Source organism: Arenimonas sp. (assembly GCF_036275555.1).
Lineage (GTDB): Bacteria > Pseudomonadota > Gammaproteobacteria > Xanthomonadales > Xanthomonadaceae > Arenimonas.
Window position 1 is genome coordinate 1 of the sequence record NZ_DASUDO010000005.1, and the last position, 57,671, is coordinate 57,671.

Below are 57,671 nucleotides of genomic sequence, written 5' to 3' on the forward strand. Positions count from 1 at the left end.
TGGATCAAGTCGCGCTTCGAAGGCCAGGCCGAGCTGCAGGCCGCCGGCGAGTTCGTGCACTTCGCGTGCACCAGCGAGGACATCAACAACACCCGCCACGCGCTCATGCTCAAGGCCGCGCGCGAGCAAGTGCTGCTGCCCGCACTCGACAGGATCGTGACCAAGCTCACCACGATGGCGCACGATCTGGCCGACGTGCCGATGCTCAGCCGCACGCACGGCCAGACGGCCAGCCCGACCACGGTGGGCAAGGAGATCGCCAACGTGGTGGCGCGCCTGGCGCATGCGCGCGGCCGCATCGCCGAGGTGAAGCTGCTGGCCAAGATGAACGGCGCGGTGGGCAAATACAACGCACACCTCGCGGCCTGGCCCGAGTTCGACTGGGAAGGCTTCAGCCGCAAGGTCGTCGAGCAGCAGCTCGGCCTGAGCTTCAACCCCTACACCATCCAGATCGAGCCGCACGACTGGATGGCCGAGCTGTTCGACGCGGTCACCCGCACCAACACCATCCTGATCGACTGGTCGCGCGACGTCTGGGGCTACGTGAGCCTGGGCTACTTCAAGCAGCGCACCAAGGCCGGCGAGATCGGTTCGTCGACGATGCCGCACACGGTCAACCCGATCGACTTCGAGAACGCCGAGGGCAACTTCGGCCTCGCCAACGCACGGCTCGCCCACCTCTCGCAGAAGCTGCCGATCAGCCGCTGGCAGCGCGACCTGACCGACAGCACGGTGCTGCGCAACATGGGAGTGGCGCTGGGCTACGCGGTGCTCGGCTACGACTCGCTGCTGCGCGGCCTGGACAAGCTCGAGGTCAACCACGAGGCGCTGGCCGCCGACCTCGATGCCGCCTGGGAGGTGCTGGCCGAGCCGATCCAGACCGTGATGCGGCGCTACGGGGCGGCCAACCCGTACGAGCGGCTGAAGGAAGGCGAGGTCGGCTCGTCGACGATGCCGCACAAGGTCAACCCGATCGACTTCGAGAACGCCGAGGGCAACTTCGGCCTGGCCAACGCGCTGCTGGGCCACTTCTCCGAGAAGCTGCCGATCAGCCGCTGGCAGCGCGACCTCACCGACTCCACGGTGCTGCGCGCGCTGGGCACCGCCTTCGGCCATTCCCTGATCGCGCTCGATGCGCTGATGCGCGGCCTGGGCAAGCTCAGCGCCAACCCCGAGCGCCTGGCCGCCGACCTCGACGCCGCCTGGGAAGTGCTGGCCGAGCCGGTGCAGACCGTGATGCGCCGCCATGGCCTGCCCAACCCCTACGAGCAGCTCAAGGCCCTCACCCGCGGCCAGGGCATCACCGCCGAGTCCATGCGCGCCTTCATCGAATCCCTCGACCTTCCGGCCGACGCCAAGGCGCGCCTGCTGGCGATGACCCCGGGCAGCTACATCGGCCACGCCGCGTCGCTCGCCCGGGATATTTGATTTTTTGACGCGGATTGACGCGGATAAACGCGGATAGATCAAAAAAGGAGTGGATCAGGCGGGGTCGGGACGGTTCTCCTCCAGCGGGCCACCAGCAACGCCCTTGTCGATATCCACTCCCTGTCTTTGCTCTATCCGCGTTTATCCGCGTCGATCCGCGTCTGATGCGCTCTCCAACCCACACCAAGACGCCCCCATGCCCGCACTGCCGATCGAAGTCACTGGCTCCGCCAACCAGCCGCTGGGCATGGCGCCGGAGGTGTTCCTGCGGGATTACTGGCAAAAGCGGCCGCTGCTGATCCGGGCCGCGTTCCCGGGCTTCGTGTCGCCGATCACGCCCGAGGACCTCGCCGGCCTGGCCTGCGAGGAAGCGGCGCTGGCGCGGGTGGTGCTGCACGACCGCAGGCGCGACCGCTGGGAACTGCGCACGGGGCCTTTCAGCGAGGAGTCTTTCCCTCGGCTGCCGAAAAAGGACTGGACCCTGCTGGTGCAGGACGTGGACAAGTGGGACATGGACATCCGCGCCCTGCTCGGCGCGTTCCGGTTCCTGCCGGCCTGGCGGGTGGACGACGTGATGGTGAGCTTCGCCGCGCCCGGCGGTTCGGTCGGTGCGCACGTGGACCAGTACGACGTGTTCCTGCTGCAGGCGCACGGCCACCGCCGCTGGCAGATTGATTCGCGCCCGGAGGCCCCGCGCGGCTTCCGCCCGGACGTCGAGCTCAAGCTGCTGAGCCGGTTCGACCCGGACCACGACTGGGTGCTGGCCCCCGGCGACATGCTCTACCTGCCGCCGGGCGTGCCCCACCACGGCGTCGCCGAAGACGCCTGCCTGACCTTTTCGGTCGGCATGCGCGCCCCCTCGCAGGCCGAACTGATGGTGGACCTGGCCGAAGAACTGGCCGCCGCCCTGCCCGAGGAATCCCGCTACGCCGACCCGGACCTGGCCCTGCCGGCCGACCCCTGGGAAATCGACGAGGCCGCCTTCGGACGCGTGCGCGCGGCCCTGCGCGGGCTGCAGGACCTGGACGAGACCGCGCTGCGTCGCTGGTTCGGGCGCTTCATCACCCAGTACCGGGCCGCGGGCGAACTGGGCCGCCCGGCGCGCCCGCCGTCGCTGGCGAGCCTCGAGGCCGAGCTGGCCAAGGGCGGCCAGCTGCTGCGCCATCCGCACGCCCGCCACGCCTGGGCCCGCGACGGCCAGCGCGCCTGCCTGCATGCGAACGGCCTGTCGCTGCCGATGGGCGTGGCCGCGGCGCGCCGGCTGGCCGGTGCGGACACGCTGGTGGCGGAGGACCTCGCCGCCCTGGACGCCGACGGCCGTGATGCGCTGGAAAGCCTGGTGGCGGCAGGCCACTATCAGCTGGTCAAGCCACGACGCCGACGGTGACGCCATGATCCCGACCGACTTCCGCATCGATCCCGCGGACTACCAGGCCGACTTCCAGGACCTGCGCTCGGTCCGGGAAACGGTCTTCGTGCTGGAGCAGAACGTCCCCCTCGAGGAAGAGTGGGACGAGCTCGACCCGCGCTGCCACCACGTCATCGCCCGCGATACCAACAACCAGCCCATCGGCACCGGCCGGCTGACGCCCGAGCACAAGATCGGCCGCATGGCCGTGCTCAAGGCGTGGCGCAACAAGGGCGTCGGCGACGCGCTCATGGTGGCGCTGATGAACCAGGCGCGCAGCCTGGGCTGGACCGAGGTCAGTCTCAACGCCCAGGTCAGCGCCGAGGCCTTTTATGCCCGCCACGGCTTCCAGCCCTACGGCGAGCGCTTCATGGAGGCCGGCATCGAGCACCAGGCCATGCGCCGCACGCTCGAGCCGCTGGCCACGCCCGAGCGCGGGCCAGCGGCGCCGCGCGGCCCCTCGGTGCCCTCGGTCGAATTCGATTCCCTGCACGAGGCCACCGACGCGACCCTGGCGGTGGTCCGGGGCGCGCGCCGCGAGCTGCGGCTGTTCACCCGTGACCTGGACCCGGTGCTGTACGGCCAGCCCGCCGTGCTCGAGGCCTTCAAGCAGTACGCCATCGCCGGCCGCGGCGGCGTGGTGCAGGTGATCGTGCTGGACCCGGCCGCGGTGCAGGGCCAGGCGCACCCGCTGCTGGGCCTGGCCCAGCGCATGACCTCGGTGTTCCAGTTCCGCACGCCGGTGGACGACGTCGACCTGCAGATTGCCTCGGCCTTCCTGGCCAATGACCGCGATGGCTACCTGTTCCGCGCCCTCGGCAGCCGCTGGGAGGGCGAATGGAGCCCGGCCAACCCGGCCCGCACGCGCCAGCTGCTCGAGCACTTCGGCCGGATCTGGGAGCGTTCGCGCCCCTGCAGCGAATTCCGGGCCCTGGGCATCTGAAGCCAAGGCCCCGGCGCTTCGACCAAGGTCCAGCCCCAACCGCGGCTGACCCGGGTCCCGATCGGGTTCTAAAGCCCCGTCACGCCAGCTATAATCGCGGACCTCGTCGGCGCCCGCGCCGGCTGCCCGACATCCCATTCCATCAATCACTTACCTGCCATTGCGGCGGGCCAGGCCAGGGTCGTGGACAGTCTGATCAAGCAGTTTAAGCAGACCTCTCAGCTTGCCGGCGGCAACGCCGCCTATATCGAAGACCTGTACGAACAGTACCTGGTCGATCCCGACGGCATCCCCGCCACCTGGAAAACCTACTTCGACGGCCTGAAGGGCCGCGAGGCCGGCGATGTCCCGCACTCGGCGGTGATGGCCAGCGTCCAGGCCGCGGCCAAGGCCGGCAAGCACGCCGGCGGCGCCGCCATGGACGACGAGGCCGCCCGCAAGCAGGCGGCGGTCGGCAAGCTCATCACGGCCTACCGTTCGCGCGGCCACCTCGGCGCCCGCCTCGACCCGCTGGGCATGATGGCCAAGAAGGACGCGCCGGACCTCGAGCTCGCCTTCCACGGCCTTACCGACGCCGACCTGTCGAGCGAGTTCACCACCGACACCTGGTTCCCCGAGAAGAAGTTCAAGCTGGGCGACCTGCTGGCCAAGCTGCGCGCGTCCTACTCGGGCAGCATCGGCGCCGAGTTCATGCACATCGCCGACGCCAACCAGCGCCGCTGGATGCAGCAGCGCCTCGAAGGCGCGGCCGGCAAGTACGGCTTCCAGGCCGAGGAGAAGAAGCGCCTGCTCGAGCGCGTCACCGCGGCCGAGGGCCTGGAGCGCTACCTGCACACCGCCTTCGTCGGCCAGAAGCGCTTTTCGCTCGAAGGCGGCGACGCGCTGATCCCGCTGATGGACACCCTGATCCAGCGCGGCGGCACCGACGGCGTGCGCGACGTGGTGATCGGCATGGCCCACCGCGGCCGCCTGAACGTGCTCGTCAACACGATGGGCAAGCCGCCGCACAAGCTGTTCGATGAATTCCGCGGCCAGTTCGAACACAACGACGACCCGGCGCACTCGGGCGACGTGAAATACCACATGGGCTATTCGTCCAACGTGGTCACCCCGGGCGGCCCGGTGCACCTGGCGCTGGCCTTCAACCCGTCCCACCTCGAGATCGTCGACCCGGTGGTCGCCGGCTCGGTGCGCGCGCGCCAGATGCGCCGCGGCGACGCCAAGCGCCAGCAGGTGCTGCCGGTGCTGGTGCACGGCGACGCCGCGTTCGCCGGCCAGGGCGTGATCATGGAGCTGTTCCAGATGTCGCAGGCGCGCGGTTTCGCGGTCGGCGGCACGGTGCACGTGGTCATCAACAACCAGGTCGGCTTCACCATCAGCCGCCAGGACGACGCCCGCTCCACCTACTACTGCACCGACCCGGCCAAGATCATCGGCGCGCCGGTGCTGCACGTGAACGGCGACGACCCGGAGGCCGTGGCTTTCTGCGCGAAGATGGCCTTCGACTACCGCAAGGAGTTCGGCCGCGACATCGTCATCGACCTGGTCTGCTACCGCCGCCACGGCCACAACGAGGCCGACGAGCCGGCGGCCACCCAGCCGCTGATGTACAAGAACATCCGCGCCCGCAAGACCACCCGCGAGCTCTACGCCGAGCAGCTGGCGGCCGAGGGCGTCATTGATGCCGCCGGCGCCAAGGCCCTGGTGGACGCCTACCGCGACAAGCTCGACAACAACGTGGTCACCACCGAACTGGCCCAGGTCGGCCCCGACCCGTTCGCGGTCGACTGGTCGCCGTGGCTCAAGGGCAAGCTGTCGGACAAGGTCGACACCGGCATCCAGCGCGCCGAGCTCGACGGCCTGGCCCAGCGCATCAACCAGCTGCCGGCCACGCTGAAGCTGCACCCGCGCGTCGCCAAGATCTACGAGGACCGCCTGAAGATGGCGTCCGGCGAGCTGGCCATGGACTGGGGCTTCGCCGAGAACCTGGCCTACGCCACCCTGCTGGCCGGCGGCTACAAGCTGCGCCTGGTCGGCCAGGACGCCGGCCGCGGCACCTTCTTCCACCGCCACGCGGTGCTGCACGACCAGGCCACCGGCGAGGCGCACATGCCGCTGCGCGCGCTGGCCGCCAACCCCGAACACGTGATGGTGATCGACTCGCTGCTCAGCGAGGAAGCGGTGATGGCCTTCGAGTACGGCTACGCCACCGCCGAGCCGGGCACGCTCAACATCTGGGAAGGCCAGTTCGGCGACTTCGCCAACGGCGCCCAGGTCGTGATCGACCAGTTCATCACCTCGGGCGAGTCGAAGTGGGATCGCCTGTGCGGCCTGGTCCTGTTCCTGCCGCACGGCTACGAAGGCCAGGGCCCGGAGCACAGCTCGGCGCGCCTGGAGCGCTTCCTGCAGCTGTGTGCGCTCGACAACATCCAGGTCTGCACGCCCACCACCCCGGCGCAGATGTTCCACATGCTGCGCCGCCAGATGCTGCGCGGCACGCGCAAGCCGCTGGTGGTGATGACCCCGAAGTCCATGCTGCGCAACAAGCTCTCGGTGTCGACGCTGGACGAACTGGCCAAGGGCGGCTTCCAGTCGCTGATCCCGGACTCGACCGCGAAGGACGCCAAGAAGGCGCGCCGCGTGATCGTCTGCGGCGGCAAGGTCTATTACGACCTGGTCGAGGCGGCCGAGGCGAAGAAGATCACCGATGTCGCCATCGTCCGCGTCGAGCAGCTCTATCCGTTCCCGCGCCCGGAGCTGGCCGCCGAGCTCAAGCGCTTCGCCGGCGCCAAGGAAGTGGTTTGGTGCCAGGAAGAGCCGATGAACCAGGGCGCGTGGTACCAGATCCGCCATCACCTTGATTTCTGCCTCGGCAAGGGCCAGTCGCTGAGCTACGCCGGCCGCAGCCGTTCGGCCTCGCCGGCCGCCGGCCACCTCAACACGCACAACGAAGAACAGGCCCGCCTGATCGAGGATGCCCTCGTCAACGCGCCCAACACCCACACCGCCGAATAACCCCATTCAAGCCACAGGGCCTCGTCCATGAGCATCGAAGTCAAAGTCCCGGTCCTTCCGGAATCCGTGTCCGACGCCACCATCGCCACCTGGCACAAGAAGGCCGGCGACAGCGTGCGCCGCGACGAGAACCTGCTCGACCTCGAGACCGACAAGGTCGTGCTTGAAGTGCCCTCGCCCGTGGACGGCGTGCTCAAGGAGCTCAAGTTCAAGGAAGGCGACACGGTGACCAGCCAGCAGGTCGTGGCGATCATCGAGGAAGGTGCCGTTGCCGCGGCGGCTCCCGCCGCTGCCGCTGCCCCGGCGGCCGCTGCTGCCCCGGCCGCGCCGGCCAAGGCCGCCGCCCCCGCCGCCGCCAAGTCCGGTTCGGCCGAACTGCCGCCGGGTGCCGCCGCGCACGCCGCGCGCAACGACGTGAACCCGGCCGACGTCGCCGGCACCGGCCGCGGTGGCCGCGTGACCAAGGAAGACGTGGTCAACCACATCAAGGTCGGCGGCGGCGCCCGCCCCGAGCAGCGCGTGCCGATGACCCGCATCCGCCAGCGCATCGCCGAGCGCATGATGCAGTCCAAGAACTCCATCGCCATGCTCACCTCGTTCAACGAGGTGAACCTGTCGAAGGTGATGGCGATGCGCAAGGAGCTCGGCGAGGGCTTCGAGAAGTCGCACGGCATCAAGCTCGGCTTCATGAGCTTCTTCGCCAAGGCCGCGGCCAACGCGCTGCAGAAGTACCCGATCGTCAACGCCTCGGTCGACGGCAGCGACGTGATCTACCACGGCTACGCCGACATCTCGATCGCGGTCGCCACCGACAAGGGCCTCGTGACCCCGGTGCTGCGCAACGTCGAGAACATGAGCTTCGCCGACATCGAGGGCTCGATCGCCGGCTACGCCAAGGCGGCCCGCGAGGGCGGCCTCAAGCTCGAGGACCTGCAGGGCGGCACCTTCACCATCACCAACGGCGGCACCTTCGGCTCGCTGATGTCGACCCCGATCGTGAACCCGCCGCAGTCGGCGATCCTGGGCATGCACGCCATCAAGGAGCGCCCGATCGCCGAGAACGGCCAGGTCGTGATCGCGCCGATGATGTACATCGCGCTCTCGTATGACCACCGCATCATCGACGGCAAGGACGCTGTCCTGTTCCTGGTCGATATCAAGAACCAGCTTGAGAACCCGCATCGGATGCTGCTGGGGCTCTGAGAGCAGGAGTTAGTGATTAGGAGGTAGGAGTTAGTGAGAAGCGGGTGAGTCGCGACAGATTGCTGTCACTAACTCCTATCTCCTCGCCACTAACTTCTCGCTGTTGGCGTCACCAAAAAAGGCACAAGGAACTAAAATGTCCGAGCAATACGACGTCGTCGTCATCGGTGCCGGCCCCGCCGGCTACCACGCCGCCATCCGCGCCGCCCAGCTGGGCATGAAGGTCGCCTGCATCGACGCGGCCCTGGGCAAGGACGGCAAGCCGGCGCTGGGCGGCACCTGCCTGCGCATCGGCTGCATTCCGTCCAAGGCGCTGCTCGACTCCTCGCGCCAGTACTGGAACCTGCAGCACCAGTTCGCCGACCACGGCATCACCACCACCGGCGCGAAGATCGACGTCGGGACGATGGTTGGCCGCAAGGACAAGATCGTCAAGCAGTTCACCGGCGGCATCGCGGCGCTGTTCAAGGCCAACAAGATCACGCCCTACTACGGCTTCGGCACCCTGCACCCGGGCAAGGTCGTCAAGGTGAAGCAGCATGACGGCAGCGAAGTGGAGCTGGCCGGCAAGCACGTCATCCTCGCCGCGGGCTCGGATTCGATCGAGCTGCCGTTCGCCAAGTTCGACGGCAAGCACATCGTCGACAACGTCGGCGCGCTTGATTTCACCGAGGTGCCCAAGCGCCTGGGCGTGATCGGCGCCGGCGTGATCGGCCTCGAGCTGGGCAGCGTCTGGAAGCGCCTGGGCGCCGAGGTCACCATCCTCGAGGCGATGCCCGACTTCCTGGCGGCCGTGGACGCCGAGGCGGCCAAGGTCGCGCTCAAGGAGTTCAAGAAGCAGGGCCTGGACATCAAGCTCGGCGCCAAGGTCAGCAAGACCGAGGTCAAGAAGGGCGAGGTCCACCTCACCTACCACGACGGCAAGGCCGAGCAGTCGCTGGTCGTCGACCGTCTGCTGGTCGCGGTCGGCCGCAAGGCCGCCAGCAAGGGCCTGCTGGCCGACGGCACAGGCGTGAAGCTCAACGAGCGCGGCCAGATCGAAGTCGACGACCACTGCTTCACCGGCGTCGAGGGCGTGTGGGCGGTCGGCGACTGCGTGCGCGGCCCGATGCTGGCGCACAAGGGCTTCGAGGAAGGCATCGCGGTGGCCGAGCTGATCGCCGGCCTGCCGGGCCACGTCAACCTCGACACCATCCCCTGGGTCATCTACACCGAGCCGGAAATCGCCTGGGTCGGCAAGACCGAGCAGCAGCTCAAGGCCGAGGGCATCCCGTTCAAGACCGGCAGCTTCCCGTTCGCGGCCGTCGGCCGTGCGGTCGCGATGGGCGAGCCCGCGGGCTTCGTCAAGGTGATCGCGCACGAGGAAACCGACCGGATCCTCGGCATGCACCTGGTCGGCGTCAATGTCTCCGAGCTGGTGCACGAAGGCGTGCTGGCGATGGAGTTCCACGGCTCGGCCGAGGACCTGGCGCGCATCTGCCACGCCCACCCGACGCTGTCGGAGGCCATCCACGACGCCGCCATGGCCGTGGACAAGCGCGCCATCCACAAGGCCAACTGAGTCCCGGTGGCCACCCGACGAGAGGCGCCCCCGGGCGCCTCTCTGCGTTACAGGAGCCTGCATGACCCTTCCCGCCCGCTTCCGCGCCTTCCGCATCCATTCCGAGGGCGGCCACCGCGCCGGCCTTGAGTCGATCACGCTCGACGACCTTTCGCCCGGCGAAGTGGTCATCCGCGCGGCCTATTCGAGCGTGAACTACAAGGACGCGCTGGCCGGCACCGGCAGCGGCAAGATCCTTCGCCGCTTCCCGCTGGTCGGCGGCATCGACGTGGCCGGCCACGTGCTGGCCTCCACCGACCCGCGCTTCAAGGAAGGCGATGCCGTGCTGTGCACCGGCAGCGGCCTGTCCGAAACCCGCGACGGCGGCTATTCCGAAGTGGTGCGGCTGCCGGCCGAGTGGACGATTCCCCTGCCCGCCGGCCTGTCGCTGCGCGAGGCGATGATCCTCGGCACCGCGGGCTTCACCGCGGGCCTGTCGCTGCTGCGCATGGAAATGAACGGCCAGGTGCCGGCCATGGGCCCGGTGGTCGTCACCGGCGCCACCGGCGGCGTCGGCAGCCTGGCGCTCGACATCCTGACGCGCGCCGGCTACGAGGCCCACGCGATCTCCGGCAAGGCCGAGCACGCCGACTTCCTGCGCCGCCTGGGCGCCACCGAGGTGTTCCCCCGCGACACCCTCGACAGCGCCACCCGCCCGCTGGAAAACGCCCGCTGGGCCGGCGCCATCGACAACGTCGGCGACCCCGCGCTGGCGGCCCTGACCCGGGTGATCCAGCCCTACGGCAACATCGCCAGCTGCGGCCTGGCCGGTAGCCCGGGCCTGGCCACCACGGTGATGCCCTTCATCATCCGCGGCGTCTCCCTGCTCGGCATCGCCTCGGCCGGCACCGCCCGCGGCCAGCGCGAGCAGGTCTGGGAGCGCCTGTCCGGGCCCTGGAAGCCGGCCCACCTGGACGCGATCTGCACCCGGGAAGCCGCGCTGGACCAGCTTCCCGACGTCTTCCCGGCCATGCTGGCCGGCCGGTCCTTCGGACGAACGGTCGTCCGGATTTGACCGAGGTTGCACCCTGACCGCCCCCCCGGCATACAATCACCTACCCGTTGGAGGCCCATTCATGGCACGCATCCTGATTGTTGATGATTCCCCGTCCCAGCTCATGGGCATGAAGCGCATCGTTGAGAAGCTCGGCCACGAGGCCCTGACGGCCGAAGACGGCGCCGCCGGCGTCGAAGCCGCGAAGGCGCACAAGCCCGACCTGATCCTGATGGACGTGGTGATGCCGAACCTCAACGGCTTCCAGGCCACGCGCGCCATCTCCAAGGAAGCGACCACGGCCCACATCCCCATCGTCCTGGTCACCACCAAGGACCAGGAGACCGACAAGGTCTGGGGCATGCGCCAGGGCGCGAAGGCCTACATCACCAAGCCGTTCAACGAAAACCAGCTGATCGACGTCATCAACGGCCTGCTCGCCGGCGGTTGATGGGGGTTGGCGTGTCCGAACGCGGATCAGAGCAGATGCGCGCGGATAAAAGCTGATTCAATCGAACAAAAGAAAAGGCCTCGCACCCGCGAGGCCTTTTTCATTTTGCAAGCTTAAAACCAAGCTTCATCCGCTCTTGTCCGCGCGCATCCGCTCTGATCCGCGTTCGATCCCTGATACCCGATTCACGCCTTGCGCGGATCGAAATCGAAGGCCTCCGCCATCCGCTGGTACAGGGCCTTCTGGGCGTCGGTGGAAGCCTTGGGCGCGCGGACCTCGAGTTCGACGATCTGGTCGCCGGCGGCGGGCTTGCCCGGCAGGCCGCGGCCGCGGAGGCGCAGCTTGCGGCCGGTGTCGGAGTCGGGCGGGATGCGCAGCTCGACCGCGCCACCCAGCGTCGGCACGCTCAGCGTCGCGCCCAGCGCCGCCTGCCAGGGCGCCAGCGGCAGGGTGTAGAGCACGTTGCGGCCATCCACCTCGAACTGCGCGTGCGGGCGGTAGTCGATTTCCAGCAGCAGGTCGGTCGGGCGCGGTCCGCCGCGGTGGCCCTGCCCGGCCAGCCGGATCACCTGGCCCGGCGCGATGCCGGCCGGCACGTTCACCTCCAGCGTGCGGCCGTCGACGCTGATGCGCTGCTTGCCGCCGGTGTAGGCCTGCTCGAGCGAGATCGCCAGCTTGGCGCGCACGTCGCCCTGCGGCGCCTGCTGCCGGCCTGGCCCGCGGCCGCCGCCGAACAGCGACTCGAAGAAATCGCTGAAGCCGCCCCCGCCGCCGAAATCCTGCTCGTACCGGAAGCCACCGCCGCCGAACCCGCCGCCGCCAAAGCCCGGCGGCGGCCGGAACTCCTCGCCCGGGCGATAGCCCTGCGCGCGCAGCTGGTCGTACTCCGCGCGCTTGTCCTTGTCGCGCAGCACCTCGTAGGCCTCGTTGACGGCCTTGAAGCGCTCCTCGGCGCCGGCTTCCTTGCTCACGTCCGGGTGGTACTTGCGCGCGAGGCGGCGGTAGGCGGTCTTGATCTCCGCCTCGCCGGCCGTGGCTTCCACGCCGAGGGTGTCGTAGTAATCCTTGAATTGCATCGTGTGGCCTTGCGAAAGAAGAGGACCCGCAGGCCGTGCCCGCGGGTCCAGTTTATGCCTTCGGGGCAATCGGGGCTGAAGCCCCTCCCACAAGGGTGATGCCGAGGCGGGTTACATCACCTGGATGCGGCGCGGGGTGGTCTCGGGACGCTTGGGGATGCTGATCTCGAGCACGCCGTGCTTGCCGGTGGCGGTGATGCCCTCGGGGTTGGCGCTGTCGGGCAGCGCGAAGCGGCGGTAGAACACGCCGTGCGCGCGCTCGATGCGCGAGTAGCGGTCGCCCTCGGTCACCGACTCGGTCTGGCGCTCGCCCTTGATCGACAGGATGCCCTTGTCCATCTGCACCTCGATCGCGTTCGGGTCCACGCCCGGCAGGTCGGCCAGGATCAGGAAGCGCTCGGCCTCCTCCTTGATGTCCACGCGCGGCACCCACTGGCTGGTCACGACGCTGGACGCATCGGTGTCGTCGCCGTTGAAGAACTTGTCGAACACCTGCTTGATCTCGTCCTGCAGGTGGCGCGGGGCGGTGGTCGGGTAGCGGGTCAGGCTCATGTTCGTCTCTCCGTGTCAGCGGCGGCCGGCCCGGCCGCCATGCCCGGAACATAGGGTCCCGCGCCATGGCTTCAAGTCCCCACCCGGGCGTCACGCGGGGTGGTTAAACTCGCGTTCCGTTTCCCTCCCCCTCCCCGGAGCTGCCATGACCATCCAGATCGGCGACAAGATTCCCCAGGCCACCCTCAACATGCTCAAGGACGGCGTGCAGGCCGTGGACACGACCGAGCTGTTCGGCGGCAAGAAGGTGCTGCTGTTCGCGGTGCCGGGCGCGTTCACCCCGACCTGCTCGGCCAAGCACCTGCCGGGCTACGTCGAGCACTTCGATGCCTTCGCCAAGCGCGGCATCGAGGTCGCCTGCCTGTCGGTCAACGACGCCTTCGTGATGGACGCCTGGGCCAAGAGCCAGGACGTGCCTGCCGGCGTGCACATGCTGGCCGACGGCAACGGCGCCTTCACCAAGGCCATGGGCCTGGAGCTCGACGCCACGGCCTTCGGCATGGGCCTGCGCGCCAAGCGCTTCGCGCTGTACGCCGAGGACGGCATCGTCAAGCAGCTCCACGTCGAAGCCCCGGGTGAGTTCAAGGTGTCGGCGGCCGACTACGTCCTCGCTCACTTGCCGAACTGAAGGGCTTTTGACGCGGATTGACGCGGATAAAGGCAGATCGATCAGGAAGCGAAGCCAGCCTTGCGCAAGGTCGGCCCGGACTGGCCGAACACAATTCCCGCCCCTGCCCTATCCGCTCTTATCCGCGTCAATCCGCGTCCGAAAACCGCTCTTCGGCCCCGCGTCGCCCTAGCGCACGACGCGGAGGTTGAGTTCGGCCCAGGCGCCGGTGTCGGCCAGGGCGGTGATGCGTTGGGGGCCGGGCTCGGGGAAGGCGTGGGTCCAGTAGCGGGCGCCGCGGGTTTCGCCGGCCAGGCGGCCGTTGACCAGCCAGCGCACGCGCGATTCGGTGCCGATGGCGCGCAGCCGCAGCGTCGCGGGCGTCGGGCTGCCGGGCGTGCGCGCGAGGCGTGCGCCCTCGCCCGGGCCGTCAATGCGCAGGGACTCCATCGCCGCCAGCGCGTCCGGTGCGCAGTCGGGCGCCAGCGGCGGGATGGCGCTGGCGCGCCGCGTGGCGGCCGGTAGCCAGGGGTAGGCGAGGCCGGGCCATCGCGCCACCTCGCGGCTTGCGCGGTCATGGGCGCGCGCGCAGGCGGCCGAGAGACGCTCGCCCGTGCGGGCATCCACCGACAGGACCAGGCGCCCGCCGCTCCACTGCCGGGCCTCGCGCTCGGGCAGGGTCGGCGGCAGCACCCCGGCCAGCGCCAGCGCGTCGTGCCGGCGATGGCACAGGCCCGGCGCGGCCGGGTCTTCCGCCACGCCCAGCGGCCAGCAGATGGCGACTTCGCGCACGCCGGCCGGGCGCGCGCGCCGCGCCGCGTCGGCCGGCGCCCGCGGCAGGCTGTCCACCACTTCGAACAGCAGCGGCAGCGCGGTGATCGCGCCGTACTGCCCCGGCAACGGCGTGCCGTCCGGCCGCCCGACCCACACGCCCACGGTGTGGCGCGCCGTGCCGCCCAGCGCCCAGGCATCGCGGAAGCCGTAGCTGGTGCCGGTCTTCCAGGCCACGCGCGGGCGGCCAGCGGTGTCGAAGGCCTCGTCGCGCTGGCCGGGCCGGCCGTGCTGCTCGAGGATCTCGCGGATGATCCAGGCCGCCTCCGGCGACATCAGCCGGCGCTCCTGGCGCGGCGCGTCGGGCCGGTAGCGCACTTCGCCGGCGAGGCCGTCGTGGTTGAGCGCGCGGTAGGCGCCCACAAGGTCCTCGAGCCGCGTGCCGGTGCCGCCCAGCACCATCGACAGGTTCGGCTGCGCGCCGCGCGGTAGCTGCAGCACCAGGCCCGCGTGCGCCAGCCGCGCCGCGAAGCGTTCCGGCCCGACCCGGTCCAGCAGGTCCACCGCCGGCACGTTGAGCGAGAGCCGCAGCGCCTCGGCCACCGTCACGGGTCCGTTGAAGGTGGGGTCGAAGTTCGCCGGCCGGTAGTCGCCGAAGCTCTGCGGCGCGTCCACCAGCAGGCTGGCCGAATGCACCAGGCCATCGTCGATCGCCAGGCCGTACAGGAAGGGCTTGAGCGTCGAGCCCGGCGAGCGCGTCGCCCGCACCATGTCGACGTGGCCGAGCCGGCGCGCGTCGCCGAAAGCCAGCGAGCCGACGTAGGCCCGCGCCTCCAGCGTCTCGTTGTCCACCACCAGCAGCGCCGCCGAGGTGCGCTCGGGCAGGCGCGCGAAATAGGCCGCGACGCGCTCCTCGAGCACGCGCTGCAGGCCGGCGTCGAGCGTGCTGCGGATGCGCGTGGCGCGCGGGTCGGCGCCGCGCAGGCGACCCGCCAGCAGCGCCGCCGACATCGGCGGCTGCAGCTTGCGCGCGACCACCCGCTCCATCCGCGCGTCGGCGACTTCGGCGGGCGACCAGAGGCCGCGCGCGGCCATCCGGGCCAGCACTTTGTCCCGCGCCGCCTGCGCGGCCTGCGGATGCCGGTCCGGGCGAAGCCGGCTCGGCGCCTGCGGCAGCACGGCCAGCAGCGCCGCCTCGGCGCGCGACAGTTCGCGCGCGGGCTTGCCGAGGTAGGCCCAGCTCGCCGCCTCCACGCCCTCGATCGGGCCGCCGAAGGGCGCGTGGTTGAGGTACAGCGCGAGGATCTCGTCCTTGTCCAGGCGCCATTCGAGCTGCAGCGCGCGCAGCGCCTGCCGCAGCTTGCCGGCGGGCGTGCGCCGGTGCGGCTCGAGGATGCGCGCGACCTGCATCGTCAGGGTGGAACCTCCCGACACCACGCGCCCGTTCGCCAGCCACTGCCCACCGGCGCGCAGCAGGGCGAAGGGATTGACGCCCGGGTGGCGCCGGAACCAGCGGTCCTCGTAAGTCAGCAGCGCCTCGAGGTAGTGCGGCGAGACCTCGTCCACCGTGACCGGGTAGCGCCACACGCCGTCGCGCCCGGCGAAGGCGCGCAGTGGCGACCCGTCGGCGGCCAGCACCACCGCGCCGGCGCCGTCGGCGGCGGGCAACGGCGGCGGGAACAGCCGGTCGAGCGCGAACGGCAGGGCCAGCAGCGCGAGCAGCGCCGCGATCCACCGCCCGCGCCGCGCGTGGCGGCGGCGCGGGTCGGGTGCCGCCGCGTTCAGGGCTGCACGACGGTCACCGTCGCCGGGACCGCCCTGCCGACGCCGCGCAGCTCGGCCCGGTACATGTCCTCGACCTGCGGCGGCGGCACCACGTAGGTGCCGGGCGTCACCGCCCGCACCAGGTAGAACAGCTGCGCCGGCTGGCCCGCGTAGAGCTTGAGCGCGGCCACGTAGCGGTCGTCGCGGTATTCCTCGTGCAGCTTCTCGGCGAAATCGCCGCGGTCGCTGAGCGCCGCCCCGTCGATCACCACGTCGGCCCACTGCGCCGGGTCGGTGAGGTTGAGGTTCTCGATTTCCAGGCCGGCCGGCAGCAGGTCCACCAGCAGCGCATCGGGCATCGCCTCGCGCGCCTCGATCCGCAGCGCGGCCACCAGCACCTGGCCTTCGCGCAGCGGGCCCGGCTTCCAGCGCGTGCCGTCGGGGTTGAACCAGGTGCGCTGCACGCTGATCTGGCTGTCGTCGGGCGCGGGCGCCGTGCGCGGCACGCCGGCGACGTCGAGGCTGGCGAACACCGGCGCCTCGGCCTGCGGCACGAAGCGCACGCCGGCCGACAGGTCGCCGAAGCCGTAGTCGCGGCTGAGCACGCGGTCTGCGGCGATCGCCTGCTCCTCCGCGCCCACGGCCAGCACGCCCGAGAAGGTGGCCTCGCTGTCGAGCGCCAGGCCGCGGCCCAGGCGGGCCAGCGCGATCTTTTCCTGCGTGCTGAGCCAGAAGCGGTTCTCGGCCATGCGCGCCTGCAGGTCGCGCGACAGCGCCAGCAGGCGGGCGTCGCGATCGCCGTCGGCACGCTTGTTCTCGCCGAGCAGGGCCAGCATCAGCGCCTGGTCGCGCAGCGGCGTGCCGTAGTCACCCAGCCAGCGCGGCCGGCCGTCGGGCTTGGCCAGCGCCTCGCGCACCGCGACCGCGGCGCGGGCCTCGTCGCCCTGCAGCGCCAGCGCCAGGCCCAGGTGCATCAGCGGCAGGCCGGTCAGCGACTTGCCGCGCTGGTTGTCGTGCAGCGCACGCAGCGTGCCCAGCGGCGCGCGGTTGACCTTCGCCAGCACGTAGCCGGCCTGCGCCTGGTAGGCGAAGCGCAGGTGGTCGGCATCGTCGTACTGGTAGAAGGGCACGCCGCCGGTGAGCAGGTCCTCGCCGAGGCGCTCGAGCGTCTTCTGCAGCAGCGTCTCCGGCACCGCGAAGCCGGCCTCGCGCGCGGCCAGCAGGAACTCGGCGACGTAGGGCGTCAGGATCGGCATGGTGTCGCTGCCGCCCCACATCGAGAAGTGGCCGTTGGGCGCCTGCAGGGCCGCGAGGCGGCTGAAGGCGCCTTCGAGCTGCCGGCGCCGCGCGTCCTCGTCCAGGCCGGTGAAGCCCATGCGCTTCGCGCTGTCGGCATCCAGCAGCAGGGCCGCGTAGCCGCGGGTGGTGGTCTGCTCGACGCAGCCGTAGGGATAGGCCAGCAGGTCCTGCAGCGCGCGCGCGAACGGGATCGGCGGCTGGGTCGTCAGGGTCATGCGCGCCGACACGGTGCCGGGCATCAGCCCCTCGGCCAGCGAGCGGTCGAGCGTGAGCGCGCTGCCCGGCGCCACCGTGCGCGCCTGCGAGCGGGCGATGTCGCCCCAGGCCGCGCGCACCGGCACGTCGAACTCACGGTTCACGACGTGGCCGCCGCCCTCGACGCGCAGCACCAGGGTGCCGGTGCCGAAGCCCTCGGTGCCGCTGAGCGCGAACTCGAGCGTCTGCTTGGCCTCGGCCGCCAGCGTCACCTCGCGGCGACCGCTGGCCACGGCGATCGGTCCGCGCGCCTGCAGGTCCACCTTGAAAGCGCCCGCGGCGCCGGTGAAGTTCTGCAGGTCCAGCGTCACCAGGCTGCGGTCGCCGGGCGCCAGCACGCGCGGCGCGCTGACTTCGGCCAGCACCGGCGCGCGCAGCACCGATTCGCTGCTGCCCTGCCCGTACACCTCGTCGCTGAACACCAGCGCCGAAACGCGCAGCGTGCCGTTGAAATCGGGCACGGCCACGTCCACGGTCGCGCGGCCCTGCGCATCGAGCGCCACCGGGCCGGCGAACAGGTCCACCGTCTGCACGCGCGCGGTCGGGCGGCGCGCCTGCGGCAGCGCCGGCAGCGCCATGTCGCCGCCGAACCGCAGCTGCGCCACCTCGCCGTCGAAGCTCTCGATGACGCGGCCGTACAGGTCGTGCGCCTCGACGCCGAGGCGACGCTGGGCGAAGAAATGCGCGGCGGCATCGGGCACCGGGAAGCGCGTGATGTTGAGGATGCCCTGGTCGACGGCGGAGATCGTCGCCCAGGCGGTCTTGCCGGCCAGCGCCGGCGCGGTGACCACCACCGGCAGCGGCTGCTCGGGGCGCGCCTGCGCGGGCGCCTGCACGGTCACCGGCACGCGGCGGTCGGCGCGATCCATCGGCACGTGCGCCACGCCGACGGCGCGCGCCGGCGTCACTTTCTCGACCGCGGAGCCGCCGCGCAGCACCAGCGCGGTGATGTACACGTCGTGCCGCTCCCAGTCCTCGGTGACCTTGATCTCGTAGGTTTCACCGGGCTTGGCCAGCAGCGGCTGCACGTGCAGCAATTTGTCCGTTTCCACCAGCAGCAGGCCCTGGCCGGGCTGCGGCGGCGTGACGGTGACGCGCAGCGTGTCGCCGGCGCGGTAGGCGGTCTTGTCGAGCGCCAGCTTCACCTTGTCGGGGCGCGCGTCCAGGCCGCGGTTCTGGTTGTCCCAGCTCCAGCCGGCCACGAAGGGCAGGCGCGTCAGCAGGCCGGTGGCCGGGTCGCGCACCTCGAGCCGGTACTCGCCCCACTCCACCGGGAAATCGACGCGCACGTCGCCGTCGGCGCGCACGGCGAGCTCGCGTGTTTCCACCGTCTCGAAGCGCGAGGTGAAATCGAAGCCCCAGCCGCCGCCCGGATCCTGGCGCCAGTGGTAGTCGCGGCGCTCGCGCACCAGGCTCACCTGCAGGCCTGCGCCGGCCACCCGCTGGCCATCGGCGCGCGCGCGCAGCAGGGAGAAGCCGGCGACGCCGTTGACCGGCGCACCCTCCTTCGCATCGAACATCGGCCGTACGCCGACCAGCTCGGACGCCGGCCAGAGAACGCGCTTGAGGCTGCGGCTGACGGGGCGGCCGCCGCTTTCATACACGCTGCCGCTGGCGACCACGGCCACCGGTGCGCCGGGCTTGGCCGCTTCCTCGGGCAGCGGAATGGACGCGCTGAGCTTGCCCTGGGCGTCGAGCGCCTGGTCCACGGCGTCCTTGGCTTCGCGCGGCAGCGCGAGCGTGGGGTCGCCGAAGAAATGATCCGGGAAGGCCTCGAGCGGATGCTGCTCCGCGCTCACGGAAACCCGCGCGGTGAAGCGGTTGCCGGACGCGGGCGCGCCGTAGAGATAGGCGGCGGTGACGTCCAGCGCCAGCGGCTGGCCCGGCGCAAGCACCTCGGCGCTGCTCGCCAGTTCGAGCTTCATGCGCTCGGGCAGGAACTCCTCGACCCGCAGCGACATGCCCTGCACCACGTCCTTCGCGCCCGGCGCGGTGCGGAACTCGACCTGCCAGCGGCCGGTCGGCACGTCCACGGGCAGCGCATGGCTCCAGCGGTAGTAACCGCCGGCCTCGGCCGCCAGCTGGGTTTCCAGGAAGACCTTGCCGTCGGGCTGCTTCAGGCTCAGGAACAGCGGCTGCGCCTTCACCGCGCGGCCGTCGTGGTCGCGCATCAGCGCCGAGACCTGCAGCGTCTCGCCCGGCCGGTAAAGATCGCGCCCCGACCATGCGAACACATCGAACCAGGCCTGCGGCCGCCCCGCCACCGAGAACTCGGACAGGTCCAGCGCCGGCTGGTTGAGCGGCAGCATGGACACGTCGTTGCCGCTGCTGGCCACCAGCACGTGGTTGGCGTCGAGCATGTAGGCGATGCGCGCGTTGCCGGCGCCGTCGGTGGTGGCGCGGGCCACGACCTCGCCCTTGCGGTCGAGCACCTGCAGCGCGACGTCGCCGGCCGGATCGCCCGACTTCAGCGACGCCGTGTGCACCAGCACCTGGTCGCCGTAGGCGCGCAGGTGCAAGCCGATGTCGCTGATGAAGAAGATGGCGGTCTCGTAGGCCTCGTCGTAGTCGCCCACCCGCCGCATCAGCGCGAAATACACGCCCGGCTGCTGCAGCTCGGCGATGTTCTGCACCGGCAGGTAGCTCAGCCGGCGCTCGTTGTCGGCACCGCCGAGCACGAAGCGGTTGAGGTAGACGGAGTCGGCGACGCGGGTGATCGCGGGGCGTTCTTCCCACTGGCTTTCGCCCAGCTCCCAGCCGCCGCGGCGGCCGCCTCGCTGGTAACTGACGAAGAAGTTGGCGACCTCGCTGTCGCGCACGCGCAGGAACTCGACGTCCACCTCGGGCACGTTCACCGACACCACCGGCAGGCCGCGGGTGTCGCGCGCCGGCAGCACGCTGCCCTGCGAGGCGAAACCCACCGCGGGCTCGACCGGACCGGTGTTGACCTTGCGGCGCTCCTCGCGCCCCAGCGCCTTGCCGTCGGCCGCCACCAGGCCGGCGCGCAGCAGCACCTCGTAATCCTTGCTGGCCTCGACGTAGGGGAAGCGCAGCACCTGCGCGTCGCTGTCGAGCACCCAGCTGCCCGTCACCACCGCACCGTCCGGACCGGTCACCACCAGCAGGTCGTCGAAGGCCTGGCTGGCCGCGAGCGGCTGCGAGAACTGCAGCTCGATCGCGAGCTGGCCCTGGTGCTCGCCGCGCCCGGCGGCCTGCAAGCCGAAGCCCTCGACCACGGGCCGCGCATCAACGGCGTCGCCGCCCTGCAGCTCGGGCACCTGGTTGGCGTCGCGCTTGCAGCCGGCGAAGGCCAGCACCGCGGTGGCGAGGATCAGCAGCGCGAACGCGCGGCGGAGGGCGGACATCGAAGGCATGGGCCGGCTCCCGGGGGGTGGCGGCCAGTATAGGTCGCCGCCCGCGCCGGCATGGCGCCACGGAATCGCCGATGCGAAGCGGTCAGCGCCCCGCGACGGGCAGCTTCGCGGCCTGTGCGGTGGCGGCGGCGACCTTGTCGATCGGCGTCATCCGCAGCGCCATGTCCGCGAAGTCCAGGCCCAGGCCGGTGCCGCGCTGGCGGGTCACCGCGGCCAGGTCGATGTCCACGTAGCCCATCGGCCGGCCGTCGTGCGAAAAGGCCAGGCCGGGCACGCCGTCCACCAGCAGGCGGAAGGTCGGGTTGCGGGTTTCGCCCAGCACCAGGCCCGGGCGGAACACCGGCACCGCGCCCCACTCGTCCGAGGTGCGCAGCAGCGAGAAGAACACCATGCCCGACTCCGGGCCGACGCCCTTGGCCAGGTCCACGAAGGGCAGCGCGCCCGGCGGCTTGCGCAGGCGCAGCCAGGCCAGGCCCAGTTCGCCGTCGCGCGTGACCAGGTCGGCCGGCAGCCAGTCCTCGCTGTCGGCCAGTCGCACGCGGAAATCGCTGGAGGTGGCGACCGGCGAGGCCTGGCCGGGCGTGGCGTTGCCCAGCGAAGCGAAGTCGACGCTGACCGCGCGCTCGGGCACCAGCAGCAGCCCGTCGGCGCTGACCACGATGGCCTGGGTGCGGTCCTCGATGCTCTGCTCGTTGCCCGAGCTGGTCACCGACATCACGAATTTCACCGTCACCACCGCACCGGCGTGGCGGTCGACCAGCTCCCGGTAGATGGCGCGATAGTCGTCGAATCCGGCGTCCGGCGTGGCGGCGGGCAGCGCAGCGGCGAACGCCAGCAGCCCGGCGGCCGCGAACAGGCGAAGCATCGGGGTCATGGCGTCTCCGTGAGCCAGTAGCGTTCGAGGTAGAGGATGCGGGTCTCGCCGCCGCGGATCACCTGCAGCGGGATGACGCTGCCGTTGCCCTTGGCCAGCGCCGCGTCCAGCGCGGCGGCCAGGCCGGGCGGGTCGCGCACGTCCTCGCCGGCCAGGCTGATGATGATGTCGCCGCCCTGCAGGTGGGCCAGGCCGGCCGGGCCGCCCGGCTCGACGCCGTCCACCACCACGCCCTGGCGCGAGGCCGGCAGGCGGCGCGCGGCGCGGTCGTAGAAGCCGAGCTCGCGCAGCTGCGCGCGCAGCTTGGCCAGGGCCAGCGTGCGCAGGCCGGAGGTGTTCACCGGCGACTCGCCCAGCGTGACCTCGAAGCTGCGCGGCTTGCCGTCGCGCAGCGCCTGGAACACCGCCTCGCTGCCGATCGGCAGGTCGCGCACGCGCTGGTGGTAGCCGTCGGCGGCGGTTTCGTTGGCGGCGCGCAGCGGCGTGTCGTTGATGCCCGTCAGCAGGTCGCCGACGCGGGCGCCGGCGGCGGCCAGCGGGCTGCCGGGATACACCCGGATGATGCGGTAGCCCGTGGCCTGGAGGCCGAGGTCGCGGGCGAGCGAGGCCGTGACCGGCTGCACCTCGACGCCGGACCAGGCCTTGGCCAGTTCCGGCAGCGGCGTGCGCAGGCGGTCGCCGTGGATCGGCACCAGCACGGCGAGCCGCTGCTCGGCCTCGCGCTGGAACTCGACCACGAGCGGACCGCCAGACGGCGACGGCGCGCCCGCGACGGCGTCGAGCTCGGCCAGCGTGCGCACCGGCCGGCCGCCGACGCGGCGGATCACGTCGCCCGGCGCCAGGCCGGGCCGCGCGATGGCCGCCGGGCCGCCGGGGCGGACGCCCGTGACCAGCAGGCCTTCGGCGCCATCGAGGTTGCGGCGCCGGCCCATCGCCGGCGTCAGCGGCTTGAGCGAGACGCCGAAGGGCGCGAACGCGCGCTCTTCGCCCGGGTCCTCGGCCTGGGCATCGGCGAGCAGGCGCAGCTCGCTGCGGCGGCCGTCGCGGTCGATGCCGAGGCGCAGCGCTTCGCCGGCCGGCAGTTCGGCGATGCGGCGCTGCAGCGCCGGCACGTCCACCGGCTGGCGCGCGTCCACGGCTTCGCCCTGCAGCGTGAGGATGCGGTCGCCGGCGCGCAGGCCGGCTTTCTCGGCGACCGAGCCGCGCTCGACCGCGTTCACCAGCACGCCGCGGTCCAGGCCCGTGCCCTTGAGCGAGCGCAGCCGGAACCCGAACTGCGCGCGGGTGATGCGCCCGTCGGCCACCAGCGCTCGCACCACGTCGCGGGCGTCGGGGCCCGGGATGGCGAACGCGAGGTCGCCGCCGAAGATCATGCCGCGGGTGTTCACGCCGACGATGCGGCCGGAGAGATCCACCAGCGGCCCGCCCGAGTTGCCCGGGGCGATGGCGGCGTCGTGCTGGATCCAGGCGTAGTAGCGGCCGGTGGGCTCGTCCACGCCGAGCCGGTCCTCGTAGTCGGCTTCGTCGTCGAACAGCGACACCAGCAGGCGCCGCGGGTTGTTCACCACGCCGGCGCTCATCGAGTTCGACAGGCCCCAGGGCGCACCCATCGCAAGCACGGTGTCGCCGGGCTGCAGGTCGAGCACGTCGGCGAATTCGGCGTGGGCGAAGGTCTCGGGCTTGGGCGGCAGCGCCTGGAGCACGGCGAGGTCGGACAAGGTGTCGGTGCCGACCAGGCGCGCCGGCAGCTCGCGGCCATCGGCGAACACCACGCGGAAGCTCTTGCCGTTCTGGGTGACGTGGGCGTTGGTGGCGATGTGGCCCTGCGGGGTCACCACGGTGCCGCTGCCGCTGGAGACGCTGAGCACGGGCTCGCCCTGCTGGTGGTCCTCGCGCACGGTGAGGATGCTCACCACCACCGGCAGCACGCGGTCACGGGCCGCGCCGATCCGGTCGGCATCGCTGGCGCGGACGCGGGCCGACGCATCCTGCCGTGCCGCCACCGGCGTGGAAACCAACAGCCAGGCCATGGCCAGGCCCGTCACGACGCAACGAACAACACCCATTCGACTCTCCCTGTTGAACCACGGGGCCGGGTTCCGAACCCGACCCCGCGCCATTCGCTACAGGGTACAGGCGGCGCCGGAAGTTCCGCGAGGCGGGGCCAGGTTCTTCACCTGGCCCCTGGGCTTCAAGCCTCGGGCTGGGGCTGCGAGGGCTCCGTGACGGCCGCGCCGGGACTGGCTTCCTCGTCGTCCACCTCGAGCACGTCCACGCGCTCGACCGCGATCAGCTTCTCGTCCTGGGCCACGCGCATCAGCGTGACGCCCTGGGTGTTGCGGCCTACCTGGCTGACTTCCGAGGCGCGGGTGCGCACCAGCGTGCCCTGGTCGGAGATCAGCAGGATCTCGTGCTGCTCGGTGAGCTGGATCGCGCCGACCAGCTCGCCGTTGCGGTCGCTGGTCTGCATCGCGATGACGCCCTGGGTGCCGCGGCCCTTGCGCGGGAACTCCGACACCGCCGTGCGCTTGCCGAAGCCGTTCTCGCTGGCGGTCAGGATGTCGCCGTCGCCGTCCACCACGATCATGGACACGACCTTGGCGCCCTGCCCTTCCTCGTCTTCCTTCAGGCGCATGCCGCGCACGCCGGTGGCGGTGCGGCCCATCGGGCGGACCTCGGACTCGTCGAAGCGCACGGCCTTGCCGTTGCTGGCGAACAGCATCACGTTGCGCTCGCCGTTGGTGAGCTGCACGTCGACCAGGCCGTCGCCCTCGTCGAGGTTGATGGCCCAGATGCCGGTGGAGCGCGGGCGGGAGTAGTCGCTGAGCGGCGTCTTCTTGACCGTGCCGTCGCGGGTGGCGAAGAACACGAAGTGCTCGGAATCGAACTCACGCACCGGCAGCACGGCCTGCACCTTCTCGCCTTCCTGCAGCGGGATCCAGTTGATGATCGGACGGCCGCGCGAGTTCGGGCCGGCGTCGGGCAGCTGGTAGACCTTGAGCCAGAACACGCGGCCGGTGCTGGTGAAGGTGAGCAGCGTGTCGTGCGTGTTCACCACCCACAGGCGGTCGATGAAATCTTCTTCCTTCACCGCCGTGGCCGAGCGGCCCTTGCCGCCGCGTTTCTGGGCGCGGTAGGTGGTGAGCGGCTGGCGCTTGGCATAGCCGGCGTGCGAGAGCGTGACCACCACGTCCTCGGACTCGATCAGGTCCAGGATGTCGAGGTCTTCCTCGCCCGGGCGGATCTCGGTGCGGCGGGCGTCGGCGTATTCCTCGCGCAGGTTGCGCAGCTCGGTGCGGATCACCTCGAGCAGCACGTCCGGGTTCTCGAGGATCTCGATCAGGCCGCGGATGACCTCGAGCAGCTGCTTGTACTCGTCGGTGAGCTTTTCCTGCTCCAGGCCCGTGAGGCGGTGCAGGCGCATCTCGAGGATCTGCTGGGCCTGGACCTCGGTGAGCTGGTAGCCGTCGGCGACCAGGCCGACGCCGGCCGGCAGGTCTTCCGGGCGCGAGGCCTCGGCGCCGGCCGCGGCCAGCAGCGCGCCGACCAGGCCGGGCTGCCAGGTGCGGGCGAGCATGCGCTCCTTCGCGACCACCGGGTTTTCGGAAGTCTTGATCAGCTCGATCATCTCGTCGATGTTGGCGAGCGCGACCGTCAGGCCCTCGAGGATGTGGGCGCGGGCGCGGGCCTTGCGCAGCTCGAAGATGGTGCGGCGGGTCACCACCTCGCGGCGGTGGCGGATGAAGGCCTCGAGCATCTGCTTGAGGTTGAGCACCTGCGGGCGGCCGTCGACCAGGGCCACCATGTTGATGCCGAACACCGACTCCATCGGCGTCTGCAGGTAGAGGTTGTTGAGCACCACCTCCGCCGAGTCGCCGCGCTTGACCTCGATGAAGATGCGCATGCCGTCCTTGTCGGACTCGTCGCGCAGCTCGCTGATGCCCTCGAGCTTCTTTTCCTTGACCAGCTCGGCGATCTTCTCGATCAGCCGCGCCTTGTTCACCTGGTAGGGCAGCTCGGTGACGATGATGGCCTCGCGGCCGTTGTCCTCGTTGACCTCGACCTCGGCCTTGGCGCGCATGCGCACCCGGCCGCGGCCGGTGTGGTAGGCGGCGTGGATGCCGGCGGCGCCGTTGATGATGCCGGCGGTCGGGAAGTCCGGGCCCGGCACGTACTGCATCAGGTCGCCGATGCTGGTGTCGGGGTCGTCGATCAGCGCGATGGTGGCGTCGATTACTTCGCCGAGGTTGTGCGGCGGGATGTTGGTGGCCATGCCGACCGCGATGCCGGCGGAGCCGTTGACCAGCAGGTTCGGGAAGCGCGACGGCATCACCGTCGGCTCGAGTTCCTTCTCGTCGTAGTTGGGCTGGAAGTCGACGGTGTCCTTGTCGATGTCAGCCATCAGCTCATGCGCCAGGCGCGACATGCGCGCCTCGGTGTATCGCATGGCGGCGGCGGAGTCGCCGTCGACCGAGCCGAAGTTGCCCTGGCCGTCCACCAGCAGGTAGCGCAGCGAGAACGGCTGCGCCATGCGCACCAGGGTGTCGTACACCGACTGGTCGCCGTGCGGGTGGTACTTGCCGATGACGTCGCCGACGATTCGGGCGGACTTGTAATAGGGCTTGTTGCTGTGGGCGCCGAGCTCGTTCATGGCGAACAGGACGCGGCGGTGCACGGGCTTGAGGCCGTCGCGGACATCCGGGAGGGCGCGGCCGACGATCACGCTCATGGCGTAGTCGAGGTAGCTCTTGCGCATCTCGTCTTCGAGGTTGACCGGGATGATTTCCTTCGCGAGATCTGCCATTCGTGCTTCCGTAATCGACGTTCGGGCGGGTGCCGCGGCCAGGGCCGCGGACGAGGGCTTTCAGGGACGCGAAATCATAACAGAAACGGCCCCGCGGAGGGGCCGTTTTGAAGCCGAAAAACAAGCACTTAGGCCCTCATCCGGGTCCGAAAAGCGCCTGCATCCGGGCCCGGTCCGGGGCCATCACCACGCCGCGCTCGGTGACGATGGCATCGATCAGCCCGGCGGGGGTCACGTCGAACACCGGATTCCACGCCTGCACGCCCTCGGCGACCGTGCGCGTGCCCGCCATGGACAGCAGTTCGGCGGGGTCGCGCATCTCGATCTCGATGTCGTCGCCGTGCGCCGTGGCCATGTCCACGGTGGACGAGGGCGCCACCACCATCACTTTCGCCCCGTGGTGGCGGGCGGCGATGGCGTGCGAGTAGGTGCCGATCTTGTTGGCGGTATCGCCGTTGGCGCATATGCGGTCGGCGCCGACGATCACCCACTGCACCGCGCCCGTCTTCATCAGGTGCGCGGCGGCGCCGTCCGCGATCAGGGTGGCGGCGATGCCGTCCTGCAGCAGCTCCCAGGCGGTCAGGCGCGCGCCCTGCAGCCAGGGCCGGGTTTCGCTGGCGAAGACCTGGCCGATGCGGCCTTCGGCGACGCCGGCGCGGATCACGCCGAGCGCGGTGCCGAAGCCGGCGGTGGCCAGCGAGCCGGTGTTGCAGTGGGTCAGCACGCCGCTGCCGGGCTCGATCAGGGCCGCGCCCAGCGCGCCCATGCGGCGGTTGGCGGCGAGGTCCTCGGTTTCGATCGCGCGGGCCTCGGCCTCGAGCACCGTGCGCCAGTCGGCGCCGGCGCCGGCCAGGACGCGGCGCAGGCGGGCCAGGGCCCACATCAGGTTCACCGCGGTCGGGCGCGCGGCCTGCAGGCGGTCCAGCGCCGGCGCGAGCCTGGCCAGCGCGGCGGCGCCATTGGCGGCGTCGACGCCGCGCGCGGCCAGCACCGCGCCCCAGGCCGCGGCGATGCCGATGGCCGGCGCGCCGCGGACGACCAGGTCGTGGATGGCGCGGCCCACGGCCTCGCTGTCGCGGCAGGCCACCTGCTCGACCACGAAGGGCAGCCGGCGCTGGTCGAGCAGCGACAGGTGGTCGCCCTCCCAGCGGATCGGGCGGATGCGGTCGTAGCGTTCGAAGTCCATGCGCGGGTCCGTGCGGCGGGGGCCGTGAGTTTACCAACACGGGCGCCGCGCTATGCTCGGCCCATGAGCACCCGCCCTGCCCGCCCCCGAACGCGCAAACCGCCGCCGCTCGACGCCGGCATCGAACCCCTGCTGCACGCGGCCTGCGTCAAGGCCGGCGCCGGCGCCGCCCTGCAGGTCGGGCTCGATCGCGTGCCCCTGCTCAAGCCCTTCCTGCCGGTCGCGATCCGGCGCGCGGGCAGCACGGAATCGGCCGAGGACATCCAACGCAAGCTGGTCGAGGCCATCTACCGCCGCTACAAGCTCAAGCCCGCGGGCTGGGAAGTCGAAGGCGTGCTGGCGGTGGCGCAGACGCAGGCGGTGCTGAGTCCTCTGGCGACGCGCGAAGGCCTGCGTTCGCTGCTGCGCGGCTGGCTGCCGGCGGCGGTGAGCGGGCCGCTGATGCGCTATACGCCGCTCGAGCCACTGGTCACTGCGACCGTCCGCGCGGTGGCCTCGACCTGGGCCGCCGGCCGCTATGCCGACAGCGTCTGCCGCCTGCGCAAGGCCGGCGCCGACTGGCTGCCGGCGCCGCTGGCCGGAGCCCTGAACCTGGCACCGTCCACGCTGAAAGCCTGGAGCGCCGAGGCGCTGGCGCTTGCCATGCCGCCGCTGAAACTGGCCGGTGCGCTCGGCCGCCAGCTCGGCAAGGCCGTTTCCGCGGGCGCCCGCCCCGCTCCGCCGCGCAAGACGGCGGGCATCGCGCCGCCGGGGCGACCCAAGAAAAAGCCGGCGCCTCCAAAGAAGGCGCCGGCCAAGGCTCGCGTCCGCCAGCGGACGCCGTGAGTCAGTAGACGATGAAATCAGCGCGGCAGCCGCGGTCGACCCAGATGCCGCGACGGCTGAAGCCCCAGCCCTCGCCGTAGGTGCAGTCGGCCTTGCTCAGCCGGCGCTCGATGTCCACCGATTCAATGCGGCCGCCCGGCACCGGGCAGAAGTTTTCCCGGCCGCGGATCGACTCGCAGCGCACGACGCGCGGCCCGTAGTCGGGACGGTCGTAATCCGGACGGCCGTAGCCGGGACGACCCGGGCCATGGCCGTAGGCGCCGCCCACCTCGAACTCGGCGCGGCAGCCGCCGGTGACCCAGATGCCACGACGGTCATAGCCCCAGGTGCGGCCTTCGATGCAGGGCCCCTTGTTGTTCGAGACCTGGCGCGCCAGGCGCACGCCGCCGCGGGTGTCGACCGGGCAGAAGCGATCGCGGTAGTTGTCGGAGTTGCAGCTCACGATCACCTGCGCTGGCGGTCGCGGGTAGTCGCCGCGATAGCGCGCGTCGTAGCGGTCGGTGGCCTGGGCGGCCAGCGGCAGCGCCGCGGTGGCGAAGGTAACCAAGGCGAAGAGGATGCGGTTCATGGCGTGGCTCCGAAGCGGCGGCCGACCCGGCTGCCTGCCCGCAAAGCTTAAGGCACGACCATGAACTGGCGGTCAATCCGGCCCCGGGGGCGCGGCGCGCGCTTACCCGCGATTCATGCCCTTTCGAACGGGAAGGCCACCACGTCGGCGATCCTGTCGGTGCCCATCAGCGCCATCATCAGCCGGTCGATGCCCAGCGCCACGCCGGCGCAGGCCGGCAGCTTTGGCAGGCTGGCCAGCAGCCGCTCGTCCATCGCCGGCAGGCGGGCGTTGCGGGCGCGGCGCCGGGCCAGGTCGGCCTCGAAGCGGGCGCGCTGTTCGGCGGCGTCGTTGAGTTCGTGGTAGCCGTTGGCCACTTCCAGCGGGCCCAGGAAGGCCTCGAAACGCTCGGCCACCGGCGGGTCGCCGGGACGCAGCCGCGCCAGCGCGCACTGGCTGGCCGGGTAGTCGTAGACCAGCAGGATGCGGCTGGCCGAGATGCTGGGCTGGATGAGGTGGGTCATCAGCAGGTCCAGCCAGTCGTCGCGGGTCAGGCCCTTGGGGTCGATGTCGTAGACGCCCAGCGGCGAGCGCAGCGCCTCCTCGGGCGCGGTCAGCGGGTCGAAGCCGAACTTGTCGAGGTAGAGCTGCCGGAAGCTGGTCTCGCGAACGGTGGCGCGGCGGCCCGCCAGCGCCATCGCGGCCTTGAGCAGCTCGGCGGTCTCGTCCATCAGCCGATGGTGGTCCCAGCCAACGCGGTACCACTCGAGCATGGTGAATTCGGGGTTGTGGCGCTTGCCGGCCTCGCCGTTGCGGAACACGCGGCCCAGCTCGTAGCAGTCGCCCACGCCCGCGGCCAGCAGGCGCTTGAGCGGGAATTCGGGGGACGTGCGCAGCCAGCGGGCGCCGGCGCCGGCGGCCTTGGGGCCGTCGAATTCGAGCGCGAAACTCTCGATGTTGGGATCGGTGTTGCCCGATGCCGACATCACCGGCGTCTCGACCTCGAGCACGCCGCGCTCGGCGAAGAAATGCCGGACCAGCGCGTACAGCTCGGCGCGCAGGCGCAGGGCCTTGAGGTTGGCGGTGGGCTTCCAGTCCTTCATGCCAATACTCTACGCCCGGCCAGCCGCGGCCGGACGCACCCGCGGCTCAGCCGGCGGGGTTGGCGTTCAGGAATTCGAGCAGGCGCGCCTCGTCCCAGACCTCGATCCCCAGCTCGCGGGCCTTGTCGAGCTTGGAGCCGGCGGCCTCGCCGGCGACCACGAAGCTGGTCTTCTTGGAAACGCTGCCGGCCACCTTGGCGCCCAGCGCCTGCAGGCGGTCGCCGGCGGCGTCGCGGCTCATCGCCGACAGGGCGCCGGTCAGCACCACGGTCTGGCCGGCCAGCGGGCCTTCGGCCGAACGCTGCGGCGGGCCCTCGGGCCAGCGCACGCCGGCGGCGCGAAGGGCCTGCACCACCTCGCGGTTGTGCGGTTCGGCGAAGAAGCCGGCGATGCGGGCCGCCACCACCGGGCCGACGTCGGGGATCTCGACCAGGCTGGCCTCGTCGGCCGCCAGCAGCGGATCGAGCGCGCCGAACCAGCGCGCCAGGGTGCGGGCCGTGGATTCGCCGACGTCGCGGATGCCGAGCGCGAACAGCAGGCGCTCGAGCGAGGTGTCCTTGCTGGCGGCGATCGCCGCGACCAGGTTCTCGGCCCACTTGCTGGCGATCTTGCCGGCCTTGACCGTCTCGGGCACGGTGCCGTCGCGCTCGTCGGCGCGCTGCTTCATCTCGAGGAAGCGCTCGACCGTCATCGCGTACAGGTCGGCGACGGTGGCGACGTAGCCGAAGTCCACCAACGCCTCGATGAAGGCCTCGCCCAGGCCTTCGATGTCCATGGCCTTGCGCGAGGCGAAGTGCACCAGCGCCTGCTTGCGCTGCGCCGGGCAGAACAGGCCGCCGGTGCAGACGATGGCGGCGCCCTCGGCGTATTCGGTGCCCCCGGCCTTGGTGGTCTTGAGCACCTTGCGCACCGCCTCGGTGTGCGAACCGCAGGCGGGACAGGCGGACGGGAATTCGTAGGGCGCGTGCAGCGGCTCGCCGCGCGCGTCCAGCGGACGTTTCTCCACCAGCACGCGGACGACCTCGGGGATCACGTCGCCGGCGCGGCGCACGATCACGGTGTCGCCCACGCGCACGTCCAGGCGCGCGATCTGGTCGGCGTTGTGCAGCGTGGCGTTGGTGACGACGACGCCCGCGACCTGCACCGGCGCGAGTCGCGCCACCGGCGTCAGCGCGCCGGTGCGGCCGACCTGCACCTCGATCGCCTCGACCGTGGTGAGCTGCTCCTGCGCCGGGAACTTGTGCGCGATGGCCCAGCGCGGCGCGCGCGAGACGAAGCCCATCGCGCGCTGCTGGTCGTGCGAGTCGAGCTTGTAGACCACGCCGTCGATGTCGTACGGCAGCGCGTCGCGGCGCGCGCCGATGGCGGCGTAGTAGTCGAGCAGGCCGCGGGTGCCGCGTGCCACGGCGACATCCGGCGACACCGGGAAGCCGAAGCCGCGCAACGCCTGCAGCACCTGGGAATGCCGCGGCGGCAGCGCCCAGCCCTCGGTGACGCCAAGGCCGTAGGCATAAAAGGACAGCGGCCGCGAGGCCGCGATGCGCGGATCGAGCTGGCGCAGCGACCCGGCCGCGCCGTTGCGCGGGTTGGCCAGCACCTTGCCGCCGGTCTCGCGCATGCGCGCGTTGTAGGCCTCGAAGCCGGCACGCGGCATGTAGACCTCGCCGCGCACCTCCAGCACCGCCGGCGCGTCGCCGCGCAGCTTCAGCGGGATGGCCGCGATGGTGCGGAGGTTGGCGGTGACGTCCTCGCCGGTGGCGCCGTCGCCGCGGGTGGCGCCGCGTACGAACACGCCGTGCTCGTAACGCAGGCTGATCGCCAGGCCGTCGAGCTTGGGCTCGACCGAGAACGCGGGCTCGGCCTCGCCCAGCTCGCGCGCGATGCGCTGGACGAACTCCCCGACTTCCTCGTCGGAGAAGGCGTTGTTGAGCGACAGCATCGCCTGCGCGTGCGTGACCTGTTCGAAGCCGTCGAGCGGCAGCCCGCCGACGCGTCGGGTCGGGGAATCGGGCGTGCACAGGTCGGGGTGGGCGCGCTCGATCGCCTCGAGCTCGCGCAGCATCGCGTCGTATTCGGCGTCCGGGATGGCCGGGTCGTCGAGCACGTGGTAGCGGTGGTTGGCGTCTTCCAGCCGCGCGCGGAGTTCGGCGGCGCGGTCAGCGGGCGTGGTCATCGCCGGGCCTCAGCGCGTGGTCCGCAGGTCCCACTTCTGCTGCTTGCGGTCGTAGTTGCGCAGGTCCTCGCGGATGTGCGCGATGCGCTGGCGGCCGAGCGCGTTGCGCTCCTCGTCCAGCAGCACGCCGTCGAGCAGCTCGGCCATGCGCTGGGCGGTGGGCAGCATCGCGTCCCAGGCGTCGAGCGCCGACAGCGGCCCCGGCAGCGCCATGAAGAAGCTGATGCCGGGCGTGCGCAGGTCCTGGATGTTGGCCATCTCGAACGAGCCGGGCTTGACCAGGTTGGCGACCGAGAAGATCGGGCCCTGCTCCGGGTGGTTGTCCACCAGGCGGTGGAAGATGTTCATGTGGCCGTACACCAGGCCGGCCTTCTCGGCCGCGACCACCAGGTCCGGGCCGTGCAGGGCCTGGCCCGCGCGCGCGGCCAGGAAGACGCTGACGACCTTGTCGAAGTTCTCGTCGGGGCGGGCGCCCGGCAGCGGGGCCGGGGCCGGGCGGCGGTCGGGGACCTCTTCGCCGGCCAGGGTTTTCTCCAGCAGGTCGAGCTCGGACTGCTCGATCGCGGCGGCTTCGTCGCCGGTGCCGGCGTCGGCCTCGAGCAGCTCGCGCAGCGTGGGCTCCTGGCGCGGGCCCCCGGCCGCCTCGCTGCGCGCCGGGGCGGTGCGCTTGCCCTGCGGGCCCGCCGGTTTGCGGCTGGTGTACACGATGACCGCGAACAGCACCAGCGCGGCGACGCCGATGGCGATGCGCAGCAGCGTGGTCTCGCTGAGTCCGTCGAGCATGGTGCCTCTCCCTGTCTGGCGTCGGGCCGGATCCGCGGCCCGCGTTGGAATGATGCCCTAAACCGGCGGCGCGGTCAGGCCGCGCCCACCAGGCGGGTGGCCTCGGCCAGGTCGACCGAGACCAGGCGGCTGCAGCCCGGCTCGCGCATGGTGACGCCGGAGAGCTGCTTGGCCGCTTCCATCGTCGCCTTGTTGTGGGTGACGAACAGGAACTGCACCTTCTCGCTCATCTCGGTGACCATGCTGCTGAAGCGGCCGACGTTGGCTTCGTCGAGCGGCGCGTCCACCTCGTCGAGCAGGCAGAACGGCGCCGGGTTCAGGCGGAAGATCGCGAACACCAGCGCGACCGCGGTCAGCGCCTTCTCGCCGCCGGAGAGCAGCGAGATGTTGGAGACGCGTTTGCCGGGCGGGCGCGCCATGATCGAGACGCCGGTGTCGAGCAGGTCCTCGCCGGTGAGCTCGAGGTAGGCGTGGCCGCCGCCGAACAGGCGCGGGTAGAGCTCCTGCACGCCGGCGTTGACGCGGTCGAAGGTTTCCTTGAAGCGGCCGCGGGTTTCCTTGTCGATCTTGCGGATCGCGCCTTCCAGGGTTTCCAGCGCCGAGGTGAGGTCGGTGTTCTGGGCGTCGAGGTAGGTCTTGCGCTCGCTCTGCTCGCCGTATTCCTGGATCGCGGCCAGGTTGACCGGCTCGAGCCGGCGCATCTTGGCGTCGATGTCGGCCAGGGTCTTCTGCCAGCCGTCGAAGTCGGCCTGCGCGGGCAGCGCCTGCAGCACCTCGTCGAGCACCAGGCCCGCGGCGACGATGGCCTCGGACAGCTGGCCGGCGCGCAGGGCCAGGGCCTGCTCTTCCATGCGCTTGGCGGAGATGGCTTCGCGCTGGGCCAGCGACTGCTGGTCGCGCTGCTGGCGGGTCTGTTCGTAGCCGCGCATCTCGGCCTCGATGCCGTCGAGCGTGGAGCGGGCCGCGGCCAGGTCCTTCTCGACGATCACGCGCTGGTCGAGCGCGGCCTGGCGCTCGGCCTGCAGCGCCACCACCGGCGCGTCGCCGTCGGCGAGCTGGGCCACGAGCTCGTTCAGGCGCACCTCGAGCTGGGCCTTCTGGCTGCCCATGCGCGCCAGCGACTGGCTCAGCGCGATCACGCGCGCGCGCTGCGACTCCAGCGTGAGCGCCAGCTGGTGGGCGGCGTCGCGGGCCTCGCGGGCACTGTTGCGGGCGGCGTCGCGCTGCTCGCCGAAGCTGCGGCGCTCGGCGTCCAGGCGCTGGCGCTCGGCCTCGAGGTCGCCCATCTTCGCCACCGCCTGCTCCAGGCGGGCGCGGGCCTCGCGGGCGTTGGCCTGCGATTCCTCGAGCGTGGTGGCCAGCGTGGCCAGTTCGGCATCGATGCGGGTGACGCGGGCCTGGGCGGATTCCAGGCGGCTCTTCTGGCCCTGCAGCTGGCCGGCGAGTTCGGACACGCTGCGGTGCGCGAGGTACAGCGCACGCTGGGCGTCCTCGCGGTGCTGCTCGGCCTCGAGCAGCTTGTCGCGCATCGAGGTCAGGCCTTCGTTGATGGCCTGCTCGCGCTTGCCCAGCGCTTCGATTTCGGCGCGCAGGGCCTGGATCTCGCGCTCGCGGGCCAGCGCGCCCTGCTGGGCCTCGCCGCTGCGCAGCACGCGCAGCCAGCCGGCGCCGAGCCATTCGCCGCCACGGGTGATGACGGCTTCGCCCTGCCCCGGCGTGACCGCGCGGGCTTCGGCGGCGGATTCCACGGCATGGATGCCGGCGAGCAGGCGGCGCACGGCGGCCGGGCCCTGCACTTTCGCGGCCAGCGAGCCGGCGGGCACGGACACGGATTCGGTGGAACTGCTCACCAACGCTACGCGGCCCTGGCCGAGGCTGGCCAGCGCGTCGAGCCAGTCGTTCGGGGCATCGACGGTGACGGCTTCGAGCAGGCTGCCGAGCACGGTTTCGACGGCGGTTTCCCAGCCGGCCTCGACCGTGAGCATTTCGCCGAGGCGGCCGTTGCCGTCCAGGCCCTGCTGCCGGAGCCAGTCGAGCGCGACGTTCTTTTCCTGGCCGAGCGCGGCGTGCTGCAGCGCCTCGAGCGAAGCCAGGCGGCCGCGCGCGGCCTGGCCCTGCTTGCGCACGTCGGCGAGTTCGGACTGCTGCTGGCGCTGCTGTTCCTGCAGCGCGCTCAGCGCGGCCTTGCGCTGCTCCAGCGTATCGCCAAGGCCATCGAGGCCGGCCTTCTGCTGGTCGTGGTCGGCGACCAGGCGCGACAGCGCCTCGGTGACCGCGGTGGTGTCGAGGCCGCTGCGCTCGCCGGCCAGCGCTTCGCGCCGGCGGCCCGCGTCCATGGCCTGCTTCTCGAGGTACTCGATCTTGGTGCGCTCGACCTCGGCCCAGCGCGCCGCCTCGGCCTGGGCCTTGGCGTAGGTGTCCCAGCGCTGCTGCCAGTCCTGCAGGGCCGCCTCGGCGGCCTTCAGGGCGTCCTGGCGGCCGGTGTCCTCGCTGCGCATGGCCTCGAGCCGGGGCTCGGCGGCGGCGATGGCGTTGTGCAGCTCGGCCAGCTGGCGCTCGTCGCCGCTGATGTGTTCGCCGACCTGGGCGAAGGCCGCGTCGGCCTCGGCGCGGGCGGTTTCCAGGCGCTGGCGCAGCTCGCGCTGGTGCTGGATCTGCTGTTCGATGCGGGCGAGCTCGCCGCCGACGCGGTAGACCTCGGCCTGGGCCTTGCCCAGCGCCTCGCTGGCTTCGCCGTGCTGGCTGCGGCAGGCCTCGATCTGGGCCTCGGCCTGGCGCTGGTCGGCCATCAGCGACTGCAGCTTGATCTCGTCCTGGGTCAGGGTGTCGTGCAGGGCCTTGAGCTGGCCGTCGTAGCGGCGGAACTCGAGCGCCTTGAGCTGGGCGTCCTTGTTCAGGCGCTCGGCCTGCAGGGCCTGGTACTGCTCGGCGGCGCGGGCCTGGCGCTTGAGGTGCTCGAGCTGCTTGTCCACTTCCTCGCGCAGGTCGTTGAGGCGGTCGAGGTTCTCGCGCGTGCTCTTGATGCGCGACTCGGTTTCCTTGCGGCGCTCCTTGTACTTGGAGATGCCGGCGGCTTCTTCCAGGTAGACGCGCAGGTCCTCGGGCTTGGCCTCGATGATCTGGCTGATCATGCCCTGCTCGATGATCGAGTAGCTGCGCGCGCCCAGGCCCGTGCCCAGGAACAGGTCGGTGATGTCGCGGCGGCGGCAGCGGGCGCCGTTGAGGTAGTAGTTGCTCTGGCCGTCGCGGCTGACCGAGCGCTTGACCGAGATCTCCGCGTAGCGCGCGTACTCGCCGCCGATGCTGCCCTCGGAGTTGTCGAAGATCAGCTCGACCTGGGCCTGGCTGACCGGCTTGCGGGTGGATGAGCCCGAGAAGATCACGTCGGTGAGCGAATCGCCGCGCAGGCGGCTGGCCGAGCTCTCGCCCATCACCCAGCGCACCGCGTCGATGATGTTCGACTTGCCGCAACCGTTCGGACCGACCACGCCGGTCATGTTGGTCGGCAGGTGCAGCACCGTGGGGTCAACGAAGGATTTGAAGCCGGAGAGCTTGATCGTGGAAAGGCGCATTCGTCGGGGTTCTCAAGCAGCCGGCCAGTAGTCGCCGGCCACGGGACGCCGGGGGCGGCCCGCCGCAGGGTCGATGGGAAGCTCGCGGGCGGGTCCGCGGCTCGGCCAAGTCGTTGATTCCACTGGCAGAGCGCGATCCCCGGCACGCGGCCGACGGGCAGTATAACAGCGGCTTCACCCGCCTCCGCGAGTGCCCGGGCTCAGGCCTCGGACGGGGTGCGGGCCTGGATCGAGAGGGCGTGGATGTCGGTTTCCATCAGCCCGCCCAGGGCCGCGTAGACCCGGCGGTGGCGGGCCAGCGGCGCCAGCCCGGCGAAGGCCTCGCTGACCACCGTGACCGCGAAGTGGCCCCGGCCGTCGCGGGCCCCGGCGTGGCCGGCGTGCTTGTGGCTCTCGTCCACCACCTCCAGCGCCAGCGGCGCCAGGGCCGCCTCGAGCGCGGCACGGATCGCGGCCGGGCGCTGGTCGCGCGGCAGGCTCACGGCAGCACCAGGCGGAAGGGACTGACGTCCACCCGCGCGTAGACGCCGCCGACCAGGTAGGGATCCTCCGCGGCCCAGGCGTTGGCCTCGGCCAGCGAGCCGAACTCGGCCACGATGACGCTGCCGGTGAAGCCCGCCGGACCCGGGTCCTCGGCATCGATGGCGGGCAGCGGGCCGGCCAGCTTCAGCCGGCCCTGGTCGCGCAGCGCCTCGAGCCGGGCGAGGTGGGCGGGCCGGTGCAGCTTCCGGCCAGCGAGCGAGTTCGGCAGGTCGATGCCGTGGATCAGGTACCACATGGTTGTTCCTCAGGGCGCGGCCGGGGCCGCGGCGGGTTGGCCGGCGTGGGCGTCGAGGAAGGCGAGCACGCGCCGCGCCCAGTCCAGCCGGTTCTTCATCTGATAGTAGCCGTGCGCCTCGAGGTCGTATATCGCCACCTGCGGCTCGGCGTCCGCGGCCTTGAGCCCGGATTCCATGGCGCGGGTCTGCTCCAGCGGCGTGGTCTCGTCGAGCGAGCCGGCGCCCAGCAGCACGGGGTCGCGGATGCGGTCGGCCAGCCGCGCCGGCGAAATGGTCTCGAGGTCGACCTCGCCCAGCGCGGTGTCGAAGTAGTCGCGGCCGTAGCGCGTCGCGGACCGCACCTTGTACATCTTCACCAGGTCGTAGACGCCGACGTTGCCGATGCCGCAGGCGTACAGGTCGGGCTCGCGCACCAGGCCCATCATGGCCGAGTACGCGCCGTAGCTGGCGCCGTACAGGCAGATGCGGTCCGGGGCGGCGATGCCCTGCTCGATCGCCCAGCGGGTGGCGTCGGTGACGTCGTCCTGCATCTTCGCGCCCCACTCGCCGTTGCCGGATTCGCGGAAGGCGCGGCCGTAGTTGCCCGAGCCGCGGAAGTTGACCTGCAGCACGGCATAGCCGCGGCTGGCGAGCAGCTGGGTCTCGGCATCGAAGCCCCAGCGGTCGAACACACCCTTGGGGCCACCGTGCGGCATCACCACCAGCGGCACCGGCTTGCCGCCGGCGTCGCGCGGCACGGTGATGAATCCCTCGAGCTCCACGCCATCGCGCGCCTTGAACATGAAGGGGCGCATCGGCGCCATCACGTTCGGATCATGGCGCTCGTTGGCGGCAATCACGAAGGATGCCTCGCCGGTCTGGTGGTCGACCCGGTAGTACTCGCCGGAGTTGATGTCGGAGCTGACGAAGTAGATGCCGGTGCGGCCGTCGCGGGTATACGAGGTGGGCGTGACGTAGGAACCGGGGAAGGCGCGCATCACCCGCGCCAGCGACTTGGCGAACGGGTCCTCGGGCGCGATCCACTTCACCTCGGGCTTGCCGGCGTAGTACACCACGCCGATCACGCCGCCATCGAGCGGCGAGCGCAGCACGTGGCCCACGTCCACCCGCGCGTGGCGCGCGACCAGGGTGCGCTCGCCGGTGGCCATGTCGTAGGCGTAGACGCCGTCGGGGCCATCGTCCTCCTCGATGATCAGGTAGGCGGTCTTGTTGTCGGCCGAGAAGCCGCGGAAGTAGAGCTGGACGCCAGTCTCTTCCTCGACGTTGATCTCGCGCCACTCGCCGTCGGGGTCGCGCTGGAACTGGCGCGACCGGATCTCGTAGTCCTTGTAGCCCGAGGCGAAGCGCACCACGCCGGCGTTGTCGGAGTGGTAGCTGCCGTGCTCGAGCGGGTGCTTGACCTGCTCGCCGACGAACTTGCCGGTGCTGACGTTCAGCTTCACTAGCCGCGGCGAGCCGCCGGCGCTCTGGCGGATGACCTGCACGTGGTCGTCGTCGTCGCGCAGGGTGTGGTGCAGGAACGCCAGCTCGGTGACGACCGGTTTCGCGTCGCTGCCGTCGGCGTTCATCTTGTACAGCCGGCCGCTCACGCGCGGCGCGGCCAGCGGGCCCATGCGGCGGGCGTCGGAATACACCAGCTGGCGGTCATTGACCCAGTTCACGTCGATCACGTGGGTCTCGGCCTTGAACATGGCGTAGCCGCTGCGCTTCATGTCCGAGCGGCGCAGCACGACCAGTGCCGTGCGGTCCTCCAGCGGCACCGTGGCGGCGTAGTGCTCGCCGTCGGGCGAGATGATGAGGTCGGCGATGTCACCGGGCGCGAGGAAGGCCTCGGGCGGGAGTGGCTGGGCCGCGCGGGCACCGGGGACGAGGAGCAGCGCCAGCAGGAAGGCAAAAGGCAGTCGGATCATCCGCGAGGTCCAGGATTGGCCAGCCTCGCAACATAGAGCAGCCGCCCGCCGGGGGGAATGGGAAAGTGTCGCGCGGTTCACTCGCCGGCGGCGGCCGGCGCACTCGCGGCGCCGATGTGGGTATCGAGGAAGGCCAGCACCCGTTCGGCCCAGTCGCGCCGGTTCTCCAGCTTGTAGTAGCCGTGGGCTTCGCCCTTGTAGATCACCACCTCGTGCGGCACCTTCGCGGCCTTCAGGCCACGCTCCATCGCCCGCGTTTGCGCCACCGGGGTCACCCGGTCGAACTCGCCGGCCCCCAGCAGCACCGGCGCCCGTATCCGGTCGGCGAGGCGCGCGGGCGAGATCGCGGCCATGTCCACGTCGCCCACCGTCGTGCCGAAATAGGCATCGCCGAACTTTGTGTAGCGCGAGTCGTAATACTCGCGCTGGACGTCGTAGAGCCCGACGTTGCCGATGCCGCACCGGTAGAGCCCCGGCTCCCGGACCAGGCCCATCATCGCGGCGTAGGCACCGTAGCTGGCGCCGTAGATGCAGATCCGCCCGGGCTCGGTGACGCCGTTGTCCAGGGCCCACTGCGTCGCGTCGGTGAGGTCATCCTGCATCTTCGCGCCCCACTCGCCGTTGGCCGCCTCGCGGAAAGCACGCCCGTAGTTGCCCGAGCCCCGGAAGTTGACCCGAAGCACGGCGTAGCCCCGGCTGGCCAGCAGCTGGATCTCGGCGTCGAAGGCCCAGCGGTCGAATATCCCGGTGGGGCCGCCGTGCGGCATCAGCACCAGCGGCGCCGGTGCGTCGCCGGCGGCCAAGGGCATGGTCAGGAATCCTTCGAGCTCGAGGCCATCGCGGGCCTTGAACCGGAAAGGCCGGGTCGGCGCCATCCGGCGGGGGTCGATGTGGAGGTTGCGCAGCGCGATCGGGGTGGCCTCGCCGGTTTGGTGGTCCACGCGGTAGAACTCGCCCGGCAGGACGTCCGAGCTGACCACGTAGATGCCAATCCTTCCGTCCGCGGTGTAGGACGTCGGCGTGACGTAGGCGTCGGGGAAGGCCCGGCTGATCTTCAGCAGCTCTTTTGCAAAGGGGTCGCCGGGCTCGATGATTTCGAGCTTGGGCTTGCCGTCGAAGTACTCGACCGCGATCACGCCGCCGGTGACGGGCGAATACAGCAGCCGCCCGATGTCCACCCGGGCGTGGCGGGTGACCAGGCGATGCTCGCCGCTTGCCATGTCGTAGGCGTAGAGGCCATCCGGGCCCTTGGCCTCCTCCTTGATGAAATAGGCGGTGCCGTTGTCGGCCGAGAAACCCTGGAAATACCAGGGGAAGCCGCTGTCCTGGCCCGAGTGGACCTTCCGCCACTCGTCCCGCTCGTCCAGCAGGTATTGGCTGGGTTGGATGTCGGCGACGGGATAGCCGCTGGCCAGGCGCAGCTTGCCTGCGTTGTCGGTGTAATAGGTGCCGCCGTGCAGCGGATGCTTGTACTGCTTGCCTTCGGTCTTGCCGGTATTGATGTCCATCCAGGCCAGTCGCGGCTGTCCGGCGCCGCCGTAGCGGATGACCCGTACCAGCCGCTCCTCGCCGCGCTGCACGCCCCCGAGCGCCGCGTACTCGCGCGACACCGGCGACATGTCGCTGCCGTCGACGTTGACGCGATAGAGCCGGTTGCTGCGCCGCGGCGCCTCCAGCCTGCCGAACCGCCGCGCTTCGGAATAAACCAGCTGCCGATTGTTGACCCAGGCCACGTCGATGACGTGCACGTTCTCGGGGAACGTGACCTGCGCGGTGCGCTTGAGGTCCGACCGCCGCAGCACCACCAGCACGGTCCGGTCTTCCTGCGGCACGGTGACGGCGTAGTGCTCGCCGTCCGGCGACACCAGCAGGTCGTTGAGTTCGTCGTTCGCCAGGAACGCATCGAGCGGCAGCGTCCCCGCTTGCGGCGTCAGCGGCATCGTTTCGGCGGACGCCGGCGCGGACAGCACCAGCGCGGCGAGCAGGGCGAGGAGGCGGATCCGGGTCATGCGCTCAGGGCCGGCGGGAGGGACTGCCCGGAATTTATCGAAGCGCCCCGGCCGGGGGAACGCGAATTTGTCCACCCTCGCCCGCCGCCCCCGGCACAGGGCACAATCGGGCATGGCAGATCGCTTGCACGTCCATCCCGTCAACCCCCAGTCCCGCCTGATCGACAAGGCGGCCGCGGTGCTGAAGGCCGGCGGCCTGGCCCTGGCGCCGACCGATGCGGGCTACGCCCTGGTCTGGGGGCTGGAGTCCAAGGCGGCCGAGGAGCGGGTCCAGCGCCTGCGTGAACTGGACAGCAAGCACCCTTTCACCTTACTCTGTCGCCAATTGAGTGAGGCCGGCCGCCTGGCCCGGCTCGACGATCCGGCCTTCCGGCTGATGCGATCGCTGACCCCCGGACCCTGCACGTTCATCCTTCCGGCCTCCGCGGACCTGCCCAAGCGCATCAAGAACAGCGGCCGAAGCAAGCGCCGCGACATCGGCATACGCCTGCCCGACCACGTGGTCACCCGGGCGCTGCTGGAAGCGATGGGCGAGCCCTTGCTGTCGACCAGCCTGTTGCTGCCGGACGAGACCGATCCAGCCAGCCACGAGGCGGAGGTGGTGGCCGAGCGCTGGTTGCGCTGGGCCGACGTGATGCTGGACGCCGAGGACTGCGAGCCCGGCCCCACCAGCGTGGTGGACTGCACGGGGGACGCCCCCGAGGTCGTCCGCCAGGGGTTCCATCCCGTTGCACTGTAAGGCGACCCGGCCTGGCCATGACGTCGCGAACCTGCAGTACCGAAGCATCGTTGCACCCCGGCCCCCGCGGGCCAGCTCGACCCGAGCCCAACCTTTGCCCGAGCACTTGATGAGCGAACCCACCGCGATCCCAGCGGAGCAGCCGGCATTCCCGGTCCAGCCGCAGCAGCAGGAAATGCCGCTGGCGGTGTTCAAGGGCCAGCCCGTGCTGCAGATGCCGCAGGACCTTTACATCCCGCCGGATGCGCTCGAGGTCATCCTCGAGGCCTTCGAAGGACCGCTGGACCTGCTGCTGTACCTGATCCGCCGCCAGAACCTGGACATCCTGGACATCCCGGTCGCCGAAATCACCCGCCAGTACGTCGACTACATCGGCGTGATGGAGGACATGCGCTTCGAGCTGGCCGCCGAATACCTGGTCATGGCCGCCATCCTGGCCGAGATCAAGTCGCGCATGCTGCTGCCCCGCCCGCCGTCGGAGGAAGGCCTGGAGGCCGACCCGCGCGCCGAGCTGGTGCGCCGCCTGCAGGAGTACGAGCGCTTCAAGAAGGCGGCCGAGGACATCGACACCCTGCCCCGCCAGGACCGCGACACCGTGGTGGTGCACGCCCACGTGCCCGAGCGCGCCGTGGCCAAGGTGCCGCCGCCGGTGGACCTGCGCGAGATGCTGCTGGCGCTGCGCGACGTGCTCAAGCGCGCCGACCTGTTCACCCACCACGCCATCCGGCGCGAGGCGCTCAGCGTCCGCCAGCGCATGGGCGAGGTGCTGGGCCGGCTCTCGGACGGCCAGTTCCACGCCTTCGAAAGCCTGTTCAACGCCGAGGAAGGCCGGCTGGGCGTGGTGGTGACCTTCCTGTCCATCCTCGAGCTGGCCAAGGAACAGCTGCTCGAGATCGTGCAGGAAGCCCCGCCCGCGCACGCCGACCTGCAGTCGCCGCGGCCGCTGCTGGCACCGATCTACATCAAGTCCCTGGCCGCCGGCGACGGCGAGCCGGAGCTCCCCACCCCGACCTCCGACGGCGTCGACGATGACTACGCCTGAGGAACGCAGCCCCGAGACCATGGACCAGACCCTGATCCGACGCATCGTCGAGGCCGCCCTGCTGGCGGCGCCGCAACCGCTCACCCTGGCCCAGCTGGCCGGCCTCTTCCCCGACGAGGAGCAGCCGCCCAAGGGCAGCCTCGAGCTCGCCCTCGAGGAACTGCGCGAGGCCTGCGCCGAGCGCGGCGTGGAGCTGGTCGAGGTCGCCTCGGGCTTCCGCTTCCAGGTCAAGGCCGACGTGCACGCCTGGGTGGCGCGCCTGTGGACCGAGCGCCAGACCAAGTACACCCGCGCCACGCTCGAGACCCTGGCGCTGATCGCCTACCGCCAGCCGATCACCCGCGGCGAGATCGAGCAGATCCGCGGCGTCAGCGTCAACGCCAACATGATCAAGATGCTCGAAGAGCGCGAGTGGATCCGCTCGGTCGGCCACCGCGACGTGCCGGGCCGGCCCGAACTGTTCGGCACCACCAAGACCTTCCTCGACTACTTCGGCCTGAAGTCGCTCGACGAACTGCCGCCGCTGGCCGAGCTCAAGGACATCCCCGAGCTCGAGCCGCAGCTGCCCTTCGACATGGCGCCGGTGGGCGTCGCCAGCGCCGCGCTGGCCGCCAGCCTCGACGAGGAGGTCGAAGGCGGCGGGCACGCGCTCGACCAGGACGACCACGACGACGAGGAAGGCAATGGCCACTTCGTCGCCGACGAGGAAGACTTCGCCAGCGACGGCGACGAGAACCACTCCGACACCGGCGTCGCCCCGACGACCGATGGCGACGACGCCGACGGCGACGACGCGAACCTTTCCGACCCTGAGGCCGGCGACACCGCCGAGCCGGAGCACAAGTAATGAGCGACAAATCCAAGAAGACCCTCTCCCTTCGCGCCAAGGGCGGCTCGCCCGCGGCCAAGGCCGAGGAGCGGCTGCACAAGGTGCTGGCCCAGGCCGGCCTCGGCTCGCGCCGCGCGCTGGAAGAGCGCATCGCCCAGGGCCTGGTGAAGGTCAACGGTGCGGTCGCGCAGACCGGCCAGTCGGTGAAGGGCGGTGACCGCATCGACCTCGACGGCAAGACCTTCGTCGCCACCGCGCTGACCGAGCCGGCCAGCGTGCTGCTGTACAACAAGCCCGAAGGCGAAGTGACCACCCGCGAAGACCCCGAGGGCCGCCCGACCGTGTTCGAATCGCTGCCGCGCCTGAAGGGCGCGCGCTGGATCGCGGTGGGCCGCCTCGACATCAACACCACCGGCCTGCTGCTGCTCACCACCGACGGCGAGCTCGCCAATGCGCTGATGCACCCGTCCAGCGGCATCGCCCGCGAGTACGTCTGCCGCATCCATGGCGAAGTGCCCGATGACGTGGTGCAGCGCCTGGCCAAGGGCGTGCAGCTCGAGGACGGCCCGGCCAAGTTCGACGAGATCGAGCGGATCGGCAGCTCCGATTCGCACGCCTGGTTCAAGGTCGTGCTCACCGAGGGCCGCAACCGCGAGGTGCGCCGCCTGTGGGAATCGCAGGGCTACAACGTCAGCCGCCTCAAGCGCGTCAAGTACGGCAGCGTGCACCTGCCGCGCCTGCTCAAGCGCGGCCACTGCGAGGAGATGCCGTCCGACCAGGTCGAGAAGCTGCGCGCGCAGTTCCAGCTCGAGCAGAATCCGCCGGTGCTGACGCTGCAGCCGGTGATCGGCCAGCGCAAGTCGCGCCCGACCGAGATCCGGGTCGGCAAGGACCGCAAGCAGGCGTCCTACGTCAACGGTGCGGTGGACGACGAGGCGCGCGAGCTGCGCCGCTTCGACACCTTCCGCGAGGACAAGCCCGGCGGCCGCGGTCGCGGTCGCCCGGCCGGTGGCGCCGGCAAGCCGTTCGGCGGCAAGGGCAAGCGCGGCGCCGGCGGCGGCAAGCCGTTCGCGGGCCCGATGGGTCCCGACGCACCGCGCGGCGCGCGTCCGCCCAAGCCGTTTGGTGCCAAGCCCTTCGCCGGCAAGCCCGGCGGTGCGCCCGGCGGCCCCCGCGGTCCGCGCGACGACAGCTTCGGCAACCGCGCACCCGGTGCGCCGGGCGGCGGCTTCAACAAGAAGCCGCGCGGCCCGCGCGGTGACGCGCAGCCGACGCATGCCAATGCGCACGACAACAACCCGGCCGCGTTCCGCAGCTGGTACGTGCCCGAGGGCGTGGAAACAGGCTCGAAGGTCGCGCCGCCGCGCGGCCAGCGTCCGGGCGGCAAGCCCAGTGGCCCGCGTCCGCAGGGCGGTTCGCCCTACGGCCAGGCGCGTGGCCCGGGTGGTCCCGGCGGCCCGCGTGGCCCGCGTGGCCCGAAGCCCGGCGGCGATGCCCCTTACGGCCATTCGCGCGGCCCGGCCGGCCCGCGCGGCAACGCGCCCGCCGGCGCCAGCCCCTACGGCGGCCCGAAGAAAGGCCCGCGCGGCCCGGTCGACGGCAACCGCGGCCCGCGCCCCGGCGGCGCCGGCGGCCCTCCGCCCTTCCGCAAAAAGCGCCCCGAGGGCCTGCCGTCCGACGATTGATCTCGCGGGGTGGGGGTTCGGAGGTTTGAACGCGGATCAGAGCGGATGGACGCGGATAAACGCGGATAAACCAAAGCGATGAGCTGTGCAAAAAAGGGGTCAGAGTAAATATCTGTTTGAAACAGATATTTACTCTGACCCCTTTTCTTTCGCCGTGCCCCCGTCGGGTTTCGCCGCCAGGCTGGCGAAGTAAGCGCCCGACAAAATTCTTCGTGCGGTTTCCCTATCCGCGTTTATCCGCGTCCATCCGCCCTGATCCGCGTTCGAAACGCCAAGCCCACAAGCACCAGACGATCAGTAAACCTCGAAACGATCGGCGTCGAGGTGGGCCGGAAAGCGTTCGCGGTGGGCGGCGAGTGCGGATGCGGAGAACGTGGTGGTGCCGACGTGCACGCCCTCCCCGAACTCGAGCTGCGGCTGGCCCAGGAAGTCCAGGGCGACGCTGTCGCCGGCGTAGGCGATGCCGTTGCCGTCGGTGCCGGCGCGGTTGACCGCGGCGACGCAGCTCAGGTTCTCGATCGCGCGGGCGCGCAGCAGTGTCTGCCAGGCGTAACGGCGCGGGGCGGGCCAATTGGCGACGAACAGCAGCAGGTCGTAGTCGAAGCGGCCCGGCGCCTCGACGCCAAAGCGGTTGCGGATGAAGACCGGGAAGCGCAGGTCGTAGCAGACCAGCGGGCACACCCGCCAGCCCTTGAGCTCCACCGTGAGGCGATCGCGGCCAGCGGCATAGCGCTCGTGCTCGCGCGCCATCCGGAACAGATGGCGCTTGTCGTAGGACGACAGCCCGCCCTCCGGCGTGGCCCACAGCAGGCGGTTGTACACGCCCTCGCCCACCCGCAGCTGCACGCTGCCGGTGACCACCGCGCCCAGGCGCGCGGCCTGCTCGCGGATCCAGCGCACGGTCGGGCCGTCCATGTCTTCGGCGCTGGCCAGGGCCTCGTTGCTGAAGCCCGAGGTGAAGGTTTCCGGCAGCACCACCAGGTCGGACTGGCCGGCCAGCGGCGCGATCAGGTCGCCGTAGCGTTCACGATTCGCCGCCGGGTCGTGCCAAACGGTATCGCCCTGCACCAGCGAGACGCGGAGGTCCTGCATGCTCAGATCCTCGCCAGCCGCTCGATCGCGGCGTCCAGGGTGGATTCGACCTTGGCGAAGCACAGCCGCGCCAGGCGCTGGCCGGCCGGCGGCGTCTCGTAGAACGGCGACAGCGGGATCGCGGCCACGCCCTTCTCGATCGTCAGCCAGCGGCAGAACTCCGCGTCCGGCAGGTGGCTCACCGCCGAATAGTCCACCAGCTGGAAATAGCCGCCCGGCACCGGCAGCGGCTTCAGGCGCGTGCCCAGCAGCTGTTCGCGGAAGCGGTCGCGCTTGGCCTGGTAGAAGGCGCCGAGCTCGTCGTAGTGCGCCGGCTCCTGCGCGATCATCGCCGCGAACGCCCACTGCGCCGGGGCGAAACTGCAGAAGGTGTTGTACTGGTGCACCTTGCGGAACTCGGCGCTCAGCTTCGGCGGCGCGATCGCGTAGCCGATCTTCCAGCCGGTGCAGTGGTAGGTCTTGCCGAAGCTGGACACGACCACGGACCGCTCGGCCAGCTCCGGGTAGCGCAGCACCGATTCATGCCGGCGGCCGTCGAAGATGATGTGCTCGTAGACCTCGTCCGAGAGCAGGATGATGTCGGTGCCGCGCAGCAGGCCGGCCAGCGCCGCCATGTCGTCGGCGGTGAACATCGCGCCGGACGGATTGTGCGGCGTGTTCACCATCAGCATGCGGGTGCGCGGCGTGATGGCGTCGCGCACGCGCTGCCAGTCGACGCTGAAATCCACGGGATCCAGCGGCACGTGCACGGGGGTCGCGCCGGCGAGGTCGATGGCGGGCTCGTAGCAGTCGTAGCAGGGGTCGAGCACGATCACCTCCTCGCCCGGGCTGACCAGGGCGAGGATGGCGTTGAAGATCGCCTCGCTGGCGCCGCTGGTCACCGTGACCTCGGCGTCGGCATCCACGGTGCGGCCGTAGCAGCGCGCGGTCTTGGCGGCGATGGCCTGGCGCAGGGCCGGGATGCCGGTCATCGGCGCGTACTGGTTCTTGCCCTCGGCCATCGCGCGCGCGAGTTCGTCCACCAGCCGCTGCGGCACCGGGAAATCCGGGAAGCCCTGGCCCAGGTTGACCGCCTGGTGCTCCAGCGCCAGCTGGGACATGACGGTAAAGATGGTGGTGCCGACCTTCGGCAGCTTGTTGGGCACGTGCATGGGCGGGAGCGTCGTTTCGGCGGGAGCCCGTATTATGCCGCCCCCGGCCCTGTGGGAGGGACTTCAGTCCCGATGCTTTCAGGCACAAGCCATCGGGACTGGAGCCCCTCCCACGGCTGAAAAAAAGGGGCCCCGGAGGGCCCCTTCTTCACGCGGCATGGCACGGGCTTACTGGCAGTTCTTGCGCTGCGACAGCTGCGCGACCGGGAGGTTCTGCACCCAGTTGCCCGCCAGCGCGCCGGTCAGGTTGGCATTGACCGACATGTTGGTGACGTTGTTGGTCGCCAGCGTGCGGGTGCCGGTGCCGGCGGCGGTGCCGGTCAGCTGCACCGGGGCGGCCAGCGGCGAGAAGCCGGCGAACCACTGCAGGTTGAAGTTGCCGACGCTGCCGTCGAAGTTCTTCTGGCCGTACAGCCAGCGCGGGAAACCCTGGCCGTCGTAGACGTAGGGGATGAAGACTTCCTGCGGATTGGCGCCACCGGTGACCTGGTAGCTGTAGCCGAAGCCCGACAGCGTCGGCGAGAACCAGTGGCCGCTCACGTCGAGGGTCTGGCCGTTGAACTGCGGGCAGGTGCCGCCGCCGATGCGGACCATCGGCTCCGAACCGCTGCGGCCGTCGAGGTTGAAGCTCATCGTCATCGTCTCGGCCCCGGTCGGGGTCACGATCACGTCGCCGACGTCCACCGCGTGCGTGCTGTCGCCGTCCCAGACGACGCGGAACAGCTCCGCCTTCCAGATGCCGTCCGCGCCGGGCGTGGCGCCCTGCGAGTAGTACCAGGTCGGGGTGGTGTCCTCGAGGTAGGCGTACCAGACCGAGATCCACTGGTCCGGGTTCCCGGCCGGGCCCGCGAAGTCGATGAACAGGCCATGGCCGTCGCGCGCAGGGTTGAAGTACTGGCCCGAGAGGAAGGCCGGCTTCACGCCCTGGGTGAGGATGCGCGCGGTGACCGTGGCGCTCACCGTGCCGCCGGTGGCGTTGGTGGGCACCACGTAGTAGCGGCCCGGCGGCAGGTTGCCACCCGCGACGGTCAGCGACTCATTGCCCGAACCCGAGGCGACGCGGTAGATCGCCTGCCCGTTCCATGCCGGCGCCGAGGCGATGGCCGGACCGGTCGGCGAGGCCACGTGGGCGACGTACAGGTCCACGTTGCCGGTGGCATTGCTGGTGGTGAACTCGACGCTGGTCACGTTCGGCGGCACGTCGAAGTACAGCTTGTCGTGGCTGGCGCCCGCCGGCAGCGTCACCGCGCGGCCAACGTTGTTGGCCAGCGCGAACGGCTCGAAGCTGCTGCCGGTGCGCGTGAGGCGGATCGGCACTTCGATCGGGTTCGCGCCCGGGCTGGGCTGGATGAACAGCAGGCCCTCGCGCGACTGGCCATTGACCAGGCCCGGATCATCGTAGGCGACGCGGATGCGGAAGGACGCGCTGGCCGAGGTGCGGCCGGGGCCGCTGGCCACCATGGCCGACGTGCTCGAGACCGAGATCGGCAGCAGCACCGAATCCACGCGCACGCCCGTGCCCGGGCCGCTGAAGTTCTGGACCACGATCCAGTACTGGGCGGCGGAGGCCTGGGAGGTGAAGCTGAGCACGCAGGACTCGTTGGACCCGCTCGTGAGCGAGGTGCAGAGCTCTTCGGCCTCGCGGCCCGCGCCGTTGAGGTCGGTGTCGCGGCCCACGAACAGGTCGATGTCCGGGTTCGTCGCCGTGGTGGTCACGGTGAGGCGGTACTGGATCGGATCGCTGCCGGCCGGCGTGGCCGGCACCGAGACCAGGCGCAGGTAGGTATTGGAGCCGGCGTCGTAGGGATCGTTGTTGGTCGGATCAGCCGCGATGGTCTGCGTGGTGCTGACCGGCGCCACCAGGCTGGAGGTGCTGAAGCGCGCCTCCGGCATCGGCACCATGCCGCTGAGCGTGATGTCGAAGTAGTCGCGCTCACGGGTCACGTTGCGGGTGATCGTCGACAGCGCCGCTTCGGCGGCCGAGCTGGCGAACGGCGAGACGTAGATCGACACCGGCAGGCGCAGGTTCGGACGACCGTCGCCGGAGGTGTTCACCAGGGTGACGCTGCCGTAGACCCACTTGCCCACCAGGGCCGGGCTGTCGACATTGACGGTGAAGCTGACCGCCTGGCCACCGGCGCTGCTGGTGAACGAGCCCACGCTCGGGGTGATGGTGGCGCCCGGCGCATCGGTGAAGCTGGCCTGCACGCTGTAGTTGCCGGCCGCGGCACCCGGCATCAGCTTGAACGTGCGGGTGAGCACGCAGCTGCGGAAGCAGGCGCCGTGGGCGATGCTGGGCAGGTTGATGTTCTCGGCGCCGCCCGTGTACGGGTTGGCGCGCGGGGCGTTGAAGCCGCCCGCCGGCACGTCGAGGTAGAGGCCGGCGCGCGCGGCCAGGGCCACGTCCACCATGCCCGAGCCCTGGTCGTGCGGGGTGGTCGGCAGGGAGAACTCGGTGACCGAGGGTCGCGCGGTGAGCATCAGCGCCGAGATGATCTCGTCGGGGGTGTGGCCCGGGTGGATCGAGCGCAGCAGCGCGGCGGCGCCGGCCACGTGCGGCGACGACATCGAGGTGCCGCTGAGGGTGGCTACCGCCGTGTTGCTGGCGGTGCCGGCGGCGCGGATGCTGACGCCCGGACCCGTGATGTCGGGCTTGTTCACGCCGAGCGGGACGACCGGGCCGCGGCCGCTGAAGCTGGCGAGGCGATCGCCGGCGCCGGAGCGGTCGTGGGTGGCGGCGGCGACGCCCATCACCCAGGGCGAGTTGGCCGGGTTGCCGTGCGTGCCCGGATCCGGGCCGTCGTTGCCGGCCGAGGCCGCCACCACGATGCCGGCCTCGCGGGCCGCCAGGAAGGATTCCGCGTCATCGGCGCCGGCCACGCCGACCGAGTCCCACGGATCGAAGGGGCCGCTGCCGATGGAGTAGTTGATGACGTCCACGCCGTCGGCGATGGCGCGGTCGATCGAGGCGAGGATGGCCGAGCCGGTGCAGGTATCGGCCGGGCAGGCCTTGTAGGCGATCAGGTTCGCGCGCGGCGCCACGCCGCTGTAGGTGACGCCGCCGGAGGAAAACGGCGCGCCGACCGCCGTGGAGGCGGTGTGGGTGCCGTGGCCGTCGTCGTCGATCGGGTCGCCGATGCCATTGGCCGGGCCGGTGAAGTCCCAGAGGCCGATCACCTTGTTGTTGCAGGCCGAGGGCACCGAGGCGCAGTAGCCGACGAAGCCCGGCAGCGGGTTGGTGATGCCCGCGCCCGAGAAGGACACGTGGGTGCGGTTGATGCCGCTGTCGATGACGCCGACGATCACGCCCTCGCCGCGGTTGGCGACGCCGGTGGCGAGCCCGGACCAGACCTGGTCGGCCTTGATCCAGAGCGGGCCGCGGTCGGTCATCAGGTAGCGCTCGAACTCCGGGCGCACGGTGCGCACGCCGGGCAGGCGCGCGATGCGCTTGGCTTCATCGGCGGTGAGCTCGACGCTCATGCCGTTGAGGCCGTGGCGGAAGACGTGGGTCGGCTCCAGCGGGCGCATCAGCGCGATGGCCGCGTCGTTGAGGCGCGTGCGGCGGAGGTCGTCGAGGTAGTCGACGTACTCGACCGCCGCGGCGCTGGTGGCGTCGTACTTGCGCTCGCCGGTGGCCATCGGGCTGGTGGCGGCCAGCGACGGGCGGCCGGCGTCGGCCTTGCCGAAGCCGCGGAAACGGGCGGCCGGGGCCTCGTCGAAAACGACGATGTAGGTCTGCAGCGCATCGGCACGCAGCGCGTCGGGATTCTTGGGCGAAGCGGCATCGGGCGAACCTGCCGGCAGGCCGAGGCCCAGGGCGATCGCGAGCATCAGGGGTGTGGCGCGCATGGAATAGCTGTCCTGCAGATGAATGAGCCGCTCGATTCTCCCCCAGCCACATTGCAATCACAATCATCCAATGGCAGGAAACGCCGGGCCGCGGTCAACTATGTGAAGGATCGCTGTTCACCGCGCCATTTGGTTACCGGGGCTGCCCTGACCTGCGTCATGGACAGCGCCAGCCCCGGCTCGTAGCATGCCCGCGCAATGACCGACTCCCCGCACGCCTCGTCCCCGCTGCTGCAGGCCCGCGGGCTGTGCTTCTCGCGCAACGACGAGCCGGTGTTCGGCCCCCTCGACTTCACCCTGGGCCCCGGCGAAGCCCTGCTGGTGCTGGGCGGCAACGGCGCCGGCAAGACCACGCTGCTGCGCGTGCTGGCCGGCTTGTTGCCCGCCTCGGGGGGCGAAGTCGCCCTGCAGGGCCGGCCGGTGGACCGCGACCACCTGGCCCGCGGCAGCGCCTATCTCGGACACCTGTCCGGGCACAAGGCTGACCTCGGCGCGCTGGAAAACCTGGCCTACAGCCACGCCCTCCAGGGCGGCGACCCCGGCGCCGACCTCGCGGCCGCGCTCGCCGCCGTCGGCCTGGCCGGCCACGAAGACAGCCCCGCCCGTCGCCTCTCGGCCGGCCAGAACAAACGCCTGGCCCTCGCCCGCCTGCGCCTGCAGCCGGCACCGCTGTGGCTGCTGGACGAGCCCTACGCCAACCTCGACCTGGACGGCATCGCGCTGGTGAACCGCCTGATCCAGCAGCACCTCGCCACCGGCGGCGCCGCCCTGCTCACCACGCACGGCGCCTACGCGGCCCCGCCGGTGCCGGTGCGCACGCTCGCGCTGGGCCCGACCCGGGTGCCGGCGTGAGAGGCCCGTCGCTGCTGGCGGCCGGCCGCGCCCAGGCCCTGCGCGACCTGCGCCTGGTCTGGCGCCGGCGCGGTGATGCGGCCCAGCCGCTGCTGTTCTCGCTGATGGTGGTCGCCCTGTTCCCGCTGGCGCTCGGCGCCGACCCGCCGCAGTTGGCGCGTATCGCGCCGGGCGTGCTGTGGGTCGCGGTGCTGCTGTCGGGCCTGCTCACCCTGGACGCGCTCTACCGCAGCGATGTCGAGGACGGCAGCCTCGAGCAGATGCTGCTCGCGCCGGTGCCGCTGGCCTGGCTGATCGCCGTGCGCGTGGGCGTGCACTGGCTCACCACCGCCCTGCCCCTGGTGCTGGCGACGCCGCTGCTGGCGCAACTGCTGTACCTGCCGACGGAACTCCTGCCGGTGCTGGTGGCCTCGCTGCTGCTGGGCACGCCGCTGCTGAGCCTGGTGGGCGCGGTGGTCGCGGCGCTGACGGTCGGTATACGGCGCTCTGGTATGCTTTTGGCCCTGCTGGCGCTGCCTTTGTTCCTGCCCGTGCTGGTGTTCGGGGCAGGCAGCGTGATGGCCGCCGCGCAGGGCCTTCCCTGGGCCGGCGCCCTGCTGCTGCTGGGGGCCGGACTGGCCCTGGCCCTCGTGCTGGCCCCGCTCGCCGCCGCCGCGGCGGTCCGAATCGCCCTGAGCTGAAGAAGTCGCAAACCACCGTGAATCCCGTCCTGCTCTGGTTCCACCAACTCGGCTCGCCGCCGGTCTTCGACCGCTTCGCGGCGCGCTGGGTGCCGGTCTCCTTCCTGGTCGCCCTCGCGATGATGGCCGTGGGCCTCTACGGCGCGCTGTTCGTGGTGCCGGCCGACTACCAGCAGGGCGACAGCTTCCGCATCCTCTACATCCACGTGCCGGCCGCGTGGATGAGCCTGTTCGTGTACGCGCTGATGGCGGTCTATGCCGCCATCGCCCTGGTCTGGCACATCAAGCTGTGCGAAGTGCTGGCCATGGCCTGCGCCCCGGTCGGCGCCTGGTTCACCTTCGTCACCCTGGCCACCGGTTCGATCTGGGGCAAGCCGATGTGGGGCACCTGGTGGGACTGGGATCCGCGCCTGACCTCCGAACTGGTGCTGCTGTTCCTTTACCTGGGCGTGATCGGCCTTAACGCCGCGATCGAGGACCGCCGCGCCGCCGCGCGCGCCGCCGGCTTCCTGGCCATCGTCGGCGTGGTGCTGCTGCCGGTGATCCGCTACTCGGTGGAGTGGTGGAACTCGCTGCACCAGGGCGCCACCATCAAGCTGTTCGGCGAGTCCACCATGGATTCGTCCATGGCCTGGCCGCTTTGGGTGATGGTGTTCGCCACCAAGTTCTGGTTCATCGGCTCGCTGCTGCAGCGCGCCCGCGCCGACAACCTCGCGCGCGAGGCCGGCAAGGACTGGGCCCGCGCGGCCTCGGGGGTGGCGCGATGAGCTACCTCGAGTACGTCATCGGCGCCTACGCCGTGTTCGCGGCCTTCCTGGCCTGGGACTTCGCGGTGCCGCGCCTGAAGCTGGCGCGCACCCGCCGCGAGATCGCCCAGCGCGCCGCGCGCGAGGCCGCCCGCAAGACCGGAACCCCCGCATGAACCCGATCCGCAAGCGCCGCCTGCTGCTCATCCTCGCCCTGCTGGCCGCCTCCGGCGTCGCCGCGGCGCTGGTCACGCTCGCCCTGCGCGAGAACATCACCTACCTCTACACGCCCAGCCAGGTGTTCGCGGGCGAAGCCGCCGACCAGGCCGTGTTCCGGCTCGGCGGCATGGTCGCCAAGGACACGCTCAAGCGCGAGGAAGGCACGCTGAAGGTGCAGTTCGGCGTCACCGACGGCGACGCGATCATGACCGCGCACTACGAGGGCATCCTCCCCGACCTGTTCCGCGAGAACCAGGCCGTGGTCGCCACCGGCCGCCGCGAGGGCGACGTCTTCATCGCCACCCAGGTGCTGGCCAAGCACGACGAGCAGTACATGCCCAAGGAAGTCGCCGACGCGATGGGCAAGGCGCACGAGAAGCACAAGGTCGAGGCGGCGCCCGCGGGCGAAGCCAAGCCGGGAGGCTACTGAGTGCTGCCCGAACTGGGATTGATCAGCCTGCTGCTGGCGATGGTGCTGGCGGTGGCGCTGTCGGTGCTGCCGCTGGCCGGCGCGCACCGCGGCCACGCGGCCTGGATGGCCACCGCCCGGCCGCTGGCCTACGGCCTGCTGGTGCTGGTGTCGGTGTCGTACGCGCTGCTGACCTGGGCCTTCCTGCAGCACGATTTCTCGGTGGCCTATGTCGCCCAGAACTCGAACACGCTGCTGCCGCGCGCGTACCAGATCACCGCGGTGTGGAGTGCGCACGAAGGTTCGCTGCTGCTGTGGATCTGGTTCCTGGTGCTGTGGACCGCGCTGGTGGCGCGCTTCTCGAAGGCGCTGCCGGCGCCGGTGGTGGCGCGCGTGCTGGCGGTGATGGGCATGGTGTCGGTGGGCTTCCTCGCCTTCACCGTGTTCACGTCCAACCCCTTCGTGCGGCTGCTGCCGGCCGCGGCCGAAGGGCGCGACATGAACCCGCTGCTGCAGGACCCGGGCATGATCTTCCACCCGCCGCTGCTCTACATGGGCTACGTCGGCTTCGCGGTGGCGTTCGCGTTCGCGGTGGCGGCGCTGATCGACGGCAAGGTGGACGCGCAGTGGGTGCGCTGGTCGCGGCCGTGGACCAACGTGGCCTGGGCCTTCCTGACGCTGGGCATCGCGCTCGGCAGCTTCTGGGCCTATTACGAACTGGGCTGGGGCGGCTGGTGGTTCTGGGACCCGGTCGAGAACGCGAGCTTCATGCCCTGGCTCGTGGGCGCCGCGCTGGTGCACTCGCAGGCGGTGACCGAGAAGCGCGGCAGCTTCCGCGGCTGGACCCTGCTGCTGGCGATCGCGGCGTTCTCGCTGTCGCTGCTGGGCACCTTCCTGGTGCGCTCGGGCGTGCTGACCTCGGTGCATGCGTTCGCGTCGGATCCCGAGCGCGGCATGTTCATCCTCATTTTCCTCGCGATCGTGATCGGCGGCTCGCTGCTGCTGTACGCGATCCGCGCGCCCAAGGTGGAATCGGGGCAGCCGTTCGCGGCCGGCTCGCGCGAGACCTTCCTGCTGGCCAACAACCTGCTGCTCACCGCCTCGGCGGCGATGATCCTGCTGGGCACGCTCTACCCGCTGCTGGCCGACGCGCTCGACCTCGGCAAGATTTCCGTCGGCCCGCCCTACTTCGGCCTGCTGTTCATCCTGCTGATGGCGCCGCTGGTGGCGCTGGTGCCGTTCGGGCCGCTGGTGCGCTGGCAGCGCGAGGACATGTCTCAGCCGGTGCGCTGGCTGGCGCCGTGGGCCGTGCTGGCCGTGGTCGTGGGCGTGGCGACCTTCTTCCTGTGGCCCGAAGGCACCGCCAAGACGGCGTTCGGCCTGCTGGGCGCGGCCTGGATCCTGGGCGGCACGGCGCGCTTCGTCTGGCAGCGCGCGCGCTCGAAGGGCAGCCGCTTCACCGCCGAGATGGTCGGCATGGTGCTGGCGCATGCGGGCATCGGCCTCTTCGTGGCCGGCGTGTTCATCACCGAATCGACCAGCATCGAGCGTGACGTGGCGGCGCGGCCCGGGCAGTCGTTCGCGCTGCGCGGCTACGACTTCGCCTTCGACGGCGTGGAGAAGGCGCCGGGCCCGAATTTCATCGCCGACCGCGGCACCGTGCGCGTGAGCCGCGACGGCGAGGAGATCGCGGTGATGCACCCCGAGAAGCGCGCCTACAAGGCCGGCGGCCAGGTGATGACCGAGGCGGCCCTGCACGGCAGCCTGCACCGCGACCTGTACGTGGCGCTGGGTGAACCGCTGGATGCGAACGGCACCTGGGCGCTGCGGCTGTACGTGAAGCCCTGGATCCGCCTGATCTGGCTCGGCGCGCTGTTCATGGCGCTCGGCGGCTTCATCGTCGCCTTCGACCAGCGCTTCCGGCGCAAGGTGGCGGCATGATCAAGCGGCTGCTGCCCTTCATCGCCTTCCTCGGCCTGGCCGTGCTGCTGGGCGTGGGCGTGATGATGAATTCGGGCAAGGACACCAGCGCGATCCCGTCGCCGCTGGTGGGCAAGCCGGCGCCTGAATTCGCGCTGCCGGTGCTGGGCGAGCCCGACCGCATCGTGCGCAATACCGACCTGCGCGGCGCGCCCTACCTGCTCAACGTCTGGGGCAGCTGGTGCCCGGCCTGCCGCGACGAGCACCCGGTGATCACGCGCCTGGCCGAAAGCGGCGTCATCAAGGTGGTCGGCTACGACTACAAGGACACCACCGAGGACGCGCAGCGCTGGCTGCAGCAGTTCGGCAATCCCTACGACCTGGTGATCACCGACGAGGAAGGCCGCGCCGCGCTCGACTGGGGCATCTACGGCGCGCCCGAGACCTTCCTGGTGGATGCGCAGGGCGTGATCCGCTGGAAGCACGTCGGGCCGGTGACGGATGAAGTCGTCGAAGCGCAGCTGCTGCCGTTGATCGAGGACCTGCGATGAAGCGCCTGCTTTTCCTGATGCTGATGCTGGCCTCGCTGGTGGCGAACGCCGCCGCGCCGATCGAGTTCCGCGACGCCGCCGAGGAAGCCCGCTTCCGCGCGCTGAGCGCCGAGCTGCGCTGCGTGATGTGCCAGAACCAGTCGCTGGCCGACTCCAATGCCCAGATCGCCGAGGACCTGCGCCGCCAGGTGCTCGACCTGATGCGCCAGGGCAAGACCGACGCCGAGATCAAGGACTACCTGGTCGCGCGCTACAGCGATTTCGTGCTCTACAACCCGCCGGTGAAGCCGACCACCTGGCTGCTGTGGTTCGGCCCGGCGCTGATCCTGCTGGGCGGCGCCGCCGTGCTGGTGGCCGTGGTGCGCCGCCGCGCTGCCGCCGCGCCCGCCGTGCCGCCGGCCAACGATTCCCAGGAGTGGTGATGACGTCTTTCCTGATCGGCGCCGCGCTGCTGGTGGTGCTGGCGCTGGCCTTCGTGCTGCCGCCGCTGTGGCGGTCCTCGCGCGGCAGTGCGCTGGCGATGCTGCTGGCGGTGCCCGTGTTCACCGCCGGGCTCTATTACGCCGTGGGCGAACCCGATGCGCTGGACCCGGCCAACGTCG

General features: G+C 71.0%; 42 protein-coding genes and 1 pseudogene (1 of these 43 running past the window's edge). 23 read left to right on the plus strand and 20 right to left on the minus strand.

Annotation, left to right across the window (positions count from 1 at the left end):
* The 8 genes from purB to VFV21_RS00335 form a co-directional block, all read left to right on the plus strand.
* Positions 1–1,428 (plus strand): adenylosuccinate lyase (gene purB / locus VFV21_RS00300; RefSeq protein WP_329667585.1); only part of this gene is annotated, 1,428 nt, incomplete at its 5' end.
* Positions 1,429–1,624: 196 nt separating this feature from the next.
* On the plus strand, positions 1,625–2,815 hold the full coding sequence (locus tag VFV21_RS00305; protein WP_329667586.1) for a cupin domain-containing protein: 1,191 nt from the start codon (positions 1,625–1,627) through the stop codon (positions 2,813–2,815).
* A gap of 4 nt (positions 2,816–2,819) precedes the next feature.
* Positions 2,820–3,779, plus strand: coding sequence for a GNAT family N-acetyltransferase (locus VFV21_RS00310; RefSeq protein ID WP_329667587.1), 960 nt, complete (start codon positions 2,820–2,822; stop codon positions 3,777–3,779).
* Positions 3,780–3,962: 183 nt separating this feature from the next.
* Positions 3,963–6,794, plus strand: coding sequence for a 2-oxoglutarate dehydrogenase E1 component (locus VFV21_RS00315; protein WP_329667588.1), 2,832 nt, complete (start codon positions 3,963–3,965; stop codon positions 6,792–6,794).
* Positions 6,795–6,821: 27 nt separating this feature from the next.
* A complete protein-coding gene (gene sucB / locus VFV21_RS00320) occupies positions 6,822–7,997 on the plus strand; it encodes a dihydrolipoyllysine-residue succinyltransferase (protein WP_329667589.1) in 1,176 nt (391 codons plus the stop codon).
* Between the two features lie 136 nt (positions 7,998–8,133).
* Positions 8,134–9,558 carry a dihydrolipoyl dehydrogenase gene (gene lpdA / locus VFV21_RS00325; RefSeq protein WP_329667590.1) on the plus strand — a complete coding sequence of 475 codons (1,425 nt, stop codon included), beginning with the start codon at positions 8,134–8,136 and terminating at the stop codon, positions 9,556–9,558.
* Positions 9,559–9,619: 61 nt separating this feature from the next.
* Positions 9,620–10,612 carry an oxidoreductase gene (locus tag VFV21_RS00330; protein WP_329667591.1) on the plus strand — a complete coding sequence of 331 codons (993 nt, stop codon included), beginning with the start codon at positions 9,620–9,622 and terminating at the stop codon, positions 10,610–10,612.
* Positions 10,613–10,673: 61 nt separating this feature from the next.
* Positions 10,674–11,042, plus strand: coding sequence for a response regulator (locus VFV21_RS00335; protein WP_329667592.1), 369 nt, complete (start codon positions 10,674–10,676; stop codon positions 11,040–11,042).
* A gap of 185 nt (positions 11,043–11,227) precedes the next feature.
* Here the strand turns inward: VFV21_RS00335 and VFV21_RS00340 are convergent, their stop codons facing one another.
* Entirely contained in the window at positions 11,228–12,118 is an 891-nt protein-coding gene (locus VFV21_RS00340; RefSeq protein WP_329667593.1) for a DnaJ C-terminal domain-containing protein, read from the minus strand.
* Between the two features lie 111 nt (positions 12,119–12,229).
* Positions 12,230–12,670, minus strand: a complete 441-nt coding sequence (locus VFV21_RS00345) for an Hsp20/alpha crystallin family protein (protein WP_290885750.1) — start codon at positions 12,668–12,670, stop codon at positions 12,230–12,232.
* Positions 12,671–12,815: 145 nt separating this feature from the next.
* Here VFV21_RS00345 and VFV21_RS00350 point away from each other — a divergent pair, with 145 nt between their 5' ends.
* Complete coding sequence (locus VFV21_RS00350; RefSeq protein ID WP_329667594.1) at positions 12,816–13,298, plus strand: peroxiredoxin; 483 nt, start codon at positions 12,816–12,818, stop codon at positions 13,296–13,298.
* Positions 13,299–13,466: 168 nt separating this feature from the next.
* On the opposite strand, the gene pbpC is transcribed toward VFV21_RS00350, so the two are convergent.
* The 6 genes from pbpC to mtnA form a co-directional block, all read right to left on the minus strand.
* Positions 13,467–15,833, minus strand: coding sequence for a penicillin-binding protein 1C (pbpC, locus tag VFV21_RS00355; protein WP_414638439.1), 2,367 nt, complete (start codon positions 15,831–15,833; stop codon positions 13,467–13,469).
* A complete protein-coding gene (locus VFV21_RS00360) occupies positions 15,830–20,740 on the minus strand; it encodes an alpha-2-macroglobulin (protein WP_329667595.1) in 4,911 nt (1,636 codons plus the stop codon). Before VFV21_RS00360 ends, pbpC begins: the two co-directional genes overlap by 4 nt.
* An 82-nt stretch (positions 20,741–20,822) precedes the next feature.
* Positions 20,823–21,614: a hypothetical protein gene (locus tag VFV21_RS00365; RefSeq protein ID WP_329667596.1), complete on the minus strand. Its 792-nt coding sequence runs from the start codon at positions 21,612–21,614 to the stop codon at positions 20,823–20,825.
* Positions 21,611–23,680 carry a PDZ domain-containing protein gene (locus VFV21_RS00370; RefSeq protein ID WP_329667597.1) on the minus strand — a complete coding sequence of 690 codons (2,070 nt, stop codon included), beginning with the start codon at positions 23,678–23,680 and terminating at the stop codon, positions 21,611–21,613. The genes VFV21_RS00365 and VFV21_RS00370 overlap by 4 nt, the downstream gene beginning before the upstream one ends.
* A 125-nt stretch (positions 23,681–23,805) precedes the next feature.
* Positions 23,806–26,418, minus strand: a complete 2,613-nt coding sequence (gyrA, locus tag VFV21_RS00375) for a DNA gyrase subunit A (protein WP_329667598.1) — start codon at positions 26,416–26,418, stop codon at positions 23,806–23,808.
* 136 nt (positions 26,419–26,554) lie between these two features.
* Positions 26,555–27,604, minus strand: a complete 1,050-nt coding sequence (mtnA, locus tag VFV21_RS00380) for an S-methyl-5-thioribose-1-phosphate isomerase (RefSeq protein WP_329667599.1) — start codon at positions 27,602–27,604, stop codon at positions 26,555–26,557.
* Positions 27,605–27,667: 63 nt separating this feature from the next.
* Between mtnA and VFV21_RS00385 the strand changes: the two genes are divergently transcribed.
* Positions 27,668–28,429: a hypothetical protein gene (locus tag VFV21_RS00385; RefSeq protein ID WP_329667600.1), complete on the plus strand. Its 762-nt coding sequence runs from the start codon at positions 27,668–27,670 to the stop codon at positions 28,427–28,429.
* Between the two features lies 1 nt (position 28,430).
* Here VFV21_RS00385 and VFV21_RS00390 read toward each other — a convergent pair whose 3' ends face one another.
* The 9 genes from VFV21_RS00390 to VFV21_RS00430 form a co-directional block, all read right to left on the minus strand.
* Positions 28,431–28,997 carry a DUF3011 domain-containing protein gene (locus VFV21_RS00390; protein WP_329667601.1) on the minus strand — a complete coding sequence of 189 codons (567 nt, stop codon included), beginning with the start codon at positions 28,995–28,997 and terminating at the stop codon, positions 28,431–28,433.
* A gap of 113 nt (positions 28,998–29,110) precedes the next feature.
* Positions 29,111–30,079, minus strand: a complete 969-nt coding sequence (gene epmA, locus VFV21_RS00395; protein WP_329667602.1) for an EF-P lysine aminoacylase EpmA — start codon at positions 30,077–30,079, stop codon at positions 29,111–29,113.
* Positions 30,080–30,125: 46 nt separating this feature from the next.
* Positions 30,126–32,252: an NAD-dependent DNA ligase LigA gene (gene ligA / locus VFV21_RS00400; protein WP_329667603.1), complete on the minus strand. Its 2,127-nt coding sequence runs from the start codon at positions 32,250–32,252 to the stop codon at positions 30,126–30,128.
* Between the two features lie 9 nt (positions 32,253–32,261).
* On the minus strand, positions 32,262–33,035 hold the full coding sequence (gene zipA, locus VFV21_RS00405; RefSeq protein ID WP_329667604.1) for a cell division protein ZipA: 774 nt from the start codon (positions 33,033–33,035) through the stop codon (positions 32,262–32,264).
* A 74-nt stretch (positions 33,036–33,109) separates the two neighbouring features.
* On the minus strand, positions 33,110–36,607 hold the full coding sequence (gene smc / locus VFV21_RS00410) for a chromosome segregation protein SMC (RefSeq protein ID WP_329667605.1): 3,498 nt from the start codon (positions 36,605–36,607) through the stop codon (positions 33,110–33,112).
* A 200-nt stretch (positions 36,608–36,807) separates the two neighbouring features.
* Positions 36,808–37,083: a BolA family protein gene (locus VFV21_RS00415; protein ID WP_329667692.1), complete on the minus strand. Its 276-nt coding sequence runs from the start codon at positions 37,081–37,083 to the stop codon at positions 36,808–36,810.
* Positions 37,084–37,085: 2 nt separating this feature from the next.
* On the minus strand, positions 37,086–37,385 hold the full coding sequence (locus VFV21_RS00420) for a YciI family protein (RefSeq protein WP_329667606.1): 300 nt from the start codon (positions 37,383–37,385) through the stop codon (positions 37,086–37,088).
* Positions 37,386–37,394: 9 nt separating this feature from the next.
* Positions 37,395–39,296, minus strand: a complete 1,902-nt coding sequence (locus VFV21_RS00425; protein ID WP_329667607.1) for a S9 family peptidase — start codon at positions 39,294–39,296, stop codon at positions 37,395–37,397.
* Between the two features lie 77 nt (positions 39,297–39,373).
* Positions 39,374–41,305, minus strand: a complete 1,932-nt coding sequence (locus VFV21_RS00430) for an alpha/beta hydrolase family protein (protein ID WP_329667608.1) — start codon at positions 41,303–41,305, stop codon at positions 39,374–39,376.
* A gap of 112 nt (positions 41,306–41,417) precedes the next feature.
* On the opposite strand from VFV21_RS00430, the gene VFV21_RS00435 reads away from it, so the two are divergent.
* The 4 genes and pseudogenes from VFV21_RS00435 to rluB all read left to right on the plus strand — a co-directional run bounded on the left by VFV21_RS00435 (position 41,418) and on the right by rluB (position 45,600).
* Positions 41,418–42,044 (plus strand): L-threonylcarbamoyladenylate synthase, encoded by a 627-nt coding sequence (locus tag VFV21_RS00435; protein ID WP_034210912.1) that lies wholly within the window; start codon positions 41,418–41,420, stop codon positions 42,042–42,044.
* Between the two features lie 109 nt (positions 42,045–42,153).
* Positions 42,154–43,086: a ScpA family protein gene (locus VFV21_RS00440; RefSeq protein WP_329667609.1), complete on the plus strand. Its 933-nt coding sequence runs from the start codon at positions 42,154–42,156 to the stop codon at positions 43,084–43,086.
* 19 nt (positions 43,087–43,105) lie between these two features.
* A pseudogene (scpB, locus tag VFV21_RS00445) lies at positions 43,106–43,927 on the plus strand (SMC-Scp complex subunit ScpB); the annotation flags it as partial.
* A 5-nt stretch (positions 43,928–43,932) separates the two neighbouring features.
* On the plus strand, positions 43,933–45,600 hold the full coding sequence (gene rluB, locus VFV21_RS00450) for a 23S rRNA pseudouridine(2605) synthase RluB (protein WP_329667610.1): 1,668 nt from the start codon (positions 43,933–43,935) through the stop codon (positions 45,598–45,600).
* Between the two features lie 294 nt (positions 45,601–45,894).
* Here the strand turns inward: rluB and VFV21_RS00455 are convergent, their stop codons facing one another.
* From VFV21_RS00455 to VFV21_RS00465, 3 genes are all read right to left on the minus strand, one after another.
* Positions 45,895–46,692: an amidohydrolase gene (locus VFV21_RS00455; RefSeq protein ID WP_329667611.1), complete on the minus strand. Its 798-nt coding sequence runs from the start codon at positions 46,690–46,692 to the stop codon at positions 45,895–45,897.
* Positions 46,693–46,694: 2 nt separating this feature from the next.
* A complete protein-coding gene (locus VFV21_RS00460; RefSeq protein ID WP_329667612.1) occupies positions 46,695–47,843 on the minus strand; it encodes a pyridoxal phosphate-dependent aminotransferase in 1,149 nt (382 codons plus the stop codon).
* A gap of 168 nt (positions 47,844–48,011) precedes the next feature.
* Positions 48,012–51,692 (minus strand): S8 family peptidase, encoded by a 3,681-nt coding sequence (locus VFV21_RS00465; protein ID WP_329667613.1) that lies wholly within the window; start codon positions 51,690–51,692, stop codon positions 48,012–48,014.
* Between the two features lie 198 nt (positions 51,693–51,890).
* Here VFV21_RS00465 and ccmA point away from each other — a divergent pair, with 198 nt between their 5' ends.
* The 9 genes in view from ccmA to VFV21_RS00510 are tightly spaced (at most 17 nt apart) and all read left to right on the plus strand, a layout consistent with a single transcriptional unit that may run on beyond the window.
* A complete protein-coding gene (ccmA, locus tag VFV21_RS00470; RefSeq protein ID WP_329667614.1) occupies positions 51,891–52,544 on the plus strand; it encodes a heme ABC exporter ATP-binding protein CcmA in 654 nt (217 codons plus the stop codon).
* On the plus strand, positions 52,541–53,224 hold the full coding sequence (ccmB, locus tag VFV21_RS00475; protein WP_329667615.1) for a heme exporter protein CcmB: 684 nt from the start codon (positions 52,541–52,543) through the stop codon (positions 53,222–53,224). The genes ccmA and ccmB overlap by 4 nt, the downstream gene beginning before the upstream one ends.
* Positions 53,225–53,241: 17 nt before the next feature.
* Entirely contained in the window at positions 53,242–53,991 is a 750-nt protein-coding gene (gene ccmC / locus VFV21_RS00480) for a heme ABC transporter permease CcmC (protein ID WP_329667616.1), read from the plus strand.
* Positions 53,988–54,146, plus strand: a complete 159-nt coding sequence (gene ccmD / locus VFV21_RS00485) for a heme exporter protein CcmD (RefSeq protein WP_329667617.1) — start codon at positions 53,988–53,990, stop codon at positions 54,144–54,146. Before ccmC ends, ccmD begins: the two co-directional genes overlap by 4 nt.
* Entirely contained in the window at positions 54,143–54,619 is a 477-nt protein-coding gene (gene ccmE, locus VFV21_RS00490) for a cytochrome c maturation protein CcmE (protein WP_034209954.1), read from the plus strand. The genes ccmD and ccmE overlap by 4 nt, the downstream gene beginning before the upstream one ends.
* Entirely contained in the window at positions 54,620–56,539 is a 1,920-nt protein-coding gene (locus VFV21_RS00495; RefSeq protein WP_329667618.1) for a heme lyase CcmF/NrfE family subunit, read from the plus strand.
* Positions 56,536–57,069: a DsbE family thiol:disulfide interchange protein gene (locus VFV21_RS00500; protein WP_329667619.1), complete on the plus strand. Its 534-nt coding sequence runs from the start codon at positions 56,536–56,538 to the stop codon at positions 57,067–57,069. Before VFV21_RS00495 ends, VFV21_RS00500 begins: the two co-directional genes overlap by 4 nt.
* Positions 57,066–57,491: a cytochrome c-type biogenesis protein gene (locus tag VFV21_RS00505; protein WP_329667620.1), complete on the plus strand. Its 426-nt coding sequence runs from the start codon at positions 57,066–57,068 to the stop codon at positions 57,489–57,491. The genes VFV21_RS00500 and VFV21_RS00505 overlap by 4 nt, the downstream gene beginning before the upstream one ends.
* Positions 57,491–57,671, plus strand: the start of a protein-coding gene (locus tag VFV21_RS00510; RefSeq protein ID WP_329667621.1) for a tetratricopeptide repeat protein. The gene runs 818 nt beyond the window's last position; the window shows 181 of its 999 coding nt (coding positions 1–181); the start codon lies at positions 57,491–57,493; its stop codon lies beyond the right edge, outside the window. The genes VFV21_RS00505 and VFV21_RS00510 overlap by 1 nt, the downstream gene beginning before the upstream one ends.

Excerpts from the sequence above, each read along its gene's own strand:
- VFV21_RS00305 (WP_329667586.1), top strand. The coding sequence starts at position 1,625 with ATGCCCGCACTGCCGATCGAAGTCACTGGCTCCGCCAACCAGCCGCTG.
- VFV21_RS00310 (WP_329667587.1), top strand. The coding sequence starts at position 2,820 with ATGATCCCGACCGACTTCCGCATCGATCCCGCGGACTACCAGGCCGAC.
- sucB (WP_329667589.1), top strand. The coding sequence starts at position 6,822 with ATGAGCATCGAAGTCAAAGTCCCGGTCCTTCCGGAATCCGTGTCCGAC.
- lpdA (WP_329667590.1), top strand. The coding sequence starts at position 8,134 with ATGTCCGAGCAATACGACGTCGTCGTCATCGGTGCCGGCCCCGCCGGC.
- VFV21_RS00330 (WP_329667591.1), top strand. The coding sequence starts at position 9,620 with ATGACCCTTCCCGCCCGCTTCCGCGCCTTCCGCATCCATTCCGAGGGC.
- VFV21_RS00335 (WP_329667592.1), top strand. The coding sequence starts at position 10,674 with ATGGCACGCATCCTGATTGTTGATGATTCCCCGTCCCAGCTCATGGGC.
- VFV21_RS00340 (WP_329667593.1), bottom strand. The coding sequence starts at position 12,118 with ATGCAATTCAAGGATTACTACGACACCCTCGGCGTGGAAGCCACGGCC.
- VFV21_RS00345 (WP_290885750.1), bottom strand. The coding sequence starts at position 12,670 with ATGAGCCTGACCCGCTACCCGACCACCGCCCCGCGCCACCTGCAGGAC.
- VFV21_RS00350 (WP_329667594.1), top strand. The coding sequence starts at position 12,816 with ATGACCATCCAGATCGGCGACAAGATTCCCCAGGCCACCCTCAACATG.
- VFV21_RS00360 (WP_329667595.1), bottom strand. The coding sequence starts at position 20,740 with ATGCCTTCGATGTCCGCCCTCCGCCGCGCGTTCGCGCTGCTGATCCTC.
- VFV21_RS00365 (WP_329667596.1), bottom strand. The coding sequence starts at position 21,614 with ATGACCCCGATGCTTCGCCTGTTCGCGGCCGCCGGGCTGCTGGCGTTC.
- VFV21_RS00370 (WP_329667597.1), bottom strand. The coding sequence starts at position 23,680 with ATGGGTGTTGTTCGTTGCGTCGTGACGGGCCTGGCCATGGCCTGGCTG.
- gyrA (WP_329667598.1), bottom strand. The coding sequence starts at position 26,418 with ATGGCAGATCTCGCGAAGGAAATCATCCCGGTCAACCTCGAAGACGAG.
- mtnA (WP_329667599.1), bottom strand. The coding sequence starts at position 27,604 with ATGGACTTCGAACGCTACGACCGCATCCGCCCGATCCGCTGGGAGGGC.
- VFV21_RS00385 (WP_329667600.1), top strand. The coding sequence starts at position 27,668 with ATGAGCACCCGCCCTGCCCGCCCCCGAACGCGCAAACCGCCGCCGCTC.
- VFV21_RS00390 (WP_329667601.1), bottom strand. The coding sequence starts at position 28,997 with ATGAACCGCATCCTCTTCGCCTTGGTTACCTTCGCCACCGCGGCGCTG.
- epmA (WP_329667602.1), bottom strand. The coding sequence starts at position 30,079 with ATGAAGGACTGGAAGCCCACCGCCAACCTCAAGGCCCTGCGCCTGCGC.
- ligA (WP_329667603.1), bottom strand. The coding sequence starts at position 32,252 with ATGACCACGCCCGCTGACCGCGCCGCCGAACTCCGCGCGCGGCTGGAA.
- zipA (WP_329667604.1), bottom strand. The coding sequence starts at position 33,035 with ATGCTCGACGGACTCAGCGAGACCACGCTGCTGCGCATCGCCATCGGC.
- smc (WP_329667605.1), bottom strand. The coding sequence starts at position 36,607 with ATGCGCCTTTCCACGATCAAGCTCTCCGGCTTCAAATCCTTCGTTGAC.
- VFV21_RS00420 (WP_329667606.1), bottom strand. The coding sequence starts at position 37,385 with ATGTGGTACCTGATCCACGGCATCGACCTGCCGAACTCGCTCGCTGGC.
- VFV21_RS00425 (WP_329667607.1), bottom strand. The coding sequence starts at position 39,296 with ATGATCCGACTGCCTTTTGCCTTCCTGCTGGCGCTGCTCCTCGTCCCC.
- VFV21_RS00430 (WP_329667608.1), bottom strand. The coding sequence starts at position 41,305 with ATGACCCGGATCCGCCTCCTCGCCCTGCTCGCCGCGCTGGTGCTGTCC.
- VFV21_RS00435 (WP_034210912.1), top strand. The coding sequence starts at position 41,418 with ATGGCAGATCGCTTGCACGTCCATCCCGTCAACCCCCAGTCCCGCCTG.
- VFV21_RS00440 (WP_329667609.1), top strand. The coding sequence starts at position 42,154 with ATGAGCGAACCCACCGCGATCCCAGCGGAGCAGCCGGCATTCCCGGTC.
- rluB (WP_329667610.1), top strand. The coding sequence starts at position 43,933 with ATGAGCGACAAATCCAAGAAGACCCTCTCCCTTCGCGCCAAGGGCGGC.
- VFV21_RS00455 (WP_329667611.1), bottom strand. The coding sequence starts at position 46,692 with ATGCAGGACCTCCGCGTCTCGCTGGTGCAGGGCGATACCGTTTGGCAC.
- VFV21_RS00460 (WP_329667612.1), bottom strand. The coding sequence starts at position 47,843 with ATGCACGTGCCCAACAAGCTGCCGAAGGTCGGCACCACCATCTTTACC.
- VFV21_RS00465 (WP_329667613.1), bottom strand. The coding sequence starts at position 51,692 with ATGCGCGCCACACCCCTGATGCTCGCGATCGCCCTGGGCCTCGGCCTG.
- ccmA (WP_329667614.1), top strand. The coding sequence starts at position 51,891 with ATGACCGACTCCCCGCACGCCTCGTCCCCGCTGCTGCAGGCCCGCGGG.
- ccmD (WP_329667617.1), top strand. The coding sequence starts at position 53,988 with ATGAGCTACCTCGAGTACGTCATCGGCGCCTACGCCGTGTTCGCGGCC.
- ccmE (WP_034209954.1), top strand. The coding sequence starts at position 54,143 with ATGAACCCGATCCGCAAGCGCCGCCTGCTGCTCATCCTCGCCCTGCTG.
- VFV21_RS00500 (WP_329667619.1), top strand. The coding sequence starts at position 56,536 with ATGATCAAGCGGCTGCTGCCCTTCATCGCCTTCCTCGGCCTGGCCGTG.
- VFV21_RS00505 (WP_329667620.1), top strand. The coding sequence starts at position 57,066 with ATGAAGCGCCTGCTTTTCCTGATGCTGATGCTGGCCTCGCTGGTGGCG.